The sequence below is a fragment of the Citrobacter sp. wls829 genome, assembly GCF_005280825.1.
In the GTDB taxonomy this organism is placed as follows: Bacteria; Pseudomonadota; Gammaproteobacteria; order Enterobacterales; family Enterobacteriaceae; genus Citrobacter; species Citrobacter gillenii.
This window is the reverse complement of sequence record NZ_SZWP01000043.1, coordinates 1-57,671: the sequence shown is the minus strand read 5'-3', so window position 1 is coordinate 57,671 and position 57,671 is coordinate 1. Positions and strand designations below refer to the sequence as shown.

Here is a 57,671-nt window from a genome sequence, read left to right as displayed (position 1 = left end):
TACAGAAGACCGATTTAATCTGCCACGCGGCACGATAAAAGCCACGTTGCTGATCGAAACACTGCCAGCCGTTTTCCAGATGGATGAGATTCTGCACGCGCTGCGTGACCATATTGTCGGCCTCAATTGCGGTCGTTGGGATTACATTTTCAGCTACATCAAAACCCTCAAGAATCACCCGGATCGTGTTCTGCCCGATCGTCAGGTGGTAACGATGGATAAGCCGTTCCTCAGCGCCTACTCGCGTCTGCTGATTAAAACCTGTCATAAACGCGGTGCCTTTGCGATGGGCGGTATGGCGGCGTTTATCCCCAGCAAAGACGCTGAGCGCAACAATCAGGTGCTGGCAAAAGTTAAAGCGGATAAATCGCTGGAAGCCAATAACGGTCATGACGGGACCTGGGTTGCTCACCCTGGACTGGCAGATACCGCAATGGCGATTTTCAACGACGTTTTGGGCAACAACAAAAATCAGCTGTTTGTCACCCGAGAAGAGGATGCGCCGATTACCGCAGAACAACTGCTGGCTCCGTGCGAAGGGGAACGTACTGAAGAAGGCATGCGCGCCAATATTCGCGTTGCCGTGCAGTACATCGAAGCGTGGATCTCTGGCAACGGTTGCGTACCGATTTATGGCCTGATGGAAGATGCGGCAACTGCCGAAATCTCCCGTACCTCCATCTGGCAGTGGATCCACCATCAGAAAACCCTCAGCAACGGTAAGCCGGTGACCAAACCGCTGTTCCGTCAGATGCTGGCCGAAGAAATGCGGGTGATTCAGGACGAGCTGGGTGAACACCGCTACAGCAGCGGGCGCTTTGATGACGCCGCACGCCTGATGGAGCAAATCACCACCTCTGACGAACTGATCGACTTCCTTACCTTGCCAGGCTACCGCTTACTGGCTTAACAGCCCAGGCTATTTTGTTCGCCATTTTAGCCCCGGGCAGTGCTCAAAATCCTCACGTACTATAAGTACGCTCCGGTTTTTGCGCGCTGGCCGTGACCAAACTGCCTTCACCAATAACGCCTGGGAAGCCAGGAGAATAATATGGAGCATCTGCACATGAAAACCCGTACCCAACAAATCGAAGACTTACAGAAAGAATGGACACAACCACGCTGGGAAGGCATTACCCGCCCGTACAGCGCGGAGGAAGTGGTGAAGTTACGTGGCTCGGTCAACCCGGAATGTACGCTGGCGCAGCTTGGCGCAGCGAAAATGTGGCGTTTGCTGCACGGCGGATCGAAGAAAGGTTATATCAACAGCCTCGGTGCACTGACTGGTGGTCAGGCGCTGCAACAGGCGAAAGCCGGTATTGAAGCGGTCTACCTTTCCGGGTGGCAGGTGGCGGCAGACGCCAACCTGGCCTCCAGCATGTACCCGGATCAATCGCTATACCCGGCTAACTCTGTGCCCGCCGTGGTGGATCGGATCAACAACACCTTCCGTCGGGCGGATCAGATCCAATGGTCAACCGGCATTGAGCCAACCGATCCGCGCTATGTGGATTACTTCCTGCCGATCGTTGCCGATGCCGAAGCCGGTTTTGGCGGTGTCCTGAACGCGTTTGAATTGATGAAATCGATGATTGAAGCCGGTGCAGCGGCGGTTCACTTCGAAGATCAGCTCGCCTCGGTGAAAAAATGCGGTCACATGGGCGGCAAGGTGCTGGTACCGACTCAGGAAGCTATCCAGAAACTGGTGGCGGCCCGTCTGGCGGCAGACGTGATGGGCGTCCCGACGCTGGTTATTGCCCGTACCGATGCTGACGCGGCGGATTTGATTACCTCTGACTGCGACCCTTACGACAGCGAGTTCATTACCGGCGAGCGTACCAGCGAAGGGTTCTACCGTACCCATGCGGGTATTGAGCAGGCGATCAGTCGCGGACTGGCCTACGCCCCGTATGCTGACCTGGTGTGGTGCGAAACCTCCACACCGGATCTCGAACTGGCGCGCCGCTTTGCCGATGCTATCCATGCTAAATATCCGGGCAAACTGCTGGCCTACAACTGTTCGCCATCGTTTAACTGGCAGAAGAACCTGGATGACAAAACCATTGCCAGCTTCCAGCAACAGCTGTCCGATATGGGCTATAAATATCAGTTCATTACCCTGGCGGGCATCCACAGTATGTGGTTCAACATGTTTGACCTCGCGCGTTCCTATGCACAGGGCGAAGGCATGCGCCACTACGTTGAGAAAGTTCAGCAGCCAGAATTTGCGGCGGCGAAAGATGGCTACACCTTCGTATCCCACCAGCAGGAAGTGGGTACCGGTTATTTCGACAAAGTGACGACCATCATTCAGGGTGGCGCGTCATCCGTTACTGCGCTGACCGGGTCTACTGAAGAATCACAGTTCTGATCGACTTGATGCCCGGTGGCGTAATGCTTACCGGGCCTACAGTTCTGTGTAGGCCGGATACGCGAATGCGCCATCCGGCATTATTCGATTCTGAACGAGGGCAAAAGATGTCGCGTGGCCTGGAATTGCTGATTGCCCAAACCATCCTGCAAGGTTTTGATGCGCAGTATGGCCGGTTTCTGGAAGTGACGTCCGGCGCGCAGCAGCGTTTTGAACACGCTGACTGGCATGCTGTGCAGCAGGCGATGAAAAGCCGTATCCATCTCTACGATCATCACGTTGGTCTGGTAGTGGAACAGTTGCGCTGCATTACCGACGGCAAAAGTACCGATGCGGCATTTTTACTTCGTGTAAAAGAGCATTACACCCAGCTGCTGCCGGACTATCCGCGCTTTGAGATTGCCGAGAGCTTTTTTAACTCCGTGTACTGCCGGTTATTTGATCACCGCTCGCTGACGCCCGAGCGGTTGTTTATTTTCAGCTCTCAGTCAGAACGTCGATTTCGTACTATCCCGCGCCCGCTGGCGAAAGACTTTTTCCCTGATTCAGGCTGGGAAGGGCTGCTTACGCGCGTGCTCAGCGATCTCCCCCTTCGTCTGCCATGGCAGAATAAACAGCGTGATATTCACTACATCATCGAGCACCTGACGGAAATTGTTGGCGAAGCGGTGCTGGCGCGCTGCCATTTGCAGGTGGCGAACGAATTGTTTTATCGCAATAAGGCCGCCTGGCTGGTGGGAAAACTGATCACACCAGAGGTCACGCTGCCGTTTTTACTGCCTATTCACCGCACTGACGAAGGCGAATTGTTTGTCGATACTTGTCTGACGACTACGGCGGAAGCCAGCATTGTGTTTGGTTTTGCCCGCTCTTACTTTATGGTCTACGCGCCGTTGCCTGCGGCACTGGTCGAGTGGCTGCGTGAGATCCTGCCCGGTAAAACTACCGCCGAGCTGTATATGGCGATTGGCTGTCAGAAGCATGCGAAAACCGAAAGCTACCGTGAATATCTGCTGTATCTGGCCGACTGCGATGAACAGTTTATCGAAGCGCCGGGAATACGCGGCATGGTGATGCTGGTGTTTACTCTGCCTGGATTCGATCGGGTCTTCAAAATTATTAAAGACAAATTTGCGCCGCAAAAAGAGATGTCTGCGGCCCACGTCCGCGCCTGTTACCAACTGGTCAAAGAGCACGATCGCGTTGGACGCATGGCCGATACCCAGGAATTCGAAAATTTTGTGCTGGATAAACGGCAAATTTCCCCGGCGCTGATGGCGTTGTTGCAGCAGGAAGTACCCGAAAAAATGACCGATCTCGGCGAGCAGATCGTGATTCGTCATCTGTATATCGAACGGCGGATGGTGCCGCTAAATATCTGGCTGGAGCAGGTCGAAGGCCAGCAGCTGCGGGATGCGATAGAAGAATATGGTAACGCTATTCGCCAACTGGCTGCCGCCAATATTTTCCCGGGTGACATGCTGTTTAAAAACTTCGGCGTGACCCGACACGGGCGGGTGGTGTTCTACGACTATGATGAAATTTGCTACATGACGGAGGTGAATTTCCGCCATATCCCGCCCGCGCGTTACCCGGAGGATGAGCTGGCCAGCGAACCGTGGTACAGCGTCTCGCCGGGAGATGTATTTCCGGAAGAATTTCGTCACTGGCTGTGCGCCGATCCGCGTATTGGACCGTTATTTGAAGAGATGCATGCCGATCTGTTCAGCGCCGACTACTGGCGAGGTCTGCAAACGCGGATCCGTGAAGGGCACGTGGAAGACGTTTACGCCTATCGGCGCCGCCAGCGGTTTAGCGTGCGTTATGAAACCGACCGTAGGCCGGATAAGGCCTTTGCGCCGCCATCCGGCAATGTGCGCCGTGCCTGATGGCGCTGCGCTTATCAGGCCTACAAATCATCCCAACCTTGGATAGCAGGCCGGGCCAGGCGTAGCTGCCACCCGGCAGTCCCATCTTACCGAATCCCACCGTATGCCAGTGTGACCTCTTTGGCCGCTTTGATTGCCATCGCACCGAACTCGGTGACGCGGTCGTCGGTAATGCGGGAGATCGGGCCGGAGATTGAAATAGCGGCGAACGGCTCGCGATGTTCGTCGTAAATGCACGACGCCACACAGCGCAGGCCCAGCGCGTGTTCTTCATCATCAAACGAATAACCGCGCTTACGGGTCTGGGCGAGATCTTCTTTCAGATGCACCGGCGAGACCAGCGTGGCGTGGGTATACGCGTGCAGGCCTTTGCGGTGCAGCAGGCTGGTAACCTGTTCTTCGCTGAGTTGCGCCAGGAACGCTTTCCCCGCGCCAGAGGCGTGCATCGGCAGTTTGCCGCCGATAGGGGCAGACATTCTCATCAGCTGTGTGCACTGTACCTGATCAATGATAATCGCCTGATGGTCGCTGTGATCCAGCACCGCCAGGTTCACTGTTTCACCGGAATCTTCCATCAACTTGCGCAGTATCGGGTGGACGATCGCTAGCAGGTTGCGGCTTTGCAGGAAGCTACTGCCGACGATAAACGCATGGGCGCCCACGGCCCAGTGTCCTAAGTCACCCACCTGACGCACAAAACCCTGCTGCTGCATGGTGGTCAATAAACGGTGCGTGGTGGAATTGGGCAGACCGGCCTGCTGCGCCAGCTCGGTCAGCGCTACGCTGCCGTTGGATTCCGCAATCCATTCCAGCAGCTTCAGACCTCGGGTCAAAGACTGAACCTGCCCGGTTGCAGGCGTAGTTGTGGCGGCGGGTTTTCTACCGCGTTTCGCGGGGACAGTGGCAACCATGGCAGACTCCTTTTCTGTATCGTGGAAATCATTTTCGTTTTATTCAATTATAATGCAAGAGTTCCTGTACTGATCGGATGAGTGAAGCTGAACATGTCTCATGTTGGTCGTTGTTTGCTTTTCCACCTCACTGGTTTATGCCAGTATGCTTTGTTGGCCTTTTTTCGGTCTGGTTGAGCGTTGTCGGGAGTGAGTGTGAGCAGCAAAGTTGAACAATTACGTCAGCAGTTAAAAGAACGTATTCTGGTGCTGGACGGCGGTATGGGCACCATGATCCAGGGTTATCGTTTGAGTGAAGACGATTTCCGCGGCCAACGCTTTGCCGACTGGCCGAGCGATCTGAAAGGCAACAACGACCTGTTGGTGCTGAGCAAGCCGGAGGTTATCACCGCGATTCATCACGCCTACTTTGAAGCGGGCGCGGATATCATTGAAACCAACACCTTCAACTCGACGACTATCGCCATGGCGGATTACCAGATGGAATCCCTGTCGGCGGAAATCAACTTCACCGCGGCAAAACTGGCGCGCGCCTGCGCCGACGAATGGACAGCACGTACGCCGGATAAACCGCGCTATGTCGCGGGTGTTCTCGGTCCGACTAACCGCACCGCGTCTATCTCACCGGACGTCAACGATCCCGCCTACCGCAATATTACTTTTGATCAGCTGGTGGCCGCGTACCGTGAATCCACTAAAGCGCTGGTGGAAGGCGGTAGCGACCTGATCCTGATCGAAACCGTTTTTGACACGCTGAATGCCAAAGCCGCTATTTTTGCGGTAAAAACCGAATTTGAAGCCCTGGGCGTTGAGCTGCCGATTATGATCTCCGGCACCATCACCGACGCTTCCGGGCGTACGCTCTCGGGGCAGACCACCGAAGCCTTCTATAACGCACTGCGCCATGCTGACGCGCTGACCTTCGGCCTTAACTGTGCGTTAGGCCCGGACGAGCTGCGCCAGTATGTACAGGAACTGTCGCGGATTGCCGACTGCTATGTCACCGCGCACCCTAATGCCGGTTTGCCAAATGCCTTCGGCGAATACGATCTCGACGCTGACACCATGGCGAAGCAAATCCGCGAATGGGCTGAAGCGGGTTTCCTGAACATCGTCGGCGGCTGCTGCGGCACCACGCCGGAACATATTGCCGCTATGAGCCGTGCGGTTGAAGGCTTACCGCCGCGTCAACTGCCGGAACTGCCGGTTGCCTGCCGTCTTTCAGGCCTTGAGCCGCTGAACATTGGTGATGACAGCCTGTTTGTTAACGTCGGTGAACGTACTAACGTCACCGGCTCTGCCAAATTTAAGCGACTGATTAAAGAAGAAAAATACAGCGAAGCGCTGGATGTTGCCCGCCAGCAAGTGGAAAGCGGCGCGCAGATTATCGATATCAACATGGATGAGGGGATGCTTGACGCCGAGGCGGCGATGGTGCGTTTCCTCAACTTGATCGCCGGTGAACCGGATATTGCTCGCGTACCGATCATGATCGACTCCTCGAAATGGGACGTCATTGAAAAAGGGCTGAAGTGCATTCAGGGTAAGGGCATCGTTAACTCCATCTCGATGAAAGAGGGCGTTGAGCCGTTTATCCACCATGCCAAACTGGTCCGTCGCTACGGTGCTGCCGTGGTGGTGATGGCCTTTGATGAACAAGGCCAGGCCGACACCCGCGCGCGTAAAATTGAGATTTGCCGCCGGGCGTACAAAATTCTCACCGAAGAAGTGGGTTTCCCGCCGGAAGACATTATCTTTGACCCGAATATCTTTGCCGTCGCGACCGGCATCGAAGAGCACAACAACTACGCGCAGGACTTTATCGGTGCCTGTGAGGACATCAAACGCGAGCTACCGCATGCGCTAATCTCCGGTGGTGTCTCCAACGTGTCGTTCTCGTTCCGTGGCAATGACCCGGTGCGCGAAGCGATCCACGCAGTGTTCCTGTACTACGCCATTCGCAACGGCATGGACATGGGCATTGTGAACGCCGGTCAGCTGGCGATTTATGACGATCTGCCTGCTGAACTGCGCGATGCGGTTGAAGACGTGATCCTCAACCGCCGCGATGACGGTACCGAACGCCTGCTGGAGCTGGCAGAGAAATATCGCGGCAGCAAAACTGACGAAACGGCTAATACGCAACTGGCAGAATGGCGCAGCTGGGACGTGAAAAAACGCCTTGAATACTCGCTGGTGAAGGGCATTACCGAGTTTATCGAGCAGGATACCGAAGAATCCCGTCAGCAGGCTGCGCGCCCGATTGAGGTTATCGAAGGGCCGCTGATGGACGGCATGAACGTGGTTGGTGACCTGTTCAGCGACGGTAAAATGTTCCTGCCGCAGGTGGTGAAGTCTGCTCGCGTGATGAAGCAGGCGGTGGCCTACCTTGAACCGTACATTGAAGCCAGCAAAGAGAAAGGCTCCAGCAATGGCAGGATGGTGATCGCCACCGTCAAGGGCGACGTGCACGACATCGGTAAAAACATCGTTGGCGTGGTGCTGCAGTGTAACAACTACGAAATTATCGATCTTGGCGTGATGGTGCCGGCAGAGAAAATCCTGCGCACCGCACGCGAAGTGAATGCTGACCTGATTGGTCTTTCCGGACTGATCACCCCGTCGCTGGACGAAATGGTCAACGTAGCGAAAGAGATGGAGCGCCAGGGCTTTACTATTCCGCTGCTGATTGGCGGCGCGACCACCTCAAAAGCGCACACGGCGGTGAAAATCGAGCAGAACTACAGCGGCCCGACGGTCTATGTGCAGAACGCCTCGCGCACCGTCGGCGTGGTGGCTGCGTTGCTGTCTGATACCCAGCACGATGATTTTGTCGCCCGCACGCGTAAAGAGTACGAAACTGTGCGTATTCAGCATGCGCGTAAAAAACCGCGTACCCCGCCGGTGACGCTGGAGGCCGCGCGTGATAACGACCTGGCCTTCGACTGGGAAAACTATACCCCGCCGGTGGCGCACCGCCTGGGCGTGCAGGAAGTTGAAGCCAGCATTGAAACGCTGCGCAACTACATCGACTGGACACCATTCTTTATGACCTGGTCACTGGCCGGGAAATATCCGCGCATTCTGGAAGATGAGGTGGTGGGTGAAGAGGCTAAACGCCTGTTCAAAGATGCCAACGACATGTTGGATAAATTGAGCGCCGAGAAAACCCTGAACCCGCGTGGTGTCGTTGGCCTGTTCCCGGCTAACCGCGTAGGTGATGACATTGAGATCTACCGGGATGAAACGCGGACGCACGTCCTGACCGTCAGCCACCATCTGCGTCAGCAGACGGAGAAGGTTGGTTTTGCTAACTACTGCCTGTCTGACTTTGTGGCACCGAAAACCTCCGGCAAAGCGGATTACATTGGCGCTTTCGCCGTCACCGGCGGCCTGGAAGAAGACACGCTGGCTGACGCGTTCGACGCACAGCATGATGATTACAATAAAATTATGGTGAAAGCGATTGCCGATCGTCTGGCGGAAGCCTTCGCTGAATATCTGCATGAACGGGTGCGTAAAGTTTACTGGGGATATGCGGCGAACGAGAACCTCAGTAATGACGAACTGATCCGCGAGAACTATCAAGGTATTCGTCCGGCTCCGGGCTATCCGGCGTGCCCTGAGCACACCGAGAAGGCGACCATCTGGGAACTGCTGGATGTAGAAACGCACACCGGTATGAAACTCACAGAATCCTTCGCCATGTGGCCTGGTGCATCGGTTTCCGGTTGGTACTTCAGTCATCCGGACAGCAAGTACTACGCCGTCGCACAAATTCAACGCGATCAGGTTGAAGATTATGCCTTCCGTAAAGACATGAGCGTGGCAGAAGTTGAGCGCTGGTTAGCGCCTAACTTAGGCTACGACGCCGACTGATTCACAAAACTGTTATCTTTCTTTACAACAAACAGGGCGCTCAATGAGTGCCCTGTCTCTTTATTACGTTTAAACCCTTATACTGAAGGGAACTTGTGCGCGTTGGTGTCATGAGCCTCAGGAGCATATAACGATAAGGAGAACCTGATTCCGTGCTAACTCTGTTACACCTGCTTTCTGCTGTGGCGATGCTGGTTTGGGGTACCCATATCGTGCGTACCGGCGTGATGCGCGTCTTTGGCGCACGCCTGCGTACCGTGCTCAGCCGTAGCGTTGAAAAGAAGCCGCTCGCCTTTTGCGCGGGCATTGGCGTTACTGCTCTGGTGCAAAGCAGTAACGCCACCACCATGCTGGTGACGTCGTTTGTCGCCCAGGATCTGGTGGCGCTGACGCCTGCGCTGGTGATTGTGCTTGGCGCTGACGTCGGGACCGCGCTGATGGCGCGTATCCTGACCTTTGACCTCTCGTGGCTGTCGCCGCTGCTGATTTTCATTGGCGTTGTTTTCTTCCTCGGACGTAAGCAGTCCCGCGTTGGGCAACTGGGGCGCGTAGGCATCGGGCTGGGGCTCATTTTACTGGCGCTGGAGCTGATTGTGCAGGCGGTCACGCCGATCACTCAGGCCAACGGGGTGCAGGTCATTTTTGCCTCGCTCACCGGCGATATCATGCTCGATGCGCTGATTGGCGCCATGTTCGCGATTATCAGTTACTCCAGCCTGGCGGCGGTCCTGCTGACGGCAACGCTGACAGCCGCGGGTATTATTTCGTTCCCGGTAGCGCTGTGTCTGGTGATTGGTGCGAACCTCGGCTCCGGCCTGCTGGCGATGCTCAATAACAGTGCCGCCAACGCTGCCGCCCGCCGCGTGGCGCTCGGCAGCCTGCTGTTTAAGCTGGTGGGCAGTCTGATTATTCTGCCGTTTGTGCATCCGCTGGCGAATCTGATGGATGAACTGCCGCTGCCAAAATCCGAACTGGTTATCTACTTCCACGTCTTCTACAACCTGGTGCGCTGCGTGGCAATGGTGCCGTTCGCCGAACCGATGGCGCGCTTTTGCAAACGTATTATCCGCGATGAGCCGGAATTGGACGGCCATCTGAAGCCCAAGCATCTGGACGTCAGCGCACTCGATACCCCTACGCTCGCACTGGCGAATGCGGCTCGTGAAGCCCTGCGTATTGGTGACGCCATGGAGCAGATGATGGAGGGGCTGAAGCGGGTGATGCACGGTGAGCCGCGCGAGGAAAAAGAGCTGCGCAGGATGGCCGACGATATCAACGTGCTGTACACCGCGATCAAACTTTACCTGGCGCGGATGCCAAAAGATGAGCTGGCGGAAGAGGAGTCAAAGCGCTGGGCGGAGATTATCGAGATGTCGCTCAACCTGGAGCAGGCTTCCGATATCGTCGAACGCATGGGGAGCGAGATTGCCGATAAGTCGCTGGCCGCGCGTCGGGCCTTTTCTCTGGAAGGTCTGAAAGAGCTGGATGCGCTCTACGATCAGTTGCTCAACAACCTGAAGCTGGCGATGTCAGTGTTCTTCTCTGGCGACGTGACCAGCGCCCGTCGACTGCGTCGAAGCAAACACCGTTTTCGTATTCTTAACCGTCGTTATTCGCACGCACACGTCGATCGCCTGCACCAGCAAAACGTGCAGAGCATCGAAACCAGTTCCCTGCACCTCGCGCTGTTAGGCGACATGCAGCGTCTGAACTCGTTATTTTGCTCCGTTGCCTACAGCGTGCTGGAGCAACCGGACGAAGACGACGAACGGGATGATTACTAACGGGGACAGGTGAAATGTTGCCCGGTGGCGCTTACGCTTACCGGGCCTACGGATAACCGTCAATTTTGTCGTCAATCTTGTAGGCCGGATAAGGCGCAGCCGCCATCCGGCATCAGACAACAAATCCACTAAAAGCAGTGGCCTGCTTCAACGGCAACCGCGTCTTCACCCGCTTTAAAGATATATGTGGTGTTCGGGCCGCCAAGAACCGCCTGACCATCGCTCACCTTGATCCAGTTGCCTTCTGGCAGACCAATTACCGTCAGCTCTGGCGCAACCACCAGCAGCTCGCGAATACGCTGTTCACGCGTTTCGCCTTTGTGGCCTTCCGGCAACGCGTTGGTGAAGTGCGGGTTAATCTGCAGTGGGAACAGGCCCAGGGCATCAAAGCCTTTTGGATCGACAATCGGCATGTCGTTAGTGGTACGGATGGTTGGGCAGGCGAGGTTGGAACCTGCACTCCAGCCAATGTACAGCGCGCCGCGTTTGACCACGTCAACAATCGGCGCCAGCAGCCCGCGTTCGCGACTCTCTTTCAGCAACTGGAAGGTGTTACCACCACCGACAATCACCACGTCTGCATTTTCAATTGCCGCCACCGGATCGGCAACGGTATGAATACCCGTGACGTCGACGCCCATGGGAGCAAAGACGGCGGCCGTTTTCGCCGTGTACTCATCCCAGGTTTGCGTCACGCCAGCAAACGGGATAAACACCGCAGTACGGCGACCGTTCAGTTGCTCAGCAATCAGCGGTAGCGCGTGTTCCATCCAGGCTTTGCCCGGCAGCGTCGAGTTACTCAATAAAAGCAGTTCCATCATTTCTCCATGTAATCAAAAAATTACAAACCGCGGTCATGTTACCACCGTCAGTATAACGCCTCACTGATATGGCTCACGATGTTGGAAGGGGGGAGATAGAAGCAGGGGCTATTTTTTAAGTGTCAATTCAATACCGAGCGCCTTCATCACTGCAAGCGTAGTTTTCAGCGTTGGGTTACCTTTCTCACTAAAAGAGCGATAAAGTTGTTCGCGGGATAATCCCGTTTCTGCCGCGATGTTCGCCATTCCCTTAGCGCGAGCCACCACGCCCAGGGCTTTTGCAATGTACGCTGCATCGCCTGTTTCGAGGGCATCCGCCATAAATACGGCAATTTCTTCATCATCAACCAGCGCAGTTGCGGGATCGTACCGAGTAAGTTTATTCATGGTGGCGGATCTCTTGATAATCCAGTGAACGGGCGAGCATTTTTGCCATAGTGATATCGTTGGCTTGTGAGCTTTTATCGCCCCCACATAACAAAATGATGATGTGGCAGCCTTGCTGTTTAAAGTAAATCCTGTAACCAGGACCGTAGGAAATGCGCATTTCGCTGATGCCTTCTCCAACAGGTTTGACATCACCAGCTAAACCATTAGCCAAACGAAAAAGGCGTGTAGCAATGAGCGTTTTAGCTCTCCTGTCCCGTAGGTTTTGCTCCCAACGCTGGAAAACCATTGTCTGAAGAATTTCCATGAGTACGTTCCATGTATTTTATAAACTACGTTCTGAATTGACAAGTTGAGAGTGGATATTAAGTAAGTTTGTGATGCGGGCATACCTGGGTTGGAGGAAACAGGAAAGCGCCTCGCAGACTTCTTCTTCGGGGCGTGACAGGTCTGTGCAACCACCCTACTGTGACATGATGATTTGCTGGTTGGGGAATAGAATATGCTCGCTTATTACGCTAACCTTAGGTATGTCATGCGCATTACTATGGGGGTTATCATGCGCACTGTATCTAAGGTAAAAAAATCAGTTAATGTCTCTCTGGCTCCAGAGATACTGGAGGAGGCACGTAAGCTTAAAATCAATCTGTCAGCTGTTTTAACCGAAGCCCTAATCGAAAAATTTCGTGAGAACAAACGCGAAGAATGGTTGCGGGATAATAAAAAATCGATAGAAGTATTAAATCAATGGGTGGAAGAAAACGGTTCGTTCAGTGATTTTCAAAGGACATTCTGATGGAGCAGTATTGCGCTTATGAGAACACTGGAAGTGGAAAAAGTGTTTATCCGTTTTTAATTAGCTTACAGCATCCGGTGGCCGCTGTTTTGCGGCATGTACTGGTTGCACCCGTTATAGCGCTCAGTCAGTTCCCCGACGAAGTACCGCCAGCTAAAATTTGTCCTGTTGTTAGTATTGGTGGGCAAGCTTATGTGGTGATGATGCACATGATGACAGGCATACCTGTGAAGAATATGGGTCATTGTGTGGGAGACCTGACCGCAAACAGGGCTGAACTTCGAGATGCAATTGATTTCCTGCTTAACGGTTATTAGAGCGCCATGACGGGGCTGATTATGTTGAAAGGCGTGACAGATCGCAAATAGTGTCGGGACTGGCGTTCACGATTATTTTTATCCCCCGCAAGGTAGGGTATATTTCGCTTTTAATACACAAGATCATTCAAACTGTATCAAGGCGGCAAGGGAGCGAATCCCTGGGAGCATAGATTGCTATGTGACCTGGGTGAGTGAGGGCAGCCAACGCAGAAACAGCTTGAAGGATGAAGTGTATACAGGAGAAATTATGCTGCCCGACTCATCCATCCGATTAAACAAATACATCAGTGAAAGCGGAATCTGCTCGCGTCGCGAAGCGGATCGCTTTATCGAACAAGGGAATGTCTTCCTGAATGGCAAACGCGCCACCATTGGCGATCAGGTGATGCCTGGCGACGTCGTGAAAGTGAACGGTCGGTTGATTGAGCCGCGTGAAGCGGAAGATCTGGTTTTTATCGCGCTGAACAAACCGGTCGGTATTGTCAGCACCACTGAAGACGGTGAGCGCGATAACATCGTTGATTTTGTTAACCACAGTAAGCGCGTGTTCCCGATTGGTCGTCTGGACAAAGATTCCCAGGGGCTGATCTTTCTCACTAACCACGGCGACCTGGTGAATAAAATCCTGCGTGCCGGTAACGATCATGAGAAAGAGTATCTGGTGACGGTCGATAAACCCGTAACCGATGACTTTATTCGTGGCATGGGGGCGGGCGTACCCATTCTCGGTACCGTCACCAAGAAATGTAAGGTCAGGAAAGAGGCACCGTTTGTCTTCCGTATCACCCTGGTGCAGGGCCTGAACCGTCAGATCCGTCGGATGTGCGAACACTTTGGCTATGAAGTGGTAAAACTTGAACGTACGCGGATCATGAACATCGGCTTGTCTGGTTTGCCGCTGGGTGAATGGCGTGACCTGACCGATGATGAGCTGATCGATCTGTTCAAGCTGATTGAAAACTCTTCCTCGGAAGCGAAACCGAAGCCGAAAGCGAAGCCAAAAACTGCAGGCATTAAGCGCCCGGTGGTGAAAATCGAAAAAGCTGCTGAGAAAGAGAAAGCGCGCCCGGCATCCAACGGTAAACGTTTTGTTCAGCCGGGGCGTAAGAAGAAAGGGCGTTAACGTCTGCCGCGCGTTGGCGTATTCGCTGACCAGGAAAACGAGGATTCCGCATCCGGTTTATAAGCCTGCTTTTTCTTCAACTGGCGGGCTTTTTTAGCCTCAGCTTCGCGCTGCAGCATCAGCTTATCGATGTACTCTTTCTTAATGCTGTTGGTTTCCGCGTTGGTTAGCAGTCGACCGTGTGCAATACGCGCGCGGTCGAGCAGCGTTTTCAGTTCGCGCTGTTCGCGCTCGGTCATCTCTTTTTGGGTAATGCGGGGGAGTGCCATACGGTTGCCCTCAGTTTGCCGATTAACCCAGTGTACGGTAATCCTGGGCTGGCTGATAGCATCCAGACCGGGTAAGCATGCGTCACCCGGTACTTTTTTTAATTTTATGATTGGCTATGGACGTTTTCCCAGCTCAGCCCAAAACGGGCCAGATATTTGCGCAGGCGGTCGGCGTCGTTAGGATTGGCTTTCTTCAGTCTGGAAACGGCAAACAGCTCGCGGCCCGCTTCAGACAACGATGCGCTGCGTCGGCAGACGTCGATCACCGTTTCTAACTGACGCTTATCAAACAGATCAATGTCCAGATCGAATTCCGGCTGTGAATCGGTGAGCTGCCAGCTTTCCTGCAATAACGCGATCTCCTCTTCGACCAGCGCGAGCGTGATGCGCCCCTGTTCGGCCAGCGTCGCCATGCGTGCAACGGATGAACTCAGCTCGCGAAAGTTGCCGCGCCATAGCGCCTTTGGTGAACAGGCGAAAGCCAGATAGCGCTCGCGCGCTTCTTTATCAAAGCGAGTCTGCGCCTGTTTGAGGCTGGAAAAGCGCTGGAGCTCATACTCCACGTTGGGTGCGATATCTTCCCGCCGCTGCGCCAGACCGGGCAGGGTAAAGCGCCACATATTGATGCGCGCGTAGAGATCTTCGCGAAAACGACCTTCTGCCACCCACTGCTGCATATCGCGATGCGTCCCGGCAATCAACTGGAAATCGCTGTGCACCTCTTTGTCGCCACCAAACGGAAAAAAGGTTTTTTCTTCAATCGCTTTCAGCAGCATAGCCTGCTCGTCCAGCCCCAGTTCGGCAATCTCATCGAGAAATAACACCCCACCGTCAGCCTCGCGCAACAGACCGGTGCGTGGCGTAAGTGCGCCGGTAAACGCGCCTTTGACGTGTCCGAATAATGTCGACATTGCGTTGTCACCGCGCAGGGTGGCGCAGTTAACCGCTACCAGTTTACCGGCCACCAGATGGCGTGACTGGCGTAGCTGAAAAATCCGTTTGGCGAGGAACGATTTCCCCGCACCGGTGGGACCAGTCAGTAGAATCGGATCGGTCGAGCGCAGCGCCACGCGCTCAATACGGTCGATGAGCGTATTAAACGTGGCATTACGGGTATCAATACCGGCTTTCAGGAAGGAGACCGATTGCTGCTGCTCACGCTGAAAGCGGCTGGTCAGCGTGGTATAGCGGCTTAAATCGAGATCGATAACCGAGCAGACACCTGCGGCGACGGCCTCATCAGATGAACCTCGCGGTGCCGGGCTGGATTGCAAAAGGCTGGCCGGCAGATAGCGCGCCTCCGTCAGCAGGAACCAACAAATCTGCGCCACGTGTGTGCCGGTAGTGATATGCACCAGATACTCTTCGTTTTCAGTATCAAATGTGTAGTGGGTGGCGAAGTCGAGGAACGCGGCGTAAACCTCCTCAAAATCCCACGGGTCGTTAATGGTCACCGCATGCGGGCGCACCTCGGTATGAGGAGAGAGCAGGGCGACATCTTCAATCAGCCGCTGTGCCATGCTTTCGTCGCGCGGCTGGTGGAGCAGTTCCAGTCTGTCGATGGGGAAATCAGCCTGCTGGCACAGTCCAACCGTAGGGCGCCATTTCTTAAACCGATTCGCCCGTTTACCGCGCTTATCCAGCACCGTGCCCAGAACGCCAATCACCACCCGCCGCTTTTTCATGCTTTATCCATAAAGATAAATATCGATATTGGAAGATAAAAAAATCTCTGCGCAACGGCAATCATTAATCTGAGTGTTAAAAATAAAAACTATATTAATCAAAGCAATAAAAAATAAATTTGATGATTTTTCTTTCTGGCACGCTTCTGGCAATACCTGATACGTCAACAACGCTGAAAACGCAGGGGATTAAACCCCGCCGGCACGTCAGGAACGGCACAGGCTGTTTTCCCGGGGTGTTCCGTCAGCCGATGACCACCAAGTGGGTTCGATTCCCAATTTCATCCTCCAAATGAAAACTGGTTGTTAATCATAGAAATAAAACGGGTTCGTGCGCAGTCAGCACCGCCCAAAACAGGCTGCCGGTAATGACGCCGTGCGACAGGCAAAAGGGAATTCCCCTGCCGCTTCGCCCCTGCACCCGCGCCTGACTCACAATAAGGAATACAAAATGATGAAGAAAATCACTATTCGTAAAGGCCAGCTTGGTCTGTTATCCCGCCAGGGTGACTACTACAAAGTGCTGAATGCAGGTGAACACCGTTTGCCGTGGTTTAACACACCGGATGTTCTGGTGGTAAATGCCGATGGCAGCGATGTTCCTGAGGCGTTGGCAGAGTACCTGCGTCGCTTCCAGCCTGCGTGGGTGGAACAGTACTGTGTGGCGGCAGATTTAATCGATACCGAAGCCGGTGCGCTGTATGTGAACGGCGTCTTGCAGGAAATTTTACCGCCTTCAACCCGTCGCCTGTACTGGCGAGCCGAGGAGGCGTTAACGTTGGTACGCATGGATACGCGTCAGGTTCAGGTCCCAACGGACGTGATGAATGCCGTGTTACAGCCACGTCGTAGCGGTGCGGTAAAAGGTCGTGACGCGATCTTAACGGTGCAGGTTCCGGCCTGGCACGTCGGTGTGCTGAAAATTGATGGTGAGACGCAGGCGCTGTTACCGCCGGGGCTGAGTGCGTACTGGAAAGTGAATCATCTGGTGGAAGCGGAAGTCGTTGATACCCGCTTGCAGGTACTGGAGGTCGGCGGGCAGGAGATCCTGACCAAAGATAAGGTCAACCTGCGTCTGAATCTGGCGGCGAACTGGCGCTACAGCGGCGTATTACAGGCGTTTGGCCAACTGACAAAACCGCTGGATCACTTGTACCGTGAGCTGCAGTTTGCGCTGCGCGAGGCGGTTGGTACCCGAACGCTGGACGAACTGCTGGAAGATAAGCAGGTGATTGATGACGTGGTAAGCACGCAGGTGAAAAACCGCATGACGCCGTTTGGCATTGAGGTTGCTTCGCTGGGCGTGAAAGATATCGTGCTGCCAGGCGATATGAAAACCATCCTGTCGCACCTGGTGGAGGCCGAAAAATCGGCGCAGGCCAACGTCATTCGTCGACGTGAAGAAACGGCCGCCACGCGCTCGTTGTTGAACACAGCGAAAGTGATGGAAAACAACCCAGTGGCGCTGCGTTTAAAAGAGCTGGAAACCCTCGAGAGAGTGGCGGAGCGTATCGATAAAATCTCGGTATTTGGTGGTCTGGACCAGGTTCTGCACGGTCTGGTGAATATAAAAGGATAAGTAAAATGAGCAATAACGGAGTGAACGCCGCGATGCGCGAACGGGTAGTGCGCCAGCTAAAAAAGGTGGAACAGCGCTATGGCGTGAAGGTGCTGTACGCCTGTGAATCCGGCAGCCGTGGCTGGGGATTCGCCTCTCCGGACAGTGATTACGACGTGCGATTTTTGTACGTTCATCCGCCAGAATGGTATCTGCGGGTGGAAGCGCTGCGTGATGTTATTGAACTGCCTATAGACGATGAACTGGACGTGTGCGGCTGGGAGTGGCGAAAAGCGCTGGGTCTGCTGAAAGGGGCTAACCCGACGCTTATCGAGTGGCTGGATTCGCCGGTGGTTTATCAGCAGGATGACGCGACGGTGTCTGCGTTGAAAGCGCTGGTGCCAAAATGGTTTTCGCCTGTGCGTGCCCGCTGGCACTATTATTCGATGGCGCGAAAAAACTTCCGTGGCTATCTGCAAGGCAATGAAGTGCGACTAAAAAAATACTTCTACGTGCTGCGTCCGTTGCTGGCCGTGCGTTGGGTCGAAGCGGGAAAAGGCGTGCCACCCATGCGCTTTGCCGAACTGTTGGCGGGGAGCGAGCTGGATGCGCCGCTGCGTCAGGAGATAGACGACCTGCTGGAACGCAAGCAGCGGGCAGGGGAAGCGGAATATGGACTGCGCCGTCCACTGCTGCATGCGTTTATCCGCGAGGAGCTGGCGCGAGGCGAAACGCCACCGGTGTTACCGGATAGCCGGGAAGGCGATGTCAGGGAACTGGACCGACTGTTATATGAGACAGTGATGTCATGACTGTGTTGCCCGATGGTATTGCCGCTATTCACCGTAGGCCCGATAAGGCGTTTCGCCGCATCCGCCATCCGGCTGGTATTACTCAAACAAATTATGATGCAGTTTCTGTACGACCTGCTCGGCTTCGCTGCCCGGCACCAGGAAGCACAGATTATGGCTGGATGCGCCGTAGCAAATCATGCGGATGTTGAACGGTTCCAGCACGCCGAACACCTCTTTTCCCACGCCGCAGGCTTTAGACAGGTCGTTCCCGATCAGGGCGACCAATGCCAGACCTTCTTCTACCTCGACCCGGCACAGCGCGGACAGCTCCATCAGCAGGGATTGCGTGAGCAGTGTATCGCCGGTGGACGTTGAACCGGTGGTATCCAGCGTCAGTGCGACGCTGACTTCTGAGGTTGTTATCAAATCCACCGAGATATTGTGGCGCGCCAGGATGCCGAACACTTCCGCTAAAAACCCGCGAGAATGCAGCATATTCAGGCTATGCAGCGTCAGCAGCGTTTGCTTGCGACGCAGCGCCAGGGCACGAAATAGCGGTGGATTCTCGGTTTTATTACACACCAGCGTGCCACCCGCTTTGGGGTCTTTGCTGGAGCCGACAAACACCGGAATATCGCTACGCACGGCAGGGAGCAGCGTCGCCGGGTGCAGGACTTTTGCGCCGAAGGTTGCCAGTTCTGCGGCTTCTTCAAAGGCAATTTCATCAATGCGTTTTGCGGCTGGCACCACGCGCGGGTCGGTCGTGTAAATGCCCGGTACATCGGTCCAGATATCGACGCGTGCGGCGTGCAGGGCTTCTGCCAGCAAGGCGGCGGTATAGTCGCTGCCGCCGCGCCCCAGTGTGGTAGTGCGGCCTTTGCTTTCGCTGCCGATAAAGCCCTGGGTGATCACCAGACCTTCTTCAAGGCGCGGTGCCAGCTGCAGCGTGGCCAGTTCAGACAGCGCCACGACATCTGGTTCTGCGCGACCAAAACGCTCGTTGGTACGCATCACTTTACGCACGTCAAACCACTGCGCCTGAACATTACGCTCGCGCAGGATTTCGACAAACAGCAGGGTGGACATCAGTTCACCGTGGCTGACCAGTTCGTCAGTCAGCGCGGTTGAGGTCGCCAGCGAAGCCGCTTCCGCCAGCGTGGTGATATTTTCCAGCAGACGTTCGATCTCTTCGCGTATCACGTTTGGATAACGCAAACGCTCCAGAATATCGAACTGGATCTGACGAATAGCGTCGAGTTTCTCGAAGCGTTCAGTTGCCTCCAGCCCTTCAGCCAAAGCGACCAGCAGGTTAGTAATACCCGCTGAAGCGGAAAGCACCACTAAACGGACGTTAGCATCGGAAAGCACCACATCAGCGCTGCGGTTCATGGCGTCGAAATCCGCGACGCTGGTACCGCCAAACTTGGAGACAACTACATCAGTCATAACTACCTCGTGTCAGGGAATGAATAGAGCGACCATGGCACAAAGGCAGAACGGAAACCGGTGCAGGCGCAAATACCGTATTTATAAATAAAAGGTGTGAGGGATACTGTCAATGCTGGGATTATGCGGATTTTTCATGCTGCTGTAGCCCTGAGTAACCGAGCTTATAATTACCCCTGTTTGATGGACGCCAGGACAACGGCACTAAAACAATCACACTTTTCTGTGACTGGCGTTACAATCGATCTCAGTCACAATTCTCAAAATCAGAAGAGTATTGCTAATGAAAAACATCAATCCAACGCAGACCTCAGCCTGGCAGGCACTACAAAAACACTTTGAAGAGATGAAAGACGTTACGATCGCGGACTTGTTCGCGAAAGATAGCGATCGTTTCGCCAAGTTTTCCGCAACGTTTGACGATTTGATGCTGGTGGATTTTTCCAAAAACCGCATCACCGAAGAAACGCTGGCGAAACTGCAGGACCTGGCAAAAGAGACCGACCTGAGCGGTGCTATCAAGTCCATGTTCTCCGGTGAGAAGATCAACCGTACGGAAGATCGTGCAGTGCTGCATGTGGCGCTGCGCAACCGTAGCAATACCCCGATCATCGTGGACGGCAAAGATGTGATGCCGGAAGTGAATGCGGTGCTGGAGAAGATGAAATCCTTCTCTGAAGCGATTATCTCCGGCAGCTGGAAAGGCTACACCGGCAAAGCGATTACGGATGTGGTGAACATCGGTATCGGTGGCTCCGACCTCGGTCCGTTCATGGTGACCGAAGCGCTGCGTCCGTACAAAAATCACCTGAATATGCACTTTGTGTCTAACGTCGATGGTACGCACATCGCCGAAGTACTGAAGAAAGTGAATCCGGAAACCACGCTGTTCCTGGTCGCCTCTAAAACCTTCACCACCCAGGAAACCATGACCAACGCCCATAGCGCGCGCGACTGGTTCCTGGCGACCGCCGGTGATGAAAAACACGTGGCAAAACACTTCGCGGCGCTGTCCACCAATGCGAAAGCAGTCGGTGAGTTCGGTATCGATACGGCCAACATGTTCGAGTTCTGGGACTGGGTTGGCGGTCGTTATTCCCTGTGGTCAGCGATTGGTCTGTCGATCATCCTGTCCGTGGGCTACGACAACTTCGTTGAACTGCTGTCCGGCGCGCACGCCATGGATAAACATTTCTCCACTACCCCAGCGGAGAAAAACCTGCCGGTACTGCTGGCGCTGATCGGTATCTGGTACAACAACTTCTATGGTGCCGAAACCGAAGCCATTCTGCCGTACGACCAGTATATGCACCGCTTTGCGGCCTACTTCCAGCAGGGCAACATGGAATCCAACGGTAAATACGTTGACCGTAACGGCAATGCGGTGGATTACCAGACTGGCCCAATCATCTGGGGTGAGCCGGGGACCAACGGTCAGCATGCGTTCTATCAGTTGATCCACCAGGGGACCAAAATGGTGCCGTGTGATTTCATCGCTCCGGCTATCACGCATAACCCGCTGTCTGACCACCATCCGAAGCTGCTGTCTAACTTCTTCGCCCAGACCGAAGCGCTGGCGTTTGGCAAGTCTCGTGAAGTGGTTGAACAAGAATACCGCGACCAGGGTAAAGATCCGGCGACGCTGGACCACGTTGTGCCGTTCAAAGTGTTCGAAGGCAACCGTCCTACGAACTCTATCCTGCTGCGCGAAATCACTCCGTACAGCCTGGGTGCACTGATTGCGCTGTATGAGCATAAAATCTTTACTCAGGGCGTTATCCTGAACATCTTCACCTTCGACCAGTGGGGCGTAGAGCTGGGCAAACAGCTGGCGAACCGCATTCTGCCTGAGTTGAACGATGATCAAGAGATCAACAGCCATGATTGCTCGACTAACGGTCTGATTAACCGTTATAAGTCCTGGCGTTAATCAGCTTCTTCCTTCGAACCGCAGCGGTGTTGGCTGCGTTCGTTAACCCCGGTCACATAGTAATCTATGCTCCCGGGGATTAACGGGCTTGCCGCCTTGCTGCAATTCGAATGAATTTACTGATTACTTATAAAAAAAGCCGATATTATTATCGGCTTTTTTTATAAGATAATTTATCTTGTCTTCCGCATTACATGGGATTTAATTGAGTTTAATCCTAAAATAATTATACCACGTTAGATTTAACACAATGATTTTCAGATTTTACGGATATTGCATTATTTATGTATTTATTGCATGTGATTGATTTATATTGATTTATTTATTTTTTAATAATGTTATCTCCCACTTTTTTCTAATTATCCTAAATTCCTGCGCGGCGTAATTTACACACTTTCGGTTGTGTATACTCGATCTCGCCCGAAATTCTTTTGGGTAAATCTCCATTCATACAATGAAGGGATATTGTGATGAAAAAAGTACTGTATGGCCTGTTGGCTATATCTGCGCTTGCGACGACCTCTGTCTATGCTGCCCCCGTTCAGGTGGGGGAGGCGGCAGGGTCGGCAGCCGCGTCGGTTTCGGCAGGAAGTTCCTCCGCAACCAGCGTGAGCACCGTAAGCTCCGCGGTGGGGGTCGCCCTGGCGGCAACCGGCGGTGGCGATGGTTCGAATACCGGAACCACCACCACCACGACCACCAGTACCCAGTAATACCGGTACGTAGCCCCTGAAGTATGAAGGGGATTAACCATAACCACACTTCGGTGTGGTTATTTTGAATTTCCAAAAGCCTGTGGGATTTGTAGGCCGGGTAAGCGTCGCGCCACCCGGCAATAATGCGGAGAAACGTCGTGATGCGACCAGCGCTCATATTGGTTTGTCTGTTATTACAGGCGTGTTCAGCTACCACCGAAGGGCTGGGTCATTCGCTGTGGCAAAGCGTGTTGGGTACTCCTGGCGTACAGATGACGGATGATGATATCCACAACATGCCTTACGCCAGCCAGTACATGCAGCTTAACGGCGGTCCGCAGCTGTTTGTGGTGCTCGCTTTCGCTGAAAACGGGCAGCAGAAATGGGTCACCCAGGACCAGGCCATGCTCGTAACGCAACACGGGCGTCTGGTGAAAACGCTGCTGGGCGGAGACAACCTGATCGCGGTGAATAATCTGGCGGCGGACCCGCTTATCAAACCAAACCAGATTGTTGATGGCGTCACCTGGACCCGCACGATGGGCTGGACCGAGCATAAGCAGGTGCGCTACGCCACCGCCCGTTCGGTCTTCAGATGGGACGGCACTGACAGCATTCGGGTTGCCAGCGAAGATACCCCGGTACGCGTGCTGGACGAAGAAGTCACCACCGATCGGACTCGCTGGCATAACCGTTACTGGATCGACAGTGACGGGATGATTCGCCAGTCAGAGCAGTATCTGGGTGCGAATTATTTCCCGGTGAAGACCACTCTGATCAAGGCGGCAAAATCATGATGAAACGAATGATTACCGCGCTGACTTTTAGCCTTTGTGCGGCATCTGTTTTTGCCGCAGGAACGGTAAAAGTGATCACCTCAGGCAGTGCAGAACCGAAAACGTTGACCGGCGCGGAACATCTTATCGATCTGGTGGGTCAACCCACGCTGGCGAATAGCTGGTGGCCCGCGGCGGTGATCGGGGAAGAGCTGGCGACGGTTACCGCGCAGCGCCAGCAACAGGCGCTGTTGGGACGGCTGGCGGCGCTGAGTGCAGAAGAAGGCGGAGACGATGCAGCCGCTATCAACACGCTACGCCAGCAAATTCAGACCCTGAAGGTAACCGGCAGACAGCGGGTGAATCTCGACCCGGACGCGGTGCGGGTGAGTGAACGGGGGAATCCGCCGTTGCAAGGCAACTACACGCTGTGGGTTGGGCCTCAGCCAACGGAAATCACCCTGTTTGGCGCGATCAATCATCCGGGTAAACAGCCGTTTATGCCAGGGCGTGATATCGCCAGCTATCTCGCCGGACAAAGTCTGCTGAGCGGTGCAGATCGCAGCTATGCGTGGGTGGTCTATCCCGATGGACGCACGCAAAAAGTACCGGTCGCTTACTGGAATAAACGTCACGTAGAGCCGATGCCCGGCAGCATCATTTTTGTTGGGCTGTCTGACTCTGTCTGGAGCCGCGCCCCGGATCAAATCAATGCCGACATTCTTCGTACTCTGACCCAGCGGATACCTGAATAATGAGAAAAACTTATCTGCTCAGCCTGCTGGCGCTGGGTATCAGCACGGCCTGCCACGGTGAAACGTACCCTGCGGCGATTGGGCCTTCCCAGTCTGACTTTGGCGGCGTGGGGCTGCTGCAAACGCCAACCGCGCGGATGGCGCGTGAAGGGGAAATGAGCCTCAACTACCGCGATAACGATCAGTACCGCTACTACTCCGCGTCGGTGCAGTTGTTCCCGTGGCTGGAAACGACCTTACGCTATACCGATGTGCGCACCAAAAAATACAGTAGCGTGGAGTCATTTTCAGGCGATCAGACGTATAAAGACAAAGCGTTCGATCTCAAATTGCGATTGTGGGAAGAGAGCTACTGGATGCCGCAGGTCGCGGTTGGCGCACGGGATATCGGCGGAACCGGTCTGTTTGATGCGGAATACATCGTGGCCAACAAAGCCTGGGGGCCGTTTGATTTCTCGCTTGGTCTTGGCTGGGGATATCTTGGTACCAGCGGCAATGTGAGTAATCCGCTGTGCTCGTACAGCGATAAATTCTGTTATCGCGATAACAGCTATAAACAGGCGGGCTCCATCGACGGTAGCCAGATGTTCCACGGCCCTGCGTCACTGTTTGGCGGCGTGGAATACCAGACGCCCTGGCAGCCGCTGCGCCTGAAGCTGGAATATGAGGGTAACAACTACCAGCAGGATTTTGCCGGCAAGCTGGATCAGAAGAGCAAGTTTAACGTCGGCGCCATTTACCGCGTCACCGATTGGGCCGACGTTAACCTCAGCTACGAGCGCGGTAATACCTTTATGTTCGGCGTCACGCTACGCACGAACTTCAACGATCTGCGACCAACGTATAACGACAACGCGCGACCGCAATATCAGCCCCAGCCGCAGGATGCCATCCTGCAACATTCGGTGGTGGCGAATCAGCTCACGCTACTGAAATACAACGCCGGGCTGGCGGATCCGAAACTCCAGGTGCAGGGCGATACGCTGTACGTGACCGGCGAACAGGTGAAATACCGTGACTCGCGGGAAGGGATCGAACGGGCAAATCGGATCGTAATGAACGATCTCCCTGAGGGGATCCGTACGATCCGTATTACGGAAAATCGCCTGAATTTACCGCAGGTCACCACCGAAACAGATGTTGCGAGTTTGCAGGATCATCTGCAAGGCGAGCCGCTGGGCCATGAAACACCGCTGGTGCAAAAGCGCGTGGAGCCCGTGGTGCCGCAGACCACCGAGCAGGGCTGGTATATCGATAAATCACGCTTTGATTTTCACATTGATCCGGTACTCAACCAGTCCGTGGGCGGCCCGGAAAACTTCTATATGTATCAGCTGGGTGTCATGGGAACGGCAGATCTGTGGGTGACAGACCATCTGCTCACGACCGGCAGTCTGTTTGCTAACCTGGCCAATAACTACGACAAGTTTAACTATACCAATCCGCCCAGTGATTCACATTTGCCGCGGGTCCGTACTCACGTCCGTGACTACGTGCAGAACGATGTGTATGTGAATAACCTGCAGGCCAACTACTTCCAGTCACTCGGCAACGGGTTTTACGGACAAGTGTACGGTGGCTATCTGGAAACCATGTTTGGCGGCGCAGGGGCTGAAGTGCTGTACCGTCCACTGGACAGCAATTGGGCGTTTGGCGTTGACGCCAACTATGTGAAGCAGCGTGACTGGCGCAGTGCGCAGGACATGATGAAATTCACCGACTACAGCGTGAAGACCGGACATCTGACGGCGTACTGGAACCCGTCGTTTGCCCAGGATGTACTGGTAAAAGCCAGCGTGGGGCAGTACCTGGCGGGCGATAAAGGCGGGACCCTTGAAATCGCCAAACGCTTCGACAGCGGCGTGGTGGTCGGCGGTTATGCAACCCTCACCGATGCATCACCGGATGAGTATGGGGAAGGTGATTTCACCAAAGGCGTGTATGTCTCCGTGCCGCTGGATCTCTTCTCTTCGGGACCAACCCGCAGCCGTGCGGCAATTGGCTGGACACCGTTGACGCGCGACGGTGGTCAGCAGCTTGGGCGTAAGTTTGGTTTGTACGATATGACCAGTGACAGGAGTGAGAACTTCCGTTGATGTGAATGTTGATCGCCCGGTGACGCCATGCTTACCGGGCCTACGGTAGGCCGGATAAGGCAAAGCCGCCATCCGGCAAGAACCGTTGTGTGAACAAAACATAAACAAAAAATGTAGATCTCCGTCACATTTTTGCGTTATACAGGAACTTCGCCATTGAGCAAAAGGGGCTGCTATGACGCCGATATCTCGTCCGCGCGTGGAGTTTATCTCCACGATGTTACAGACTGTGTTGAATCTTGGGCTACTGAGTCTGGGGCTGATTCTGGTGGTATTCCTCGGCAAAGAGACGCTGCATCTGGCGGATGTGCTGTTCGCGCCGGAACAAACCAGCAAATATGAGCTGGTGGAAGGGCTGGTGGTTTACTTCCTCTACTTTGAATTTATCGCGCTGATTGTGAAGTACTTTCAGTCAGGTTTTCACTTTCCGCTGCGCTACTTTGTTTATATCGGGATCACGGCGATTGTGCGGTTGATCATCGTCGATCATAAAGCTCCCATGGACGTGTTGATCTATTCCGCGGCGATCCTGCTGCTGGTGATCACGCTGTGGCTGTGTAATTCCAAACGGTTGAAGCGTGAGTAAAAAATAACACGCCGCATTGGGCTGCGGCGTGTTGTTTACGTTGATTACTGCGCAGACGCGGGCTGCGTTTTCTCTGCTGCGGGTTCCCACAGCTCTTCGAGTTCTTCCAGCGTTTTGCCTTTGGTTTCCGGTACGAACTTCCACATAAACAGCGCCGCCAGAATGCCCATGCAACCGTAAATCCAGTAGGAGAAACCGTTGTGGAAATGGGCAACCAGCCACGAATTTTTGTCCATCATCGGGAAGGTCCAGGAGACAAAGTAGTTCGCCAACCACTGGGCGGCCACCGCAATGGCGAGCGCTTTGCCACGGATCGCGTTGGGGAAAATCTCAGCCAGCAGTACCCAGCACACCGGGCCCCAGGACATGGCGAATGCCGCAACATAAAACAGCATCGACAGCAGCGCCACCAGACCAGAAGCCTGGGTATAAAACGCAGTACCGAGGCTGAACATGCCGATGGCCATACCCAGTGCGCCAATAATTTGCAGCGGTTTACGGCCAAATTTATCGACCGTCATGATCGCCAGCACGGTGAAGCTCAGGTTGATTACGCCCACGATGATGGTCTGCAACAGCGCGACGTCGGTGCTGGCGCCCAGGGTTTTAAAAACTTCCGGCGCGTAGTAGAGCACAACGTTGATGCCGACGAACTGCTGGAAGATGGACAGCATGACGCCGATGACGATGACCGCAGTGCCAAACATCAGCAGACGCCCGCCTGTTTTGCGACCGTGCTCCAGTGACTGATTGATCTCCTGCATCGCCTTGGTAGCAAGATTGCTGCCCATAATTTTGCGCAGAATACCTTCCGCCTGCTCGTGTCTGCCGCGCGCCATCAGCCAGCGTGGGCTTTCCGGTACGGTATACAACAGTATTAAAAACAGCAGGGCGGGAATGCTTTCAGAGGCAAACATATAACGCCAGCCATCGGTATTTAGCCAGCTGGCGTCGCCGGAACGGGCAATAAAATAGTTTACGCAGTAGACCATCAGTTGCCCGAAAATAATCGCGAACTGGTTAAAGGAAACCAGTTTTCCACGAATATGTGCCGGGGCCAGTTCTGCGATATACATCGGTGAGAGCATGGAGGCTAAACCGACGCCGATACCACCAATAATGCGATAAATAACAAATTCGGGGACGTATCCGGCTAAATAAACAGGAACAGCATTATCCGGATTAATGGCGGTAAATCCTAATTCCGGCCATGCGGAACCGATGCCGGAAATAAAGAACAGGATCGCGGCGATTTTGAGTGAATCGCGACGACCAAAGCGGTTACTGCAATAGCCACCCAGCGCACCACCGATGATACAGCCAATCAGCGCGCTGGCGACGCAGAAGCCTAACAGTGAGTTTGCGGCGGATTCGCTCAGATGTTGTGGGGCGACAAAAACCGTATTTAAGGACTCGACGGTACCGGAGATGACGGCGGTGTCGTAGCCGAATAACAGTCCTCCTAATGTGGCAACTAATGTAATCGAAAAAATATAACTGGAATTATATTGGGTATTCATTCAGACCTGCCTTAGAAGATACAGCTCTTTTTATCAGTGTTGTGATGGTGGATTTAACAGGCAGGTATGACAATTATCATTTTTTACATTGCAATTACGTTTTGTCTTTTCTGTGATCTTCACTCTGTTTAATTAATGTCCGCTCAGGCGAGAAATAAAATTGCAGTGATGGCGAGCACGAAAGAAAATAATCGTAAGGGCGCTCCGTAGAGCGCCGAAAAACAGTCACAGGTTGGGATAACATAAGTTGAGGGTTGCAGTGGCATGCCCGTTGCCGGGCGGGTACATCGATGAAACTTAGCCTTTCACACCGCCTGCCGTCAGGCCGTTAACCAGCCAGCGCTGGGCCAGCAGGAACACCAGGGTGATCGGAATAGCAGAAAGCACGGCTGCAGCGGCAAAGTCGCCCCACAAATAGTTCTGTGGATTGAGATACTGCTGCATACCGACTGCCAGGGTATAGCTGTTCACATCACGCAACAACAGTGAGGCGACCGGGACTTCGGTAATTGCGGCGATGAACGACAGAATGAACACCACCGCCAGAATCGGCACCGACAACGGCAACAGCACCAGGCGGAATGCCTGCCACGGCGTTGCGCCATCCAGCGCGGCCGCTTCTTCCAGTGAACCGTCGATGGTTTCGAAATACCCCTTGATTGTCCAGACGTGCAGCGCAATGCCGCCAAGGTAGGCGAAGATCACGCCACCGTGGGTGTTCAGACCGATAAACGGAATGTACTGGCCCAGACGGTCAAACAAGGCATATAACGCCACCAGCGACAGTACCGCCGGGAACATCTGGAAAATCAGCATGCCTTTCAGCAACGTGGCTTTACCTGGGAAGCGCATGCGGGCGAAGGCGTAAGCACAGGTGGTGGAGAGGGTCACGATACCGATCGCGGTAATGGTGGCCACTTTCACCGAGTTCCACAGCCACAGCAGCACCGGGAACGGAGGCGGCGTCACGCGGCCATCCGCGTGTTCCACGCTAAAGCCCAGCGCCAGTTTCCAGTGCTCCCAGGAGATATTTTCCGGGATCAGACTGCCGGTGGCGAAGTTACCTTCGCGTAGCGAGATGGCAATGACCATCAGCAGCGGGAACATAATTGCCGCGATAAAAATCAGCAGACCTAAGTGCGTTGCGAATAAACGTAACTTTTGTGATTTCGGTTGGACCATAGCCATTGTCGTTATCTCCCTTAATCAAACTTCATACGTGTGGCTTTCAGGTTCACAATCGCCAGCGCGCCAACCAGCAGGAAGATCAGGGTGGCTATCGCCGCCGCCAGACCGAAGTCCTGACCGCCGCCGCCTTCAAAGGCGATACGGTAGGTGTAACTGACGAGCAGGTCGGTATAACCGGCTGGCGTGGTGGTACCGAGTCGGTCCGGGCCACCGTTGGTCAACAGCTGAATCAGCACGAAGTTGTTAAAGTTAAAGGCAAAGCTGGCGATCATCAGCGGCGTCAGCGGCTTGATCAGCAACGGCAGCGTAATCTTAAAGAAGTTCTGGAATGGGCCAGCGCCATCCATTGCCGAGGCTTCATACAGATCGTCGGGAATCGCCTTCAGTAGCCCCATACACAGGATCATCATGTACGGATAGCCCAGCCAGGTGTTGACGATGATAATCATCGAACGCGCGGTGGTTGGGTCGCTGAACCAGGCCGGCTTGATGCCGAACAGCGCGCTCAACATCATGTTGATTTCACCGAAGCTCTGGTTAAATAACCCCTTGAAAATCAGTATCGAGATAAACGACGGCACGGCGTAAGGCAGAATCAGCAGCACGCGATAAATCGCTTTGCCTTTCAGCGATTCCCATTGCACCAGACAGGCCAGAATCATACCGACGGCAACGGTCAGGATGACGGTGAGCACTGAGAAGACGACGGTCCAGATAAAGATCGCGAAGAACGGTTTCTGAATGCCTTCATCGGTAAAGACGCGGGTGAAGTTATCCCAGCCGATGGCGACGGTATAGCCTGGGCTGAGTTTCTCTGTACCCCAGCTACCGTCTAGCGCGAGTGACTGGTAGTAACCAATATCGTTATTGGCACGGTATTTTATGCCGCTCTGATTGTTGGTGAGCGTGCCGTCATCAGCAAGCGTATACAGCGGCTGCGTACCGGAGAACTGGCGCAGCGAGCTCATAATCACCTTGCTATCATCCGGCAGCACGGCGGTCAGTTGGGTCAGCGCCTGGCGGTTTTGCGTGATGATACGCAGCGTGGCACGTTCACCTGCTGGCAGCGCTTCGGCTTCTTTCAGTTGTAGTTTCTGCTCGCCACCAAATTTAAAGGCGTCGGAGACATAATTTTTACCTGTTTCACCGTCGGTGAGGGCCAGTTGCCACTCCGTACCCGCCGGATACAGACCAAAGTTGTAGGTTTTACCCGCCTGATAAGAACGGTCCATCAGGACTTCCTGGGCGCGTTCAAAGGTCAGTTGGTTGGTACTGCTGTAGTTGGTAAAGGCAATTGCAATGGTGCAAATGAGTGGGAACAGAACAAATAACCCCATACCAGCCACGCCAGGATAGACATAGCGCCAGGCATAGGCTTTACGGTTGGCGAAAATATACAGGCCAGCAGAGCTTAAAATAAGCGTCATGATGGCAAACAGGTACTCCCCCTGAGCGTACATCAAAACAACAAGGTAGCCCACCAGCAGACCCAGCAGACCCATCACTGACCATTTCAGCGTGTCGCTTTGCCACCAGTATTTCTTTTTAATGACATCCATGGGGATCTTCCTCTTTACACTTTATCCTTCACGCTACCTCTTTGTTGGCTGCGAATGCGCACCCCAGTCACTGACTTTTGTCAGCTCCTGGGGATTTGCATCCTTGCCGCCTCGATGTAGCGCGAATGATTTCGTGTAACAACGTATTCAATAAACCTGATTCCCTAAGAAATAAGGGAAACCGTATTACTTGGTGATACGACCTTGTGCATCTTTCAGCGCAGCATCAACGGTTTGACGACCGCTGGCGGCGTTGATCACTGCGGTACGAACGGCATACCAGAATGCAGACATCTGCGGGATGTTCGGCATGATTTCGCCTTTCTCGGCGTTACCCATGGTGGCCGCGATACGTGGATCTTTCGCTAACTCTTCCTGGAAGGATTTCAGCGCGACGGCACCCAGCGGTTTGTCCTTGTTCACTTCATCCAGACCCTGATCGGTCAGCAGGTAGTTTTCGAGGAACTCTTTCGCCAGTTCTTTGTTCGGGCTGGCGGCGTTAATACCGGCGCTCAGTACGCCGACAAAAGGTTTAGACGCTTTGCCTTTGAAGGTTGGCAGCAGCGTTACGCCGTAGTTCACCTTGCTCTTATCGATGTTCGACCAGGCCCACGGACCGTTGATGGTCATCGCGGTATCGCCTTTGTTAAAGGCCGCTTCAGCGATGGAGTAGTCGGTATCCGCGTTCATGTGTTTGTTCTTAATCAGATCGACTAGGAAGGTCAGACCCGCTTTCGCGCCAGCGTTATCCACGCCCACGTCTTTGACGTCGTATTTGCCGTTTTCAAACTTGAACGCGTATCCGCCGTCGGCAGCAATCAGCGGCCAGGTGAAGTACGGTTCTTGCAGGTTGAACATCAGGGCGGATTTGCCTTTCGCCTTCAGCTCTTTATCCAGTGCAGGAATTTCTTCCCAGGTTTTCGGTGGGTTTGGCACGAGGTCTTTGTTGTAAATCAGCGACAGTGCTTCAACGGCGATCGGGTAGGCGATCAGTTTACCGTTGTAACGTACGGCATCCCAAGTGAACGGGAACAGTTTGTCCTGGAACGCTTTGTCTGGCGTAACTTCAGCCAACAGACCCGATTGCGCGTAGCCGCCAAAACGGTCATGTGCCCAGAAGATGATGTCCGGGCCGTCACCGGTCGCGGCAACCTGCGGGAATTTTTCTTCCAGCTTATCCGGATGTTCAATGGTGACTTTGATGCCGGTGTCTTTCTCGAATTTTTTACCCACTTCAGCGAGGCCGTTATAGCCTTTGTCGCCGTTGATCCAGATAACCAGTTTGCCCTCTTCAATCTTGGCGAGAGCCGAGGCGGAAAACATCATCGTCGTCAATGCAGACAATGCGAGGATGCGTGCGCCGGTTTTGATTTTCATATTCCCCATCCTTTTTGGTGATGTGCGCTTGGATACACAGAGGTGGCTTAACGGTGTCTAGTTTCTTTATACGGCAACCTCTTTCCATCCTCCTTACCCCTACGCCCCACCCACTCTTTATGTGATCTGTGTTACAGAAATGTGAGTAATGCGTGCTGGCGCACATAAAAACCCACTGATTTTTGCGGGCGACATCACGAAATTCCTTGGCGGCGTACGGCCCGGGTCTCAGACGCGACTCTCTCATCCTCCCGCCTCCTCCCCCATAAAAAAGCTGGGGGGTGGAGGATTCACGCTCCTAATGGATAACGCATAGTCAGCCCATGATGAATGTTGCTGTCGATGACAGGTTGTAACGAAGGGAGAAGGGCATGGCGAGCGTACAGCTGCGAAATGTAACGAAAGCCTGGGGTGACGTGGTGGTATCGAAGGATATCAATCTCGACATTCACGAAGGAGAGTTCGTGGTATTTGTCGGACCGTCAGGCTGCGGTAAGTCGACCTTGCTGCGTATGATCGCCGGGCTGGAAACCATCACCAGCGGCGACCTGTTTATCGGGGACACCCGAATGAACGACATCCCGCCCGCCGAACGCGGCGTGGGTATGGTCTTCCAGTCCTACGCGCTGTATCCCCATTTATCCGTCGCCGAGAACATGTCTTTCGGTCTCAAACTGGCCGGTGCCAAAAAAGACGTCATGAACCAGCGTGTGAATCAGGTCGCTGAAGTCCTGCAGTTGGCGCACCTGCTTGAGCGTAAGCCAAAAGCACTCTCTGGCGGTCAGCGTCAACGCGTGGCGATTGGCCGTACGCTGGTGGCTGAACCGCGCGTGTTCCTGCTCGATGAACCGCTTTCTAACCTGGATGCAGCACTGCGTGTGCAGATGCGTATTGAAATCTCCCGCCTGCATAAACGTCTGGGCCGCACGATGATTTACGTCACCCACGATCAGGTCGAAGCGATGACGCTGGCTGACAAAATCGTGGTGCTGGATGCGGGCCGCGTCGCGCAGGTCGGCAAGCCGCTGGAGCTGTATCACTACCCAGCCGACCGCTTTGTGGCGGGCTTTATTGGTTCACCGAAGATGAACTTCCTGCCGGTGAAAGTCACCGCAACCGCAATCGATCAGGTGCAGGTTGAATTACCTAACCGCCAGCAAATCTGGCTACCGGTAGAAAGCCGTGCCGTGCAGGTTGGCGCCAACATGTCCTTAGGTATTCGCCCGGAACATCTGCTGCCCAGCGATATCGCTGACGTCACCCTCGAAGGTGAAGTTCAGGTGGTCGAGCAGTTGGGCCACGAAACGCAAATTCATATCCAGATCCCCGCCATCCGTCAAAATCTGGTGTACCGCCAGAATGACGTGGTGTTGGTAGAAGAGGGTGCCACATTCGCTATCGGCCTGCCGCCAGAGCGTTGCCATCTGTTCCGTGAAGATGGCACTGCATGTCGTCGGTTGCATCAAGAGCCGGGCGTTTAAGGTGTCCCATTAAAAAAAAGCGCAAATCCGTCAAGGTGAAGCGTTCAAAGAAAAGCAATGATCTCAGGAGATAGAATGATGATTACTCTGCGCAAACTCCCTCTGGCGGTTGCTGTAGCAGCAGGCATTATGTCTGTTCAGGCAATGGCCGTGGATTTCCATGGTTATGCTCGTTCCGGTATCGGCTGGACGGGTAGTGGCGGCGAACAACAGTGTTTCCAGGCAACCGGTGCACAAAGTAAATACCGTCTCGGTAACGAATGTGAAACCTATGCGGAAATTAAACTGGGTCAGGAAGTGTGGAAAGAGGGCGATAAGAGCTTCTACTTCGACACCAACGTCGCCTACTCCGTCGCACAGCAGAATGACTGGGAAGGAACTGACCCTGCATTCCGTGAAGCAAACGTGCAGGGTAAAAACCTGATTGAATGGCTGCCAGGTTCCACCATTTGGGCCGGTAAGCGCTTCTACCAGCGTCATGATGTGCACATGATCGACTTCTACTACTGGGATATTTCAGGTCCTGGTGCCGGTATTGAAAACATCGATCTGGGCTTCGGTAAACTGGCGCTGGCAGCGACCCGTTCTCAGGAAGCGGGCGGCTCTTACGCGTTCAGCAGCCAGAATATTTATGATCGTACCAAAGACACCGCCAACGACGTGTTCGACGTGCGTTTAGCGCAAATGGCGATTAACCCGGACGGTATGCTGGAACTGGGTGTGGACTACGGTCGTGCTAACACCACCGATGACTACCACCTGGCAGATGGCGCATCAAAAGATGGCTGGATGTTCACCGCTGAACATACCCAGAGCATGCTGAAAGGCTATAACAAGTTTGTTGTTCAGTATGCGACAGACTCCATGACCACGCAGGGTAAAGGCCTGAACCAGGGCTCTTACGGTTCTTCTACGACAACCATTACCAATCCAGATGGTACTAAGACTAACTTCGCCAATAACGTGGTGAATAACAACGGTAGCCTGTTCCGCGTGCTGGACCACGGTGCTATCTCGCTGGGCGACAAATGGGACCTGATGTACGTCGGTATGTACCAGAACCTCGACATGGATAACGACCTGGGTACCGAATGGTACACCGTGGGTATCCGTCCGATGTACAAATGGACGCCGATCATGAGCACCCTGCTGGAAGTGGGCTATGACAACGTGAAATCGCAGCAGACCAGCGATCGCAACAGCCAGTACAAAGTCACCCTGGCGCAACAATGGCAGGCGGGCGACAGCATCTGGTCTCGTCCGGCAATCCGCGTCTTCGCAACCTATGCCAAATGGGATGAAGAGTGGGGCTATGTGAAAAATGGTAACGACGTTACCAAATTCGCGGCAGCAACCAACTCCGGTCTCAGCACCACCAGCCGTGGCGACAGCGACGAGTGGTCCTTCGGTGCCCAGATGGAAATCTGGTGGTAATCCAGCATTAACCTGACGTAAAGACCGAAAGAGGGGCGTAAGCCCCTCTTACTTAAGGTTTAGCGCGCTATTGCCTGGCCACCGCTGAACCCATGCTATCTGAGGTGATAACAATGAAAATGAAGAAAAGTCTCGTTGCCCTTTGTTTATCTGCAGGGTTATTTGCCAGTGCGCCCGGCATCAGCCTGGCCGATGTGAATTTTGTGCCACAGAACACCACCGGCGCACCCGCGATTCCCACTGCCGCACTGCAACAATTAGCCTGGACGCCTGTTGATCAATCTAAGGTTCAGTCCACACAGCTTGCGACCGCCGGTCAGCGTCTGGACGTAGCGGGAATTAGCGGTCCGGTTGCCGCCTATAGCGTACCGGCCAATATTGGTGAGCTGACCCTGACGCTCTCCAGTGAAGTGAACAAACAAACCAGCGTATTTGCGCCAAACGTCCTGATTCTTGATCAGAACATGACGCCATCTGCTTTCTTCCCCAGCAGCTATTTCACCTATCAGGAGCCCGGCGTGATGAGCGCGGATCGCCTGGAAGGGGTCATGCGCCTGACGCCAGCGCTGGGCCAGCAGAAGCTCTATGTTCTGGTCTTCACCACCGAGAAAGATCTCCAGCAGACCACGACTCTGCTTGACCCGGCAAAAGCCTATGCCAAGGGCGTGGGTAACGCCGTGCCGGATATCCCGGATCCGATCGCTCGTCATACCACAGATGGCTTGCTGAAACTAAAAGTCAAAACCAGCTCCTCCTCCAGCGTGCTGGTCGGGCCGCTGTTTGGCTCATCCGGTCCGGGACCGGTGACGGTGGGCAATACTGCCGCACCAGCAGCGGCCTATGCGGCTCCGGCTGCGGTGGCAGCTGCCCCGGTCGCCGCACCAGCCCCGCAGAAAAGCGAGCCGATGCTGAACGACACGGAAAGCTATTTTAACCAAGCGATTAAGGATGCTGTGGCGAAAGGCGATGTCGATAAAGCGCTGAAGCTGCTTGATGAAGCTGAACGTCTGGGATCCAAATCTGCCCGTTCCACCTTTATCAGCAGTGTAAAAGGCAAGGGGTAACCGTCTCCCCACATTGCTGATTTTGCAACAACTGGTGCGTCTCCTGGCGCACCTTTTTTTATCCTTCCATGCTACTTGTTATGCTTGTGTTGCTCCGCCGATCACTTAATCATGTTTGCTCACCCTGTAATGCCTTTTCTGCGATACAATGCCTGAACGTGATAAATCGGAGAGTAAGGCATGCCACACCCTGCGTTAACGCAACTGCGTGCGCTGCGTTATTTTGATGCGATCCCGACGCTGGACCCCCAACTGCTTGACTGGTTGTTACTGGAAGACTCCATGACCCAACGTTTTGAGCAGCAGGGAAAGCAGGTCAGCGTAACGTTGATACGAGAAGGATTTGTTGGGCAAAATGAGGTGGCCGAAGAACTGACGCTGCTGCCGACAGAATCCCGCTATTGGTTACGTGAAATCCTGCTCTGCGCGGATGGTGAACCCTGGCTTGCTGGGCGCACCGTGGTGCCGGAATCGACATTGTGTGGCCCTGAACTGGCCTTGCAAAATCTGGGGAAAACCCCGCTCGGGCGCTACCTGTTTACGTCATCGACATTGACCCGAGATTTTATTGAGATTGGCCGCGATGCAGAGCTGTGGGGGCGTCGTTCCCGCCTGCGGCTGAGCGGTAAGCCACTGATGCTTACCGAGCTTTTTTTACCTGCATCGCCGTTGTACTGAGAGGAAGATAAAGATGGAGTGGAGTCTGACGCAGAATAAGCTGCTGGCGTTTCACCGCTTGATGCGTACGGATAAGCCAATCGGCGCCTTACTGCTGCTCTGGCCAACGCTGTGGGCGTTGTGGGTGGCGACCCCTGGGGTTCCGCAATTGTGGATCTTGGCGGTGTTTGTGGCTGGCGTCTGGTTAATGCGCGCCGCCGGATGCGTGGTGAATGATTATGCTGACCGCAAATTTGACGGTCATGTGAAACGCACCGCGAACCGACCGCTGCCAAGCGGTGCCGTGACGGAGAAAGAAGCCCGCACGTTGTTTGTTGTGCTGGTGCTGCTCGCCTTCCTGCTGGTCCTGACGCTCAACACGATGACCATTTTGTTGTCGATTGCCGCGTTGGCGCTGGCGTGGGTTTATCCCTTCATGAAGCGCTATACGCACCTGCCGCAGGTGGTGCTGGGTGCAGCGTTTGGCTGGTCTATCCCGATGGCGTTTGCCGCCGTGAGCGAGTCGGTGCCGCTCAGCTGCTGGTTGATGTTTCTGGCCAATATTCTCTGGGCAGTGGCTTATGACACCCAATATGCGATGGTCGACCGCGATGATGACCTGAAGATTGGCATTAAATCGACCGCTATCCTGTTCGGCCAAAACGACAAACTGATTATTGGTCTTCTGCAAGTGGGCGTACTGGTGCTGATGGCGCTGGTGGGCTGGCTGAACGGACTGGCGCTGGGCTATTACTGGTCTTTGCTGGTAGCAGGGGCGCTGTTTGTGTATCAGCAGAAGCTGATCGTTAACCGCGAGCGGGATGCCTGCTTTAAAGCATTTATGAATAACAACTACGTGGGCCTGGTGTTGTTCTTAGGCCTTGCGATGAGTTACTGGCATCTTTGAGTTTTAGTCTGCGATAAAATAAAAACCGGTCATTTCGACCGGTTTTTTTATGCTTACTCGCCCTGTGTGGCGCTCTCGATGGTCAGACGAACATCCGACGTCACCAGTTCGGCCAGCATCTGGTATATCTTCATCGTCTCTTCCGGCTCGGCATCTCCGGTGTCGCTGATGTAGCCTTCGTCACGCAGGGTCAGCACCAGGGAGCTGAACACCGCTTTATCGAAGAATTCCGGTGCGTTGATACCGTGCAGTACGGAAAGACGTTGAGCGACGGTGCGGCTCTCTTTCTCCAGCGTACCGCGGTTAATCGACGGATTCGCGCTCAACAGCCAGAAGGTGATGGCGTAGCGCTGCAGAGTCTCACGCGCACCTGCGGCCAGCAGCTGTAGCGTGCGGGAGCGTGCCGGGTTGATTTGCAGCTCATCGTTTTGCAACGTAATCAGACCCTGACGCTGCATTTCTCCAGCCAGTTCGTCGATCACCCCTGTAAGCTCATCGCGCTCCCAGCGCAGGAACAGCTCGGCTTTCAGCATCGGATACAGCGCATCAATATGCTGCTGCAATGCGACGCGTGAAATCCGGCGATGCTGAGTCACAATCGCCGCCATCAGTGACGGCAGCACCAGCATATGCGCAATATTGTTGCGGTAGTAAGTCATCAATACCGCCTGCTCGCGCGGCAGAATGATGATGTCACCGATGGTATCTTTCTCGACCTCAAACTTGTTCATCTGCAGGGCGTGATCGATAAGCTCACTGGCACTCTGCGTCGGAACCGTTGCATCTGATGCATACGGTACGTTACGCAGCAGGCTGAGGTAGCAATCAAGCTGCTCAGTTAACTGCTCGCGGGTCAGGGAACGCTGGCGGGATGCCAGGAGCGCGGTACAGCACAGGTTCATGGCGTTGGCCGCACCGGCGTTGTTAATGCGCACCATCAGATCGGCGGCAATGTTATTGACCGTCGGCGTCAGCCAGGCAGGGCGAATCGACTCGATAGGATCGATAGACTCACGCCACTCCGGCACGTGCTGGTTGAGGTAGGTCATCAATGGCATCGGTTCGCCAAAGTTGACGTAGCCCTGACCCAGATTACGCAGCTTGCTTAAGCCACGCAGCATCTGCGGCAGGCTCTCTTTCTCTTTTGTCGCGCCACGCAGTTCTTTCGCGTAGGTGCCGACTTCCATCACGTGCTCGTAGCCAATGTAAATCGGCACCAGGGTGATAGGACGCGTACCGCCGCGCAGCATTGCCTGGATGGTCATCGACAGCGTGCCGGTTTTCGGATCCAGCAAACGACCGGTACGTGAGCGCCCACCTTCGACAAAGTACTCAACCGAATAACCGCGGCTGAACAACTCGCCGAGGTATTCGCGGAAGACGGTGGAATAGAGCTTATTGCCCTTGAAGGTACGACGAATAAAGAACGCACCCAGGCGGCGGAAAATCGGGCCAGCCGGCCAGAAGTTCAGGTTGATCCCGGCCGCAATGTGCGGAGGAACCAGCCCCTGGTGATACAGAACGTACGACAGCAGCATGTAATCCATATGGCTGCGGTGGCAGGGGACATAGACAATTTCATGCCCGTCGTGCGCCAGTTGGCGAACGCGTTCTGCATTGTGAACGTTAATACCCTGATACAGTCGGTTCCAGGTGAATCCCAGAATACGGTCGGTCAGGCGGATCATCTCGTAGGAGAAGTTGGCGGCGATCTCTTCCATCAGCGCAATGGCATTTTGCTGCGCTTTTTCGTGGGAGATTTTTTTACTGCGGGCTTCATCTTCTACCGCACGGGCGATTGCTTTCGAGGCCAGCAGCTTATTAAACAGATCCTGGCGGGCAGGGAGGCGCGGGCCAACAGCAGCTAAACGCTGACGGGCAAAGTGCATACGCGCCACGCGCGCCAGTTTCTGGGCGATGATTTTATCCGTACCGTGTTCGTCTGCCATGCGGCGCAGAGAGACCGACGGCGAGAAACGGACAAAACTGTCGCGACCGAGCCAGGAAACGGCGAAGAATTTCTGTACGCCGTTCAGAATGCGTAGCGGCGGGTTGGCTTCACCTTTTTCGCGGCCAGGCGCGCGGCCAAACATCACCGAAACCGGCACCATCTGCACATCCAGGTCAGGATTGCTGCGATGCAGATCGAGATAGTTATGGAACAGCTTGATGGACTCTTCTTTTGGCGTGTAATAGGTGAACACACGCGGACCGCCGTGAATAAACACGTAGCGCGGCAGTAAAGTCCCGTCTATCTCCAGCGGTTCCAGGGGATCGGGAAGATCGTGCGCCAAACATTGGGCACGTAGCGTCAGCAAGTCTGCTTTTGAGTTGTACGGTAGGACGTACATAATGGGACGAGACGTATCGAGTCCCAACTCCGGGGCAGGTTCTGCCGGAATAGACTTGCTTTTTACCAGGACGCTTAATGGTAAATTCAGTAATTTGTAGTAAATTCGTGGCCAGCCGGACATAAACGATGTAAAGCCTCTGGTTAATAATGCAAATGCGCTGCAAGGATATCAGAAAGTTTAGTGAATTTCTGGTGTATCCCGTCATACTTCGCGCTGCTTTGCCACACCCTGAAACAAACGGGGTAACGTTACAATGACATTGACGCTAATAATGTAAAAAGGTTCTTTTGATGGCCAATAATACCACTGGATTCACCCGAATTATCAAAGCTGCTGGCTACTCGTGGAAAGGTTTTCGCGCCGCATGGATAAATGAAGCGGCATTTCGTCAGGAAAGTGTTGCCGTACTGCTGGGCGTCGCCATCGCCTGCTGGCTGGACGTCGACGCCATTACCCGTGTGTTGTTGATTGGTTCAGTAATGCTGGTGATGATCGTTGAAATCTTAAACAGCGCTATTGAAGCAGTGGTCGACCGTATTGGATCGGAGTATCACGAACTTTCCGGTCGAGCGAAAGATATGGGGTCGGCGGCTGTTCTGCTGTCTATTTTTGTCGCCCTGATCACCTGGGGCATCCTGTTGTGGTCCCATTTTCGATAAGGATTCCACAACTTCATAAATCTCCTGTTTTTTGTGCAGTTTGCGGTTCCAAAATCGCCTTTAGCTGTATATACTCACAGCATAACTGTATATACACCCAGGGGGCGGAATGAAAGCGTTAACGGCCAGGCAGCAAGAGGTGTTTGATCTCATTCGGGATCACATCAGCCAGACAGGTATGCCACCGACGCGTGCGGAGATCGCGCAGCGTTTGGGATTCCGTTCCCCAAACGCGGCTGAAGAACACCTTAAAGCGCTGGCGCGTAAAGGGGTGCTCGAAATCGTCTCTGGCGCATCGCGTGGTATTCGTCTGTTGCATGAAGAAGAGGTAGGATTACCGCTTGTAGGCCGCGTTGCTGCAGGTGAGCCGCTGCTGGCGCAACAGCACATCGAAGGCCACTATCAGGTTGATCCATCCCTGTTCAAACCTAATGCTGATTTCCTGCTGCGCGTCAGCGGTATGTCAATGAAAGACATTGGTATTATGGATGGCGATCTGCTGGCAGTGCATAAGACACAGGACGTGCGTAACGGCCAGGTGGTTGTTGCCCGCATTGATGATGAAGTGACGGTTAAACGTCTGAAAAAACAGGGAAATAAGGTCGAGCTTCTGCCAGAAAACAGCGAGTTCAAACCGATCGTTGTCGACCTGCGTGAGCAGAACTTCACCATTGAAGGACTGGCCGTCGGCGTTATCCGTAACGGTGAATGGCTGTAACGGTCTGTTGATTTCCTGTAGGCCGGATAAGACGTTTACGTCGTCATCCGGCAACGTGCCCGGTGGCACTCTGTTTACCGGGCCTGTACGACTTTTTCCAGTATCTCTAACGTCTTCTCAGGCTCTCCTGTATGCCTTTTTTTACCTCCTCTGATAAAGCGCTCTGGCACCTTGCCCTGCCAATGATTTTTTCTAATATCACCGTTCCCCTGCTGGGACTGGTGGATACGGCTGTGATTGGTCATCTGGATAGCCCGGTCTATTTGGGTGGTGTCGCCGTGGGGGCGACGGCAACCAGTTTTCTCTTTATGCTGCTGCTCTTTCTACGCATGAGTACCACCGGACTGACGGCTCAGGCATTTGGCGCAAAAAATCCGCAGGCGTTGGCCCGAGCACTGGTGCAGCCGCTGATTTTGGCTTTGGGGGCGGGGGCGGCAATTGCGCTATTTCGTACGCCGATTATCGATCTGGCGTTACACATCGTAGGGGGGAGCGAAGCGGTACTGGAACAGGCCCGGCGCTTCCTTGAAATCCGTTGGCTCAGCGCGCCTGCCTCGCTGGCGAACCTGGTACTGCTCGGCTGGCTGCTGGGCGTTCAGTACGCGCGAGCACCTGTGATCCTGTTGATTGTCGGCAATATCCTCAACATTGTGCTCGATATATGGCTGGTGATGGGGCTGCATATGAACGTGCAGGGCGCAGCGCTGGCGACGGTGATTGCCGAATATGCCACGTTGCTGATTGGCCTGCTGATGGTGCGCAAGGTTCTCCACCTGCGCGGTGTTTCGCTCATGATGCTGAAACAGGCATGGCGCGGAAACTTCCGCCGTCTGATGGCGCTTAACCGCGACATCATGCTGCGTTCGCTGTTGCTGCAGCTGTGTTTTGGTGCGATTACGGTACTCGGGGCGCGTCTCGGGGGCGATATTATTGCGGTCAACGCCGTTCTGATGACCCTGTTGACCTTCACCGCCTATGCGCTGGACGGATTTGCCTATGCCGTGGAAGCGCACTCTGGTCAGGCTTATGGTGCGCGGGATGGCAGCCAACTGTTGGATGTCTGGCGCGCGGCGTGTCGACAGTCGGGCATTGTGGCGCTCCTTTTTTCACTGGTCTATGCCCTGTTTGGCGAGCACATTATTGCGTCGTTGACCTCACTACCGCAGATTCAGCAACTGGCCGATCGTTACCTTATCTGGCAGGTGGTGTTACCACTGGTGGGCGTCTGGTGTTACCTGTTGGACGGCATGTTTATTGGCGCAACGCGTGCTGCGGAAATGCGTAACAGTATGGCCGTTGCCGCTGCAGGATTCGGCTTAACCTTATTCACGTTACCGCTGTTAGGCAACCACGGTTTGTGGCTGGCACTCGCCGTTTTTCTGGCGCTGCGCGGACTCTCGCTGGCTTTTATCTGGCAGCGTCACTGGCGAAATGGCACCTGGTTTTCCTGACTCGTATGGTTAAAAATTCCGAATAATAAATAGAACTCAGAATCACTGACTACACTTATTCTCACGTCCAGCAAAAACATAGCGTGTCTGGACGCAGCACTCTCGCTATTCACAACCTAACGATGAGGATTTGATGATGAATAAAGACGAAGTCGGTGGTAACTGGAAGCAGTTGAAAGGTAAAGTGAAAGAGCAATGGGGCAAACTGACCGATGATGATATGACGGTCATTGAAGGTAAGCGTGACCAGCTGGTGGGTAAAGTCCAGGAACGTTACGGTTATGCGAAAGATCAGGCGGAGAAAGAAGTGAAGGATTGGGAAACCCGCAACGACTACCGTTGGTAATTATCCCCTCCCGCCTGAATGTACAAGGATGTACGTTCTCTCGCTTAACGCCCGACCTTCTTTTTTACCTGAATCGTATGATCATGCTGGCAGTCGCCAGGATGACGGCAGGCTTCAACTTCCACACAGACCTGACACAGGCCATGCGCTTCAATTACGTTATGACGTAGGGCAAAGCCCATTTTGGCCGCCAGCGTATGCATGATGTCTTCCACGCCTTCCGCACACTCTTCTTTCACCACGCCGCAGCGGTCACAAATGAACATCGCGGAACTGTGGGTGGGCTGATCGAGCAGATGGCAAAGCACGTAGCTGTTGGTGGATTCTACCTTGTGGACAAAACCTTGTTCGAGCAGAAAATCGAGCGCACGATAGACGGTTGGCGGTTTAGCCTGTGGTTCAGTTTCCCGTAATAAATCCAGCAGGTCATATGCGCTGATTGCCCCTTCCTGGAGGCTCATCAGGCGCAGCACTTCGAGGCGTTGCGGCGTGAGTCGCACGTTACGTTGCGCACAGAGTTTTTCAGCGTGAGCCAGCAACTCCTGCGTAGGGGTTCTTTCCATTTTTGCGCCTCGATTTGCGTGGAAGGTTAATCCCTTACTTTATCATGTTCTGCATAAAACGCCGAGATCAGCCGTGGTGTGCTATACCTGACGCATCGCAATACTGGAAAATATAAAATGAAAAGACCGGATTGTATTCGCCACTGGCGTGAGGTGGAGGGGGCTGACGACGCTACCTATCCCGGAAGCGATGAGCTGTTTTCTATCGGCGCACCGCTTGCTCGTAAGCTGGGCTTGGGTCGCCTCGGCATTCACCATGAACGCCTGCCTCCGGGCCGTCGCACCTCGTACCCTCACGCCGAAAGCGACGAAGAAGAGTTTATCTACGTGCTGGAAGGGTATCCGGAGGCCTGGATTAACGGCTATTTATGGAAGCTGGAACCGGGGGATAGCGTCGGATTTCCAGCGGGAACCGGCGTGTGTCACACCTTTATCAATAACACCAGTGAAGAGGTGCGACTGCTGGTCGTCGGCGAGGCAAATAAAAAATTCAATCGTATCTATTACCCACTGAATCCGGTGTATGCGGCCACGCGCGAGGATCGCTGGGTTGACCATCCACCACAGTTTTTTGGTTCCCACGACGGTAAACCCGGATCGAAATAGCATGAGGGGGGCCGTGACGATGTGGCTCACTATCGTCACGGTCTATGCTATAGTGGCGCCCCTTTTTTAACCGGATGCTTAATTATTCGCCATGCTGCCTGAATCTCAGTCCACCGCTTTCCCTGCACATCGTTTTTCTATCGCGCCGATGCTCGACTGGACGGACAGACACTGCCGCTACTTTTTGCGCTTACTGTCCAGCCAGACGCTGCTCTATACGGAGATGGTAACCACCGGGGCAATCATTCATGGTAAAGGCGACTATCTGGCGTATAGCGACGAAGAGCATCCGATAGCCTTACAGCTTGGTGGTAGCGACCCGGCCGCGTTGGCACAGTGTGCGAAGCTGGCGGAAGCACGGGGCTATGACGAGATAAACCTCAACGTGGGCTGTCCCTCTGATCGCGTACAAAACGGGATGTTTGGTGCCTGCCTGATGGGCAATGCGCAGCTGGTTGCCGACTGCATCAAGGCGATGCGCGATGTGGTATCGATTCCGGTGACGGTCAAAACCCGTATTGGCATTGATGACCAGGACAGCTACGAATTTCTGTGTGATTTCATCAACACGGTCTCCGGCAAAGGAGAATGTGAGATGTTTATCATTCATGCGCGCAAGGCCTGGTTGTCCGGGCTGAGCCCGAAAGAAAACCGTGAAATCCCACCGCTGGATTACGCCCGCGTGTACCAACTGAAGCGTGATTTCCCGCAGTTGACCATGTCGATCAACGGCGGCATTAAATCGCTGGAAGAAGCGAAAGCGCACCTTGAACATATGGATGGCGTGATGGTGGGACGTGAAGCCTATCAGAACCCCGGTATTCTGGCGTCCGTGGATCGCGAAATTTTCGGTTCAACGGGTGCTGACGTGGACCCTGTTGCCGTGGTGCGCGCCATGTACCCGTATATTGAACGGGAACTGAGCCAGGGAACGTATCTGGGACATATTACCCGCCATATGCTGGGGCTGTTCCAGGGCATTCCGGGCGCGCGTCAGTGGCGTCGTTACCTGAGCGAAAATGCGCACAAAGCCGGTGCGGATATCAACGTGCTGGAACATGCGTTGAAGCTGGTAGCAGACAAACGTTAATTGTTCACCAAAAGTTAGTCAATTTCACCACGCCCTGCGCACTGTCGCGGGGCGTTTTCTTTATAAATCAATCAATTAATTCTGGCATGATTTTTGTAATGGTTTAAGCAGAAATTCATTATGGGAGAGCATCATGCTGGAACTACTTTTTGTGATTGGCTTTTTTGTCATGCTGATGGTCACCGGCGTGTCGCTGCTGGGGATTCTGGCTGCGCTGATGGTGGCGACCGCCGTGATGTTCCTCGGCGGGATGTTTGCGCTGATGATTAAACTGCTGCCATGGCTGTTATTGGCTGTCGCCGTGGTGTGGGTTATCAAGGCCATAAAAGCGCCAAAAGTCCCGCACTATCAGCGCAATAACCGTCGATTTTACTAAGGTATTGAGCGGTACATCACAACCTGCAACATTGCCTTTAGAACCAAATAGGAATTGATTATTAAATCTGTCACTATTGCGCGGTTAACGAATTCATCGAGCTGTACCCTACATACAGCCGAACTAAAAAAAGAAAGGGCTTCCTACGGGAAGCCCTAATTCTTTTCTTCCCCGTCATAATTCAAACCGCAGGCGTATTGGCTGCTTGAATTATTTAAGGGAGAAGTTTCACGGGATCAGCAAACTCGACCCCTGCGTGGCCCGGCTTTCCAGTACTTCATGCGCCCGCTGGGCATCTTTTAACGCAAACGTCTGACCTTGCGCGATATCGACTTTAATCACGCCGCTGGCAATCAGTGAAAATAGCTCATTACTGGCTTCGGTCAATTCATGGCGGTTGGTGATGTAACCCTGCAGAGAAGGGCGTGTGGCGTACAGCGAGCCTTTCTGGTTCAGAATGCCTAAGTTAACGCCGGTCACCGGCCCGGAAGAATTACCAAAACTCACCATCAATCCCCGGCGTTGCAGGCAGTCCAGCGAGGCTTCCCAGGTGTCTTTACCCACCGAGTCATAAACTACCCGGACTTTTTTACCGCCCGTAATTTCTTTAACCCGCTCGACAATGCTCTCTTCGCGATAGTTAATCACCTGCCATGCGCCGGCCTGTAATGCAATTTGCGCCTTTTGCGCAGTGCCGACGGTACCAATTAGCTTCGCCCCCAATGCTTTTGCCCACTGGCAGGCAATCAGACCAACGCCGCCTGCGGCGGCATGGAACAGAAACGGCTCGTCAGGCTGGATTTCATAGGTTTTACGCAACAGATAGAAAACGGTTAACCCTTTCAGGTAGGACGCGGCAGCCTGCTCAAACGAGATGGCATCCGGTAAAATGGCGGCTTTATCGGCGGGGACATTATGTACGGAACTGTAGGCGCCGAGCATTGACTGGGCGTAGACCACGCGATCGCCAACGCTGATGTGGGTTACTTTGCTACCGACTTTGCTGACCACGCCGGCCGCTTCGGTGCCGAGTCCGCTGGGCAGAGAAGGGGGCGGATACAGTCCGCTGCGGATGTAGGTATCGATATAATTGATGCCAATCGCTTTGTTTTCGACCTGGATTTCATGCTCGGTCGGATCAACGGGCGTAAAGTCCACAGCCTTCAGTACGTCAGGGCCGCCGTGCTTGTGAAATTCAATACGTGTTGCCATGCTTCCTCCAGAAATGTGGTAATCTTTCGACCCAATCATTATCTCGGTAACTCCATTCACTATGGCAGGAAATAAACCCTTCAACAAACAACAGACTGATGCTCGTGACCGCGATCTGCAGGTCGCCGGGCTGAAAGTACCGCCGCACTCGATTGAAGCGGAACAGTCGGTGTTGGGCGGTTTAATGCTGGATAACGAACGCTGGGACGATGTTGCCGAGCGTGTCGTCGCGGAGGATTTTTACACCCGACCGCACCGGCATATCTTCACCGAAATGCATCGTTTGCAGGAGATGGGCAAACCCATCGATCTGATAACCCTGGCCGAGTCGCTGGAAGTGCAGGGGCAACTCGACAGCGTCGGCGGTTTTGCCTATCTGGCTGAGTTATCTAAAAATACGCCAAGTGCGGCGAACATAAGCGCCTATGCGGATATCGTCCGCGAACGCGCCGTCGTGCGCGACATGATTTCGGTAGCCCATGAAATCGCGGAGGCCGGATTTGATCCGCAAGGGCGTTCCAGTGAAGATTTGCTGGATCTCGCGGAATCCCGCGTTTTTAAAATCGCCGAAAGCCGCGCCAATAAAGACGAAGGCCCGAAAAATATTACCGAGGTGCTCGACGCCACCGTCGCGCGCATCGAACAGCTGTTCCAGCAGCCGCATGACGGCGTCACCGGGGTGAATACCGGCTACGACGACCTCAACAAAAAGACTGCCGGTCTACAGCCGTCGGACCTGATTATCGTCGCCGCGCGTCCGTCGATGGGTAAAACGACGTTTGCAATGAACCTCGTCGAAAATGCGGCGATGTTGCAGGATAAGCCGGTACTTATCTTTAGTCTTGAAATGCCCTCCGAACAGATCATGATGCGTTGTCTGGCATCGCTGTCGCGCGTAGACCAGACCAAAATCCGTACCGGTCAGTTGGATGACGAAGACTGGGCGCGAATTTCCGGCACCATGGGGATCTTACTGGAGAAACGAAACATCTACATTGATGACTCCTCCGGCCTGACGCCCACGGAAGTGCGTTCGCGCGCACGCCGTATCGCCCGTGAACACGGCGGTATCGGACTGATTATGATCGACTACCTGCAGCTGATGCGGGTGCCGTCGCTCTCCGATAACCGTACGCTGGAAATTGCTGAAATTTCGCGCTCGCTGAAATCATTAGCAAAAGAACTGCATGTGCCGGTGGTGGCGCTGTCGCAGCTTAACCGCTCTCTGGAACAACGCGCCGACAAGCGTCCGGTCAACTCGGATCTCCGTGAATCGGGGTCTATCGAGCAGGATGCCGACTTAATCATGTTTATTTATCGTGACGAGGTTTATCACGAAAACAGCGACTTAAAAGGCATCGCGGAAATTATTATTGGTAAGCAACGTAACGGCCCAATCGGTACGGTGCGCCTGACGTTTAACGGCCAGTGGTCACGCTTCGATAATTATGCCGGACCACAGTATGACGATGAGTAACGCTCCGTCGTCCATTTATTAAGGAATTCAAATGCAAGCGGCAACTGTTGTCATTAACCGCCGCGCTCTGCGACACAACCTGCAACGTCTGCGTGAACTGGCACCTGCCAGTAAACTGGTTGCGGTGGTGAAAGCGAACGCTTACGGCCATGGTCTGTTAGAGACCGCGCGAACGCTCCCTGATGCGGACGCTTTTGGTGTCGCTCGTCTTGAAGAAGCTCTGCGACTGCGCGCGGGTGGGATCACGCAACCCATCCTGCTATTGGAGGGTTTTTTCGATGCCTCCGATCTGCCGACCATCTCCGCACAGCGGCTGCATACTGCCGTGCACAATGAGGAGCAGCTTGCGGCGCTGGAAGCGGCTGAACTGGCGGAACCCGTCACCGTCTGGATGAAGCTCGACACCGGGATGCACCGTCTGGGCGTACGTCCGGAGCAGGCTGAGGCGTTTTATCAACGCTTGACCCACTGTAAAAATGTGCGTCAGCCGGTCAACATCGTCAGCCACTTTGCCCGTGCAGACGAACCCGAATGCGGCGCGACGGAAAAGCAGCTTGAGATCTTCAATCACTTTTGTGAAGGCAAGCCGGGACAGCGTTCTATTGCCGCATCTGGCGGTATCCTGCTGTGGCCGCAGTCCCATTTCGACTGGGCGCGTCCGGGGCTAATTCTGTATGGCGTATCGCCGCTGGAGAATCATTCCGCCGGGACTGATTTTGGCTGCCAGCCGGTGATGTCGCTCACCTCCAGCCTGATCGCCGTGCGCGAGCACAAAGCGGGCGAACCTGTTGGCTATGGTGGAACGTGGGAAAGCGCGCGTGACACGCGCCTGGGCGTGGTGGCGATGGGCTATGGCGACGGGTATCCGCGTGCGGCGCCGTCCGGCACGCCGGTACTGGTCAATGGTCGGGAAGTGCCGATTGTTGGTCGTGTGGCAATGGACATGATCTGCGTTGATTTGGGACCAGAAGCGCAGGAAAAAGCCGGCGATCCGGTGATTCTGTGGGGCGATGGTCTGCCCGTTGAACGCATTGCCGAAATAACGAAAGTAAGTGCTTACGAACTTATCACGCGCCTGACATCAAGGGTAGCGATGAAGTACGTGGACTGAATCTGGCTGTCTGCCGGATAAAGCGGTTCTGCCGCCATCCGGCAATAATCCTCTCAACATCCTCTCGATCTTCTCCCGCTTCCGGTTTATTGTGTTCTTATCCCCTGTCTGTAAACCTGGAGAACCACCACGTGTTTCAAAAAGTTGACGCCTACGCCGGCGACCCGATTTTATCGCTCATGGAGCGCTTCAAGGAAGATTCACGTCGTGACAAAGTGAATCTCAGCATCGGTCTGTATTACAACGAAGACGGGATAATCCCTCAGCTTAACGCCGTAAGCGAAGCGGAAGCCCGGCTCAATGCTCAGCCGCAGGGTGCGTCGCTGTATTTACCGATGGAAGGCCTGAACAGCTATCGCCACACCATTGCGCCACTACTGTTTGGTGCAGAACACCCGGTTCTTCAGCAGCAGCGCGTGGCGACGATTCAGACGCTGGGAGGATCAGGTGCGCTAAAAGTAGGTGCGGATTTTCTGAAGCGTTACTTCCCTGATTCTGGCGTCTGGGTCAGCGATCCGACATGGGAAAACCACATCGCGATTTTTGAAGGGGCTGGATTCGAAGTAAGTACTTACCCCTGGTATGACAACACGACTAACGGCGTGCGCGTCAACGACCTGCTGGCAACCTTGAACACCTTACCGGCACGCAGCATTGTACTGTTGCATCCGTGCTGCCATAACCCGACCGGTGCGGACTTGACGCCCGCGCAGTGGGATGCGGTTATCGAGATTCTGCAAGCGCGCGATCTAATCCCTTTCCTTGATATTGCCTATCAGGGATTTGGCGCGGGAATGGAAGACGACGCCTATGCGATCCGCGCCATTGCCAGCGCTGGATTGCCTGCCCTGGTCAGCAACTCGTTCTCTAAAATTTTCTCTTTATACGGTGAGCGTGTCGGCGGCCTTTCCGTGGTGTGCGAAGACGCCGAGACTGCGGGTCGCGTGCTGGGGCAGTTAAAAGCCACGGTGCGTCGTAACTACTCCAGCCCACCTAACTTTGGTGCGCAGGTAGTTGCCGCCGTGCTGGGCGATGATGCGCTTAAAGCCAACTGGCTGGCGGAAGTAGAAGCGATGCGTACCCGCATCCTGGCGATGCGTCAGGAATTGGTCAATGTTCTCCATGCCGAGATACCGGGCCGTAACTTTGACTACCTTCTGCAACAGCGCGGTATGTTCAGCTATACCGGGTTGAGTGCCGCCCAGGTCGATCGCCTGCGTGATGAATTCGGGGTTTACCTGATCGCCAGCGGCCGCATGTGCGTCGCCGGGTTGAATCACGGTAACGTCCAGCGTGTGGCAAAAGCGTTTGCTGCTGTCATGTAACCGGATTTGTCATTTCTCGCACAGTGATGCCGGATGGCGGCGTAAACGCCTTATCCGGCCTACAAAGCATTGGATTTTTCGTTTGTAGGCCTGATAAGCGTCGCGCCATCAGGCACGCTTTTTCTGTGTGATCATCCTCTTTTTCTGTAACAAAACGAGAGAAACCCCTTCCTTTCACCTTCCCCAGGGGGTAAGGTCAGATAGTTTTTTGACCAGTTGTTAATAAAAAAATGATAACTAGCTGACTACTTAGGGAAAAATATGCGCAAGATTACGTTGGCACTTAGTGCCGTTTGCTTATTGTTCACGTTAAACCATTCCGCCCAGGCTTTAGTTTCTTCCCCCTCGCAGCTTAATCCAGGCACTAACGTTGCAAAACTCGCTGAGCAGTCTCCGGTTCACTGGGTCTCTGTTGCTCAGATTGAAAACAGCCTGACCGGACGCCCGCCAATGGCAGTCGGATTCGATATTGATGACACCGTTCTTTTTTCCAGCCCGGGTTTCTGGCGTGGCAAAAAAACCTGGTCCCCGGAGAGTGAGGATTACCTGAAGAATCCGGCGTTCTGGGAAAAAATGAACAATGGCTGGGATGAATTTAGTATTCCAAAAGAAGTCGCGCGTCAGTTGATTGATATGCATGTTCGTCGCGGTGACAGCATCTTCTTTGTCACGGGACGTAGCCCGACAAAAACCGAAACCGTGTCTAAAACACTGTCCGATAACTTCCACATTCCATCCGCTAATATGAATCCGGTTATCTTTGCCGGTGATAAAGCCGGGCAGAACACCAAAACACAGTGGTTACAGGATAAAAACATCCGCATGTTCTACGGCGATTCCGACAATGACATCACCGCCGCGCGCGACGTAGGTATTCGCGGTATTCGCATTTTGCGCGCCTCCAACTCCACCTATAAACCACTGCCGCAGGCCGGGGCATATGGCGAAGAGGTGATTGTAAACTCAGAATACTGAGGGTACAGGTTCTTTATTGGTGATTTTTTAAACAAATTTGCGTTGCTGGCTTTTACCTTTGGCAGAGTTGCTGCACACTGAGTAAAAGATGTTCTCATTAGGCGAGCTGCTGGTAAGGGGAATAAAGATGACGAACTCGGAGTTGCTGCAATACTGCATGGCGAAAACAGGTGCCGAACAGAGCGTGCACAGCGACTGGAAAGCCACGCAAATTAAAGTCGAAGATGTGCTTTTTGCGATGGTAAAAGAGGTGGAAGAACGCCCTGCTGTGTCGCTGAAAACCAGCCCTGAACTGGCCGAGTTATTGCGCCAGCAGCATAGCGATGTCCGGCCAAGCCGGCATCTTAATAAGGCGCACTGGAGCACGGTGTACCTGGATGGTTCGCTGCCAGATTCACAAATTTACTATTTGGTGGACGCCTCATATCAACAGGCTATCAAGACGCTGCCGGAAGATAAACGCAGGATGTTGGCGCAGTTCTGAGCCTTTTTGCCGGATGCGGCGTAAGCGCCTTATCTGGCCTACAACCCAATACGTCTATCCTGTAGGCCCGATAGCTTGCGCCATCGGGCATGAGTAACTACAGCAGTGGTTTGAGGAAGCGGGCGGTGTGTGAGGCTTCACACTCTGCAACCGTTTCCGGCGTACCGGCAACCAGGATTTCTCCGCCGCCGCTACCCCCTTCCGGACCGAGATCGACAATCCAGTCGGCCGTTTTAATCACGTCCAGATTATGCTCAATGACCACGATGGTGTTGCCCTGATCCCTGAGCTGGTGCAGCACGTCCAGCAACTGCTGAATATCCGCAAAGTGCAGACCGGTAGTCGGCTCATCGAGGATGTACAGCGTTTGTCCTGTACCGCGTTTTGATAACTCACGCGCCAGCTTCACGCGCTGGGCCTCGCCGCCAGAAAGGGTTGTTGCGGACTGCCCAAGGCGAATATAAGTCAAGCCAACGTCCATCAGCGTTTGCAGTTTACGCGCCAGCGCCGGGACGGCATCAAAGAACTCACGCGCCTCTTCAATGGTCATATCCAGCACTTCGTGGATAGTCTTGCCCTTGTACTTGATCTCCAACGTTTCGCGGTTATAGCGCTTGCCTTTGCACTGGTCACACGGCACGTAGATATCCGGCAGGAAGTGCATCTCAACTTTGATTACGCCGTCGCCCTGACAGGCTTCACAACGTCCACCGCGCACGTTAAAGCTGAAGCGCCCTGGCGTGTAGCCGCGCGCGCGTGATTCCGGCACGCCAGCAAACAGTTCGCGGACGGGTGTAAATACGCCGGTATAGGTTGCCGGGTTGGAACGTGGCGTACGACCAATGGGGCTCTGGTCGATGTCGATAACTTTATCGAAATGCTCCAGCCCCTGAATGTCGCGATAAGGTGCAGGTTCAGCCAGCGTAGCGCCGTTGAGCTGGGTCTGAGCAATCGGGAACAGCGTGTCGTTTATCAGCGTTGATTTACCGGAACCGGATACGCCGGTAATACAGGTAAACAGGCCAACCGGCAGCGTCAGGGTGACATCTTTCAGGTTGTTGCCGCGCGCACCGGTGAGCTTCAGCACTTTTTCCGGGTTAGCGGGCACGCGTTGTTTCGGCACTTCAATCTTGCGCTTGCCGCTCATATACTGGCCGGTCAGTGACTCAGGCACTGCCATAATGTCATTGAGCGTACCCTCCGCCACCACCTGTCCACCGTGGACGCCCGCGCCTGGACCGATATCGATCACATGGTCAGCGGCGCGAATCGCATCTTCATCGTGCTCAACCACAATCACGGTATTACCCAGATTGCGCAGATGGATAAGCGTACCCAGCAGGCGTTCGTTATCGCGCTGGTGCAGACCGATGGACGGTTCATCCAGCACGTACATTACGCCGACCAGGCCCGCACCGATCTGGCTTGCCAGACGGATACGCTGGGCTTCGCCGCCGGAGAGCGTTTCGGCCGAACGCGACAGCGTCAGGTAGTTCAGACCGACGTTAACCAGGAACTTGAGGCGGTCGCCAATCTCTTTAAGGATTTTCTCCGCAATCTTCGCCCGTTGACCGGCAAGTTTGAGATTGTTGAAGAAATCCATCGCATGACCGATGCTCATGTCAGAAATAGTAGGCAGCGGTGTGTTCTCAACAAACACGTGGCGCGCTTCACGACGCAGGCGCGTGCCTTCACAGCTGGCGCACGGTCGGTTGCTGATGAACTTAGATAATTCTTCGCGTACCGCGCTGGATTCCGTCTCTTTATAACGGCGCTCCATATTGTGCAGCACACCTTCAAACGGGTGACGACGTACGGAAGTATCACCGCGGTCGTTCATATATTTGAATTCGATATTCTCTTTGCCGGAACCGTACAGCACCACTTTGTGAACCGTTGGGTTCAGGCTGGCCCATGGGGCTTCTATGTCGAACTTATAATGTTCTGCCAGTGACTTAAGCATCTGGAAGTAATAGAAGTTACGGCGATCCCAGCCACGGATCGCGCCGCCAGCCAGCGACAGCTCTGGGTTTTGGATCACGCGGTCAGGGTCGAAATACTGCTGCACGCCGAGACCGTCGCAGGTAGGACATGCGCCCGCCGGGTTATTGAACGAGAACAAGCGAGGTTCCAGCTCGCGCATGCTGTAGCCGCAAATTGGGCAGGCAAAGTTGGCGGAGAAGAGCAGCTCCTCCGCTTTCGGGTTGTCCATATCGGCAACCACCGCCGTGCCACCGGAGAGATCCAGCGCGGTTTCAAAAGACTCCGCCAGACGCTGTGACAGGTCGTCACGGACTTTAAAGCGGTCGATGACCACTTCAATGGTATGTTTCTTTTGCAGCTCCAGCTTTGGCGGATCGGACAGGTCACACACTTCACCATCAATACGGGCGCGGATATAACCCTGGCTTGCCAGATTCTCCAGCGTTTTCGTGTGTTCGCCTTTGCGCTCTTTGATGATAGGTGCCAGCAGCATCAGGCGCTTGCCTTCCGGTTGTGACAGCACGTTGTCCACCATCTGGCTAACGGTCTGCGCTGCCAGCGGTACGTCGTGATCCGGACAGCGCGGCTCACCGACGCGGGCAAACAGCAGGCGCAGGTAGTCGTGAATTTCGGTAATGGTGCCTACCGTGGATCGCGGGTTATGGGATGTCGATTTTTGTTCAATTGAGATGGCTGGCGACAGCCCCTCAATGTGGTCGACATCCGGTTTTTCCATCAGCGACAGGAACTGACGCGCATACGCGGAAAGCGATTCAACGTAACGACGCTGCCCTTCGGCATACAAGGTGTCGAAAGCCAGCGAGGATTTGCCTGAGCCCGAAAGCCCGGTGACGACAATCAGCTTGTCGCGCGGGATGACGAGGTTGATGTTTTTGAGATTATGGGTGCGGGCGCCCCGAACTTCGATCTTATCCATTCATCTTTCCCGGATTAAACGCTTTTTTGCCTGGCTGCATGGTGCTACCGGCGATCACAAACGGTTAATTATGACACAACCTGACCTGAATGGATATACAGTATTGGAATGCAAGACGCAGGTGTCTGTGTAACAATGTCTGGCTGAGGTTGTTTACTGGAATCCACCTCTCAACGTAGTAAAAGCGCTATTGGAAATGCTACAATCCCGCGCTTACACTTATTAAGAAACGTTTTTCAGGAGACACGATCATGGCCAGCAGAGGCGTAAACAAGGTGATTCTCGTCGGTAATCTGGGCCAGGACCCGGAAGTACGCTATATGCCGAATGGTGGTGCAGTTGCCAACATTACGCTGGCTACTTCCGAATCCTGGCGTGATAAAGCGACCGGCGAGATGAAAGAGCAGACTGAATGGCACCGTGTTGTGCTGTTTGGCAAACTGGCGGAAGTCGCCAGCGAATATCTGCGCAAAGGTTCTCAGGTCTACATTGAAGGTCAGCTGCGCACCCGCAAATGGACCGATCAGTCAGGTGTCGAGAAGTACACGACTGAAGTTGTTGTGAACGTCGGCGGCACCATGCAAATGCTGGGTGGTCGTCAGGGCGGCGGTGCACCGGCGGGCGGTAATGCAGGTGGCGGTCAACAGGGTGGTTGGGGTCAGCCTCAGCAGCCGCAGGGTGGCAACCAGTTCAGCGGCGGTGCACAGTCTCGTCCGCAGCAGTCCGCTCCGGCAGCGCCGTCTAACGAACCGCCAATCGACTTTGACGACGACATTCCGTTCTGATCGTGATTTAACGATTATTACCGTAATGAATGAAAAGCCCCATTTAAAATGGGGCTTTTTTGTATTTGACGATCTTCTCACATATAATATTCGAATATTTTGTAAGGAAAAAGCGAAATATAATCATTGTTTATAATTAATATTTTAATATATGCACTTAATAATATTGATAGTAGTCAAGGTTAAATAAACTATTGCGAAGTTATTTATTTCATGATTCAAAAAATATTGACAGCGTGATGTACCGCATTAAATAATGCTCTGAGATTGTCAATTCATCATTGATACAAGTGTATTGCTCTCCGATCTCTTTTTATTAATGAGGATTTGATAGTCGTCTTGATATTTCTATATTCTTTTGTACTTCGGAGTCTATATATGTATCAATGGAAGAATAACGCTAAGGTAATATTGCCTTTAGCCTTGTCGGTGAGTATTAGTAATGCGCTATATTCTGGGGCAGCATTCGCTAAAGATTATACACTGAACTATATCGGTAAGGACCCCGAGCTCCCTGGTATCAGCATCAAAGATACGATTGCCGGCGACAACAACTACGATTTTACGGTTAAAATTGATAATCCTGTGCGAGGCGAAGGTAACGGTCTTGAGGTCAAGATTGGCAACATCACGAGTGATCAGGGCGGTGAGTATCATATTGGTAATTACAACGTCAATATTAGCGGGACCACGGAGCAGGAGCATCGTGCCGGGTTAGCCTTCTTTGGGTTGTCTGCAGAAGGCAGTGACACCAAAGTGACTGTCGACAATTTTAGTCTTAAAAATAATTTCCTAATTGGCAATAAGTACACACACAACAATACTGCGTTATATGTAGGCGGTGGCGCGGATGTGTCTGTGAACGGCAATGTGTACATTCGTTCTGAAGTTGAGCACACCAAACAGGGCGAAGATGCAACGCTGGCTAATAACGGAGTCTATGCTCGGGGTGCGGGTTCAACCATTACGGCAAACGGTGGCGATGTTTACATTAATACCTATGCCAGTAACTTTAAAGAACTCCTGGAGAACAATAGCGGTTACCCGGAAGGCTCATCAAAAAGTGATGCGGTCAGTGCTAAAGACGGTGGTGTCGTTAATATTAATCAGGCTGGAGGCAACAAGGTTAATCTATTAGGGAAGGTGCGAACAAGTTCCTGA

The 57,671-nt window shown here is 53.9% G+C and carries 50 protein-coding genes (1 of these 50 running past the window's edge); 35 read left to right on the top strand and 15 right to left on the bottom strand.

Annotated elements, in window-relative coordinates; all coding sequences use genetic code 11:
- The 3 genes from aceB to aceK all read left to right on the top strand — a co-directional run.
- On the top strand, positions 1-910 hold the 3' portion of the coding sequence (aceB, locus tag FDW88_RS06340) for a malate synthase A (RefSeq protein WP_137362230.1). It extends 692 nt beyond the left edge of the window; 910 of the gene's 1,602 nt are visible here — the last part of the coding sequence; its start codon lies beyond the left edge, outside the window; it ends in the stop codon at positions 908-910.
- A 156-nt stretch (positions 911-1,066) separates the two neighbouring features.
- Positions 1,067-2,371, top strand: coding sequence for an isocitrate lyase (aceA, locus tag FDW88_RS06335; RefSeq protein ID WP_096759483.1), 1,305 nt, complete (start codon positions 1,067-1,069; stop codon positions 2,369-2,371).
- Between the two features lie 107 nt (positions 2,372-2,478).
- Positions 2,479-4,260, top strand: coding sequence for a bifunctional isocitrate dehydrogenase kinase/phosphatase (gene aceK, locus FDW88_RS06330; RefSeq protein ID WP_137362229.1), 1,782 nt, complete (start codon positions 2,479-2,481; stop codon positions 4,258-4,260).
- An 86-nt stretch (positions 4,261-4,346) separates the two neighbouring features.
- Here the strand turns inward: aceK and iclR are convergent, their stop codons facing one another.
- Entirely contained in the window at positions 4,347-5,171 is an 825-nt protein-coding gene (gene iclR / locus FDW88_RS06325; protein WP_096758758.1) for a glyoxylate bypass operon transcriptional repressor IclR, read from the bottom strand.
- A 195-nt stretch (positions 5,172-5,366) separates the two neighbouring features.
- On the opposite strand from iclR, the gene metH reads away from it, so the two are divergent.
- A complete protein-coding gene (gene metH, locus FDW88_RS06320; RefSeq protein WP_137362228.1) occupies positions 5,367-9,050 on the top strand; it encodes a methionine synthase in 3,684 nt (1,227 codons plus the stop codon).
- A 152-nt stretch (positions 9,051-9,202) separates the two neighbouring features.
- Complete coding sequence (locus tag FDW88_RS06315) at positions 9,203-10,834, top strand: Na/Pi cotransporter family protein (RefSeq protein WP_096758756.1); 1,632 nt, start codon at positions 9,203-9,205, stop codon at positions 10,832-10,834.
- Between the two features lie 128 nt (positions 10,835-10,962).
- On the opposite strand, the gene pepE is transcribed toward FDW88_RS06315, so the two are convergent.
- From pepE to FDW88_RS06300, 3 genes are all read right to left on the bottom strand, one after another.
- A complete protein-coding gene (gene pepE, locus FDW88_RS06310; RefSeq protein WP_115259724.1) occupies positions 10,963-11,652 on the bottom strand; it encodes a dipeptidase PepE in 690 nt (229 codons plus the stop codon).
- A 111-nt stretch (positions 11,653-11,763) separates the two neighbouring features.
- Positions 11,764-12,042 carry an addiction module antidote protein gene (locus FDW88_RS06305; protein ID WP_115259723.1) on the bottom strand — a complete coding sequence of 93 codons (279 nt, stop codon included), beginning with the start codon at positions 12,040-12,042 and terminating at the stop codon, positions 11,764-11,766.
- Complete coding sequence (locus tag FDW88_RS06300) at positions 12,035-12,349, bottom strand: type II toxin-antitoxin system RelE/ParE family toxin (protein ID WP_135912739.1); 315 nt, start codon at positions 12,347-12,349, stop codon at positions 12,035-12,037. Before FDW88_RS06300 ends, FDW88_RS06305 begins: the two co-directional genes overlap by 8 nt.
- A 195-nt stretch (positions 12,350-12,544) precedes the next feature.
- On the opposite strand from FDW88_RS06300, the gene FDW88_RS06295 reads away from it, so the two are divergent.
- From FDW88_RS06295 to rluF, 3 genes are all read left to right on the top strand, one after another.
- Positions 12,545-12,838, top strand: a complete 294-nt coding sequence (locus FDW88_RS06295) for a type II toxin-antitoxin system CcdA family antitoxin (protein ID WP_117343618.1) — start codon at positions 12,545-12,547, stop codon at positions 12,836-12,838.
- Positions 12,838-13,155 carry a CcdB family protein gene (locus tag FDW88_RS06290; RefSeq protein ID WP_117343617.1) on the top strand — a complete coding sequence of 106 codons (318 nt, stop codon included), beginning with the start codon at positions 12,838-12,840 and terminating at the stop codon, positions 13,153-13,155. Before FDW88_RS06295 ends, FDW88_RS06290 begins: the two co-directional genes overlap by 1 nt.
- Before the next feature lie 250 nt (positions 13,156-13,405).
- A complete protein-coding gene (gene rluF, locus FDW88_RS06285; protein WP_096758748.1) occupies positions 13,406-14,281 on the top strand; it encodes a 23S rRNA pseudouridine(2604) synthase RluF in 876 nt (291 codons plus the stop codon).
- On the opposite strand, the gene FDW88_RS06280 is transcribed toward rluF, so the two are convergent.
- Positions 14,278-14,550: a DUF3811 domain-containing protein gene (locus FDW88_RS06280; RefSeq protein WP_096758747.1), complete on the bottom strand. Its 273-nt coding sequence runs from the start codon at positions 14,548-14,550 to the stop codon at positions 14,278-14,280. The two genes, rluF and FDW88_RS06280, sit on opposite strands and share 4 nt — an antisense overlap.
- 104 nt (positions 14,551-14,654) lie before the next feature.
- Positions 14,655-16,235: an RNA repair transcriptional activator RtcR gene (gene rtcR / locus FDW88_RS06275; RefSeq protein WP_137362227.1), complete on the bottom strand. Its 1,581-nt coding sequence runs from the start codon at positions 16,233-16,235 to the stop codon at positions 14,655-14,657.
- Positions 16,236-16,686: 451 nt separating this feature from the next.
- Here rtcR and FDW88_RS06270 point away from each other — a divergent pair, with 451 nt between their 5' ends.
- Together FDW88_RS06270 and FDW88_RS06265 are read left to right on the top strand one after the other, a co-directional pair.
- Positions 16,687-17,814 (top strand): slipin family protein, encoded by a 1,128-nt coding sequence (locus FDW88_RS06270; protein ID WP_137362226.1) that lies wholly within the window; start codon positions 16,687-16,689, stop codon positions 17,812-17,814.
- A gap of 5 nt (positions 17,815-17,819) precedes the next feature.
- Complete coding sequence (locus FDW88_RS06265; protein ID WP_137362225.1) at positions 17,820-18,605, top strand: nucleotidyltransferase domain-containing protein; 786 nt, start codon at positions 17,820-17,822, stop codon at positions 18,603-18,605.
- A gap of 78 nt (positions 18,606-18,683) precedes the next feature.
- On the opposite strand, the gene lysC is transcribed toward FDW88_RS06265, so the two are convergent.
- Complete coding sequence (gene lysC, locus FDW88_RS06260; RefSeq protein WP_137362224.1) at positions 18,684-20,033, bottom strand: lysine-sensitive aspartokinase 3; 1,350 nt, start codon at positions 20,031-20,033, stop codon at positions 18,684-18,686.
- Positions 20,034-20,316: 283 nt separating this feature from the next.
- Here lysC and pgi point away from each other — a divergent pair, with 283 nt between their 5' ends.
- The 6 genes from pgi (at position 20,317) to psiE (ending at position 26,871) form a co-directional block, all read left to right on the top strand.
- Positions 20,317-21,963 (top strand): glucose-6-phosphate isomerase, encoded by a 1,647-nt coding sequence (pgi, locus tag FDW88_RS06255; protein WP_096758737.1) that lies wholly within the window; start codon positions 20,317-20,319, stop codon positions 21,961-21,963.
- Positions 21,964-22,433: 470 nt separating this feature from the next.
- A complete protein-coding gene (gene yjbE / locus FDW88_RS06250; RefSeq protein WP_096758736.1) occupies positions 22,434-22,676 on the top strand; it encodes an exopolysaccharide production protein YjbE in 243 nt (80 codons plus the stop codon).
- A gap of 140 nt (positions 22,677-22,816) precedes the next feature.
- Positions 22,817-23,455 carry a YjbF family lipoprotein gene (locus FDW88_RS06245; protein WP_115259714.1) on the top strand — a complete coding sequence of 213 codons (639 nt, stop codon included), beginning with the start codon at positions 22,817-22,819 and terminating at the stop codon, positions 23,453-23,455.
- Positions 23,452-24,189, top strand: a complete 738-nt coding sequence (locus FDW88_RS06240; RefSeq protein WP_096758734.1) for a capsule biosynthesis GfcC family protein — start codon at positions 23,452-23,454, stop codon at positions 24,187-24,189. The genes FDW88_RS06245 and FDW88_RS06240 overlap by 4 nt, the downstream gene beginning before the upstream one ends.
- Positions 24,189-26,285: a YjbH domain-containing protein gene (locus tag FDW88_RS06235; RefSeq protein ID WP_137362223.1), complete on the top strand. Its 2,097-nt coding sequence runs from the start codon at positions 24,189-24,191 to the stop codon at positions 26,283-26,285. The genes FDW88_RS06240 and FDW88_RS06235 overlap by 1 nt, the downstream gene beginning before the upstream one ends.
- Before the next feature lie 175 nt (positions 26,286-26,460).
- A complete protein-coding gene (gene psiE / locus FDW88_RS06230) occupies positions 26,461-26,871 on the top strand; it encodes a phosphate-starvation-inducible protein PsiE (protein WP_096758732.1) in 411 nt (136 codons plus the stop codon).
- Positions 26,872-26,915: 44 nt separating this feature from the next.
- Here the strand turns inward: psiE and xylE are convergent, their stop codons facing one another.
- The 4 genes from xylE to malE all read right to left on the bottom strand — a co-directional run bounded on the left by xylE (position 26,916) and on the right by malE (position 32,515).
- Positions 26,916-28,391: a D-xylose transporter XylE gene (gene xylE / locus FDW88_RS06225; protein ID WP_137362222.1), complete on the bottom strand. Its 1,476-nt coding sequence runs from the start codon at positions 28,389-28,391 to the stop codon at positions 26,916-26,918.
- Between the two features lie 297 nt (positions 28,392-28,688).
- A complete protein-coding gene (malG, locus tag FDW88_RS06220) occupies positions 28,689-29,579 on the bottom strand; it encodes a maltose ABC transporter permease MalG (RefSeq protein WP_043018069.1) in 891 nt (296 codons plus the stop codon).
- 14 nt (positions 29,580-29,593) lie between these two features.
- Complete coding sequence (gene malF, locus FDW88_RS06215) at positions 29,594-31,138, bottom strand: maltose ABC transporter permease MalF (protein ID WP_096758728.1); 1,545 nt, start codon at positions 31,136-31,138, stop codon at positions 29,594-29,596.
- Positions 31,139-31,324: 186 nt separating this feature from the next.
- On the bottom strand, positions 31,325-32,515 hold the full coding sequence (malE, locus tag FDW88_RS06210) for a maltose/maltodextrin ABC transporter substrate-binding protein MalE (protein WP_096758727.1): 1,191 nt from the start codon (positions 32,513-32,515) through the stop codon (positions 31,325-31,327).
- Between the two features lie 371 nt (positions 32,516-32,886).
- Between malE and malK the strand changes: the two genes are divergently transcribed.
- The 5 genes from malK (at position 32,887) to ubiA (ending at position 38,058) form a co-directional block, all read left to right on the top strand.
- Positions 32,887-33,996, top strand: coding sequence for a maltose/maltodextrin ABC transporter ATP-binding protein MalK (gene malK / locus FDW88_RS06200; protein WP_096758726.1), 1,110 nt, complete (start codon positions 32,887-32,889; stop codon positions 33,994-33,996).
- Between the two features lie 75 nt (positions 33,997-34,071).
- Positions 34,072-35,430: a maltoporin gene (locus FDW88_RS06195; protein WP_137362221.1), complete on the top strand. Its 1,359-nt coding sequence runs from the start codon at positions 34,072-34,074 to the stop codon at positions 35,428-35,430.
- A 113-nt stretch (positions 35,431-35,543) separates the two neighbouring features.
- Positions 35,544-36,494, top strand: coding sequence for a maltose operon protein MalM (gene malM / locus FDW88_RS06190; protein ID WP_115259707.1), 951 nt, complete (start codon positions 35,544-35,546; stop codon positions 36,492-36,494).
- Positions 36,495-36,674: 180 nt separating this feature from the next.
- Positions 36,675-37,172, top strand: coding sequence for a chorismate lyase (gene ubiC / locus FDW88_RS06185; protein ID WP_096758723.1), 498 nt, complete (start codon positions 36,675-36,677; stop codon positions 37,170-37,172).
- 13 nt (positions 37,173-37,185) lie between these two features.
- Positions 37,186-38,058, top strand: coding sequence for a 4-hydroxybenzoate octaprenyltransferase (ubiA, locus tag FDW88_RS06180; RefSeq protein ID WP_096758722.1), 873 nt, complete (start codon positions 37,186-37,188; stop codon positions 38,056-38,058).
- Between the two features lie 53 nt (positions 38,059-38,111).
- Here the strand turns inward: ubiA and plsB are convergent, their stop codons facing one another.
- Positions 38,112-40,532 carry a glycerol-3-phosphate 1-O-acyltransferase PlsB gene (plsB, locus tag FDW88_RS06175; RefSeq protein ID WP_137362220.1) on the bottom strand — a complete coding sequence of 807 codons (2,421 nt, stop codon included), beginning with the start codon at positions 40,530-40,532 and terminating at the stop codon, positions 38,112-38,114.
- 170 nt (positions 40,533-40,702) lie between these two features.
- Here plsB and FDW88_RS06170 point away from each other — a divergent pair, with 170 nt between their 5' ends.
- The 4 genes from FDW88_RS06170 to FDW88_RS06155 all read left to right on the top strand — a co-directional run bounded on the left by FDW88_RS06170 (position 40,703) and on the right by FDW88_RS06155 (position 43,586).
- Positions 40,703-41,071: a diacylglycerol kinase gene (locus tag FDW88_RS06170; RefSeq protein WP_045438520.1), complete on the top strand. Its 369-nt coding sequence runs from the start codon at positions 40,703-40,705 to the stop codon at positions 41,069-41,071.
- Between the two features lie 109 nt (positions 41,072-41,180).
- On the top strand, positions 41,181-41,789 hold the full coding sequence (gene lexA / locus FDW88_RS06165; protein ID WP_096758720.1) for a transcriptional repressor LexA: 609 nt from the start codon (positions 41,181-41,183) through the stop codon (positions 41,787-41,789).
- 131 nt (positions 41,790-41,920) lie between these two features.
- A complete protein-coding gene (dinF, locus tag FDW88_RS06160) occupies positions 41,921-43,240 on the top strand; it encodes an MATE family efflux transporter DinF (RefSeq protein ID WP_137362219.1) in 1,320 nt (439 codons plus the stop codon).
- A 136-nt stretch (positions 43,241-43,376) separates the two neighbouring features.
- Complete coding sequence (locus tag FDW88_RS06155) at positions 43,377-43,586, top strand: CsbD family protein (RefSeq protein ID WP_096758718.1); 210 nt, start codon at positions 43,377-43,379, stop codon at positions 43,584-43,586.
- Positions 43,587-43,630: 44 nt separating this feature from the next.
- Here the strand turns inward: FDW88_RS06155 and zur are convergent, their stop codons facing one another.
- On the bottom strand, positions 43,631-44,149 hold the full coding sequence (zur, locus tag FDW88_RS06150) for a zinc uptake transcriptional repressor Zur (protein WP_137362218.1): 519 nt from the start codon (positions 44,147-44,149) through the stop codon (positions 43,631-43,633).
- Between the two features lie 117 nt (positions 44,150-44,266).
- On the opposite strand from zur, the gene FDW88_RS06145 reads away from it, so the two are divergent.
- The 3 genes from FDW88_RS06145 to pspG all read left to right on the top strand — a co-directional run bounded on the left by FDW88_RS06145 (position 44,267) and on the right by pspG (position 46,221).
- On the top strand, positions 44,267-44,755 hold the full coding sequence (locus tag FDW88_RS06145; RefSeq protein ID WP_115259704.1) for a cupin domain-containing protein: 489 nt from the start codon (positions 44,267-44,269) through the stop codon (positions 44,753-44,755).
- A 91-nt stretch (positions 44,756-44,846) separates the two neighbouring features.
- Entirely contained in the window at positions 44,847-45,845 is a 999-nt protein-coding gene (gene dusA, locus FDW88_RS06140; protein WP_096758715.1) for a tRNA dihydrouridine(20/20a) synthase DusA, read from the top strand.
- A gap of 133 nt (positions 45,846-45,978) precedes the next feature.
- Entirely contained in the window at positions 45,979-46,221 is a 243-nt protein-coding gene (pspG, locus tag FDW88_RS06135; protein WP_096758714.1) for an envelope stress response protein PspG, read from the top strand.
- 228 nt (positions 46,222-46,449) lie between these two features.
- Here the strand turns inward: pspG and FDW88_RS06130 are convergent, their stop codons facing one another.
- On the bottom strand, positions 46,450-47,433 hold the full coding sequence (locus FDW88_RS06130; protein ID WP_115259703.1) for a quinone oxidoreductase: 984 nt from the start codon (positions 47,431-47,433) through the stop codon (positions 46,450-46,452).
- Between the two features lie 61 nt (positions 47,434-47,494).
- Between FDW88_RS06130 and dnaB the strand changes: the two genes are divergently transcribed.
- From dnaB to FDW88_RS06105, 5 genes are all read left to right on the top strand, one after another.
- A complete protein-coding gene (dnaB, locus tag FDW88_RS06125; protein WP_096758712.1) occupies positions 47,495-48,910 on the top strand; it encodes a replicative DNA helicase in 1,416 nt (471 codons plus the stop codon).
- 31 nt (positions 48,911-48,941) lie between these two features.
- Positions 48,942-50,021: an alanine racemase gene (gene alr, locus FDW88_RS06120; RefSeq protein WP_096758711.1), complete on the top strand. Its 1,080-nt coding sequence runs from the start codon at positions 48,942-48,944 to the stop codon at positions 50,019-50,021.
- A 131-nt stretch (positions 50,022-50,152) separates the two neighbouring features.
- The gene (gene tyrB / locus FDW88_RS06115; RefSeq protein WP_117343605.1) at positions 50,153-51,346 is read left to right on the top strand and encodes an aromatic amino acid transaminase; all 1,194 of its coding nucleotides are present in this window, start codon (positions 50,153-50,155) and stop codon (positions 51,344-51,346) included.
- Between the two features lie 261 nt (positions 51,347-51,607).
- A complete protein-coding gene (aphA, locus tag FDW88_RS06110) occupies positions 51,608-52,321 on the top strand; it encodes an acid phosphatase AphA (protein ID WP_117343604.1) in 714 nt (237 codons plus the stop codon).
- Between the two features lie 127 nt (positions 52,322-52,448).
- Positions 52,449-52,805 (top strand): MmcQ/YjbR family DNA-binding protein, encoded by a 357-nt coding sequence (locus tag FDW88_RS06105; RefSeq protein ID WP_096758708.1) that lies wholly within the window; start codon positions 52,449-52,451, stop codon positions 52,803-52,805.
- Between the two features lie 97 nt (positions 52,806-52,902).
- On the opposite strand, the gene uvrA is transcribed toward FDW88_RS06105, so the two are convergent.
- Positions 52,903-55,725, bottom strand: a complete 2,823-nt coding sequence (uvrA, locus tag FDW88_RS06100; RefSeq protein ID WP_096758707.1) for an excinuclease ABC subunit UvrA — start codon at positions 55,723-55,725, stop codon at positions 52,903-52,905.
- Between the two features lie 251 nt (positions 55,726-55,976).
- On the opposite strand from uvrA, the gene ssb1 reads away from it, so the two are divergent.
- The gene (gene ssb1, locus FDW88_RS06090; protein ID WP_096758705.1) at positions 55,977-56,510 is read left to right on the top strand and encodes a single-stranded DNA-binding protein SSB1; all 534 of its coding nucleotides are present in this window, start codon (positions 55,977-55,979) and stop codon (positions 56,508-56,510) included.
- Between the two features lie 378 nt (positions 56,511-56,888).
- On the top strand, positions 56,889-57,671 hold the full coding sequence (locus FDW88_RS06085; protein WP_249354876.1) for a hypothetical protein: 783 nt from the start codon (positions 56,889-56,891) through the stop codon (positions 57,669-57,671).

Bases quoted from the DNA above. Each gene is read 5' to 3' on its own strand.
- aceA (WP_096759483.1), top strand. From the start codon at position 1,067: ATGAAAACCCGTACCCAACAAATCGAAGACTTACAGAAAGAATGGACA.
- aceK (WP_137362229.1), top strand. From the start codon at position 2,479: ATGTCGCGTGGCCTGGAATTGCTGATTGCCCAAACCATCCTGCAAGGT.
- iclR (WP_096758758.1), bottom strand. From the start codon at position 5,171: ATGGTTGCCACTGTCCCCGCGAAACGCGGTAGAAAACCCGCCGCCACA.
- pepE (WP_115259724.1), bottom strand. From the start codon at position 11,652: ATGGAACTGCTTTTATTGAGTAACTCGACGCTGCCGGGCAAAGCCTGG.
- FDW88_RS06305 (WP_115259723.1), bottom strand. From the start codon at position 12,042: ATGAATAAACTTACTCGGTACGATCCCGCAACTGCGCTGGTTGATGAT.
- FDW88_RS06300 (WP_135912739.1), bottom strand. From the start codon at position 12,349: ATGGAAATTCTTCAGACAATGGTTTTCCAGCGTTGGGAGCAAAACCTA.
- FDW88_RS06295 (WP_117343618.1), top strand. From the start codon at position 12,545: ATGCTCGCTTATTACGCTAACCTTAGGTATGTCATGCGCATTACTATG.
- FDW88_RS06290 (WP_117343617.1), top strand. From the start codon at position 12,838: ATGGAGCAGTATTGCGCTTATGAGAACACTGGAAGTGGAAAAAGTGTT.
- rluF (WP_096758748.1), top strand. From the start codon at position 13,406: ATGCTGCCCGACTCATCCATCCGATTAAACAAATACATCAGTGAAAGC.
- FDW88_RS06280 (WP_096758747.1), bottom strand. From the start codon at position 14,550: ATGGCACTCCCCCGCATTACCCAAAAAGAGATGACCGAGCGCGAACAG.
- rtcR (WP_137362227.1), bottom strand. From the start codon at position 16,235: ATGAAAAAGCGGCGGGTGGTGATTGGCGTTCTGGGCACGGTGCTGGAT.
- FDW88_RS06270 (WP_137362226.1), top strand. From the start codon at position 16,687: ATGATGAAGAAAATCACTATTCGTAAAGGCCAGCTTGGTCTGTTATCC.
- FDW88_RS06265 (WP_137362225.1), top strand. From the start codon at position 17,820: ATGAGCAATAACGGAGTGAACGCCGCGATGCGCGAACGGGTAGTGCGC.
- lysC (WP_137362224.1), bottom strand. From the start codon at position 20,033: ATGACTGATGTAGTTGTCTCCAAGTTTGGCGGTACCAGCGTCGCGGAT.
- pgi (WP_096758737.1), top strand. From the start codon at position 20,317: ATGAAAAACATCAATCCAACGCAGACCTCAGCCTGGCAGGCACTACAA.
- yjbE (WP_096758736.1), top strand. From the start codon at position 22,434: ATGAAAAAAGTACTGTATGGCCTGTTGGCTATATCTGCGCTTGCGACG.
- FDW88_RS06240 (WP_096758734.1), top strand. From the start codon at position 23,452: ATGATGAAACGAATGATTACCGCGCTGACTTTTAGCCTTTGTGCGGCA.
- FDW88_RS06235 (WP_137362223.1), top strand. From the start codon at position 24,189: ATGAGAAAAACTTATCTGCTCAGCCTGCTGGCGCTGGGTATCAGCACG.
- psiE (WP_096758732.1), top strand. From the start codon at position 26,461: ATGACGCCGATATCTCGTCCGCGCGTGGAGTTTATCTCCACGATGTTA.
- xylE (WP_137362222.1), bottom strand. From the start codon at position 28,391: ATGAATACCCAATATAATTCCAGTTATATTTTTTCGATTACATTAGTT.
- malG (WP_043018069.1), bottom strand. From the start codon at position 29,579: ATGGCTATGGTCCAACCGAAATCACAAAAGTTACGTTTATTCGCAACG.
- malF (WP_096758728.1), bottom strand. From the start codon at position 31,138: ATGGATGTCATTAAAAAGAAATACTGGTGGCAAAGCGACACGCTGAAA.
- malE (WP_096758727.1), bottom strand. From the start codon at position 32,515: ATGAAAATCAAAACCGGCGCACGCATCCTCGCATTGTCTGCATTGACG.
- malK (WP_096758726.1), top strand. From the start codon at position 32,887: ATGGCGAGCGTACAGCTGCGAAATGTAACGAAAGCCTGGGGTGACGTG.
- FDW88_RS06195 (WP_137362221.1), top strand. From the start codon at position 34,072: ATGATGATTACTCTGCGCAAACTCCCTCTGGCGGTTGCTGTAGCAGCA.
- malM (WP_115259707.1), top strand. From the start codon at position 35,544: ATGAAAATGAAGAAAAGTCTCGTTGCCCTTTGTTTATCTGCAGGGTTA.
- ubiC (WP_096758723.1), top strand. From the start codon at position 36,675: ATGCCACACCCTGCGTTAACGCAACTGCGTGCGCTGCGTTATTTTGAT.
- ubiA (WP_096758722.1), top strand. From the start codon at position 37,186: ATGGAGTGGAGTCTGACGCAGAATAAGCTGCTGGCGTTTCACCGCTTG.
- plsB (WP_137362220.1), bottom strand. From the start codon at position 40,532: ATGTCCGGCTGGCCACGAATTTACTACAAATTACTGAATTTACCATTA.
- FDW88_RS06170 (WP_045438520.1), top strand. From the start codon at position 40,703: ATGGCCAATAATACCACTGGATTCACCCGAATTATCAAAGCTGCTGGC.
- lexA (WP_096758720.1), top strand. From the start codon at position 41,181: ATGAAAGCGTTAACGGCCAGGCAGCAAGAGGTGTTTGATCTCATTCGG.
- dinF (WP_137362219.1), top strand. From the start codon at position 41,921: ATGCCTTTTTTTACCTCCTCTGATAAAGCGCTCTGGCACCTTGCCCTG.
- FDW88_RS06155 (WP_096758718.1), top strand. From the start codon at position 43,377: ATGAATAAAGACGAAGTCGGTGGTAACTGGAAGCAGTTGAAAGGTAAA.
- zur (WP_137362218.1), bottom strand. From the start codon at position 44,149: ATGGAAAGAACCCCTACGCAGGAGTTGCTGGCTCACGCTGAAAAACTC.
- FDW88_RS06145 (WP_115259704.1), top strand. From the start codon at position 44,267: ATGAAAAGACCGGATTGTATTCGCCACTGGCGTGAGGTGGAGGGGGCT.
- dusA (WP_096758715.1), top strand. From the start codon at position 44,847: ATGCTGCCTGAATCTCAGTCCACCGCTTTCCCTGCACATCGTTTTTCT.
- pspG (WP_096758714.1), top strand. From the start codon at position 45,979: ATGCTGGAACTACTTTTTGTGATTGGCTTTTTTGTCATGCTGATGGTC.
- FDW88_RS06130 (WP_115259703.1), bottom strand. From the start codon at position 47,433: ATGGCAACACGTATTGAATTTCACAAGCACGGCGGCCCTGACGTACTG.
- dnaB (WP_096758712.1), top strand. From the start codon at position 47,495: ATGGCAGGAAATAAACCCTTCAACAAACAACAGACTGATGCTCGTGAC.
- alr (WP_096758711.1), top strand. From the start codon at position 48,942: ATGCAAGCGGCAACTGTTGTCATTAACCGCCGCGCTCTGCGACACAAC.
- aphA (WP_117343604.1), top strand. From the start codon at position 51,608: ATGCGCAAGATTACGTTGGCACTTAGTGCCGTTTGCTTATTGTTCACG.
- FDW88_RS06105 (WP_096758708.1), top strand. From the start codon at position 52,449: ATGACGAACTCGGAGTTGCTGCAATACTGCATGGCGAAAACAGGTGCC.
- uvrA (WP_096758707.1), bottom strand. From the start codon at position 55,725: ATGGATAAGATCGAAGTTCGGGGCGCCCGCACCCATAATCTCAAAAAC.
- ssb1 (WP_096758705.1), top strand. From the start codon at position 55,977: ATGGCCAGCAGAGGCGTAAACAAGGTGATTCTCGTCGGTAATCTGGGC.
- FDW88_RS06085 (WP_249354876.1), top strand. From the start codon at position 56,889: ATGTATCAATGGAAGAATAACGCTAAGGTAATATTGCCTTTAGCCTTG.